This is a genomic window from Mesorhizobium sp. 10J20-29 (assembly GCF_054130485.1).
In genome coordinates, this window is record NZ_CP199156.1 from 57,672 (window position 1) to 111,959 (window position 54,288).

Here is a 54,288-nt window from a genome sequence, read left to right on the forward strand (position 1 = left end):
GTTCAACGGCCAGCCCCAGAAAGTATGCAAGAGCGGAGCCCACTCCGAAGAAGACTTTTAGAGCAGCATTGGTCGTGTGGGTTCCGCCGTCCACTGGGTGGGCAACTATATCAACAACCGGTTGCCCCTTCTTGTTTGTGACCGGATTCCCGTCTTTCATGCGCTGACTCTCGACGGCGGAATCCAAGTCGGTGATGATGAGCGTTTTCACGCCAATGAAGTCTAGGAAGATCTCAAAAATCTGAGAGTGCGCACCGACCTCAATTATTGAGATGTTCTGCGACATCAAAGGTAGTGGTGCGATCTTAGCCTCTACGAACGCGTCCGCTTCGTCGATTTGATCGATTTTGCGCATCATCGCAGGAAGAAGAATTCGCTCCGTGTCGCCCTCAACCAGAATCGCCTTGTCAGCAAAAAAAAGCTGCGAACGATGGAGAGTCAGGTACTGCCTCAAGAATGTATAATGCCCATCTTTGCCCGAGGCCTTGTACATAGCGTGCAAGTCGCGCAGTCCCTTAGCCACGGTGGTGCCGCCGGATTTCTTGAAATACTTGATGTCGTCGAAATCAGACTCGGCCACGATATGTGCCGAATGCGTCGAGAGAATTGTCTGCAGCGGACGCTTGATGCCATCCGCGTTCGAAATAGACCGCCCAACGAGGTTTTTGATATTCTTGATGAAGATCGCCTGCATCTGCGGATGCGTATGTGCTTCGGGCTCTTCAATGAACAGAAGATTGATGTCGGCGGGTTTTGGCTTATTTCCTCGCCTAAACTCATTGAGGATGATCTTGATTTCGAAGATGATGCTAATCAGATTTAGATAACCCAATCCGTTGTAACTCTCAGGCAGGACAACCAGTTCTACTCCCTGTCCGTACATGACGGTCGTGTTGTCCTCGAGTAACTCACGGTGCTGCAATGTGGACCTAATTTTAAGCTGTGTATCGCCCTCTTTAACGCCGCCAAATTGCCTCACATCGTCGATGACCTCTTTGAAAAGTTTGTCATAGATGGCGTCGAGTTGGACGTCCGTATTGCTGAGCGCTTCTTTGAACGCGTCGAAAACATCCTCATCTCCTACGTCTGAGGACATCGCAGAGTAAATCTTCGACGACATCGTCGACAGCGTCTTATCAGTTTCCTTGTTTGAAACCGAGCGACGCGCCGCGATGCGTTTGAAGGAGATGATGTCGTCGATGCGGATCGATTCCTTTATGAGATCGACAAAAACGTCCTCCTGCACCTTCTGCGCAACGTGGTCGAATTGAACGGTTCGCCTGGCGACGTTGAAATATTCCCTGTGGTTCTCGCGAAGGAATTTCAGAACGTCCTGCGCCTTATCCTTCTTCTTGTCCTGATGAGCCTTGAAGTCCCTACGCAAGATTTCGAGACCCTCGGATGATAGGTGGTACAGAAAATCCAAGACAATCCACTTGTTATCGGGATCGAGGTCCATGATCACCTTATTGCCGACGTTGCCCAGATCGTCATCGTCCGAATATTCGATGAAGAGGCGAAGCCTGATGCCACAAAATGGATACGGGTCGTTAGGCTGAATCTTGTTCTCGGCCAATGCTAAGACATGCTGCCGAAATTCCAGATTGAAATCATCACAATCAAAACTGGTGTTCGAGCTGCTTAGGAAACGTTCTAGTGCAATCAGGAGCGAGGTCTTCCCCGAATTGTTCTTGCCGACAACTATCGAAAGATACTCTTCGAGATCGACCTCAAGGTTCCTGAGGGATCGGAAGTTTTCGATCTGGAGCTTTATCAGTCTCATAGCAGCGCTCGAAACTTGCAATTATCGCCATAGATATGCGCCATATGAAAGTCGCGTTCTATGAAAAATTGGTTGTTTCCAAGAAATTGTGCGTCTTGCGGATTATTTCCTTCAACTCTTTAGAAAAGCGAGGAAGCTGACGCTTGACGCTAGACCAGCATATCTGAAGTGAGTTGAATTCAGGCCTTAGGAACTGAAATGTCCGCTTTGTAAGTTCGATGTCGTGCAGCAGACGAACCGCTTTCGGCCCCCTTTTGGACATTCCAGCTATCATGGCCCATCGACCGTCGAGGCTTTACGGGAACAGCAAAATAGTCCCTCGCTCCATTTCCACTGGACTTCGCCGACGAACCAAGCATTGCTGTCCTTGGAAGCCAGACCGAGATGATCAGGCCGCATTGAGCCGGCGATCTTTGGTTAATCTCTCCGCCCGCCCCACCAGGTGGGCTCTCGTCAGTACAGGCGCCGGATTGTCCGGTGTCCTGAAAATGACGGAGAGAAATGATGGCCCTGAACAACGAAACCCTGACAGTTGAAACCGCTGCGGTTTCCGGCGCGCTGCCTGGAACCGAAGGCAAGGCGAAGCCTCGCCGAAATAACCCAGCCGGCGCGGTCCCGCGCAACGATGCAGTCGGGAAGAATGCGCCCGGTGCCAAGCCGGCTCCCGCTGCCGAGACAAAGGCCTCTATCGTCCTGAAGAGACTGAAGTCGCCGAAAGGCGTGACTATCGAAACCCTGATGGAAGCGACAGGCTGGCAGGCGCATTCGGTGCGCGGCTTTCTGTCAGCGGTGGTGAAAAAGAGGCTTGCACTGAACCTTGTCAGTGAGACCGGCAAGGACGGTGTCCGCCACTACCGCATCGACAATGGTGCCAAGGGCAAGTGACGGCCCGACCTTGATGGAAGACGATATCGAGAACGAGGTCGCCGCACTCGGCGACCTCCCTCGCGACGAACTGGTTGCTCGCTGGGTCAAGGCATATGGCTGCCCGCCGCCCAAGGGCGTAAAGCGTGGCCTGCTCGTGCGGGCGGCTGCCTGGCATCGACAGGCACAACTTCTTGGCGGACTATCTTCCGGTGCTCGCAAAGCAATCCGGGATGGGGCGAAGCAGCACCGTCATGCGACCTCCCGGAAGGGTGCGCTTCGGGAACCCTCCGATACGACTTGTCCGGAACATCATGTGCCGCTGCCCCGCCCCTCTTCCGGGCGCCACGATCAGACAGCTATTCCGGCTCAAGCTCTCAGGCCTGGCACAAGGCTTGTGCGCGAGTGGAACGGCAGGTCCCATGTCATCGATGTTGGTGAGGAAGGTTTTGTATTCGACGGCAAGATATATCGTTCGCTGTCGGCTATCGCAAAACGCATCACCGGCGCGCATTGGTCGGGTCCAAGGTTCTTCGGACTATGAGCGCCTCCGCCACCCCTCGCCTGCGTTGTGCGATCTACACCCGCAAGTCCACCGAGGAAGGACTGGACCAGGAGTTCAATTCTCTCGATGCCCAGCGGGAAGCATGCGCTGCTTTCATCGCTTCGCAGGTCGGCCTCGGCTGGAAGCTTGTTGCCGACCATTACGATGATCCGGGCTTTTCTGGTGGCAGCATGGAGCGCCCTGCCCTGCATCGCCTGTTGCGGGATATTCGGGACAGGAAGGTGGATGTTGTCGTCGTTTACAAGATCGACAGGCTGACCCGGTCGCTGACCGACTTCTCCAGGATCGTCGAGGTGTTCGACAAGGCCGGGGCATCGTTTGTATCGGTTACCCAGCAGTTCAACACCACGACATCGATGGGCAGGCTGACGCTGAATGTGCTTTTGTCCTTTGCCCAGTTCGAGCGGGAAGTGACTGCCGAGCGCATCCGCGACAAGATCGCGGCCTCCAAGAAGAAGGGCATGTGGATGGGCGGTGTGGTGCCGCTCGGCTACCGTGTCGAGAACCGGAAGCTGGTCGTGCAGTCCGAAGAAGCCAAGACCGTGCGCTGGCTGTTCGATAGATATCTTGATCTGAAGTCGGTCCGCGCCCTCGTCGAGGAAGCTGCTGCACATGGCCTTGCTGGACGAGCCTCGATCAGGAAAGACGGGCGTGTTGCCGTGACGCGACCCTTCGGCCGCGGCAACCTCTATCACCTCCTCTCCAACCCGCTCTACGCCGGCAGCATCAGACACCGAGACTTGATCTACGACGGCGAACATCAGGCGATCATTGATGGGGCGGTCTTCCACGAAGTACAGTTGCTGCTGAAGGCTCAGGCACCAGATCGCAGAGGCAAAACCAATCAGGCGGATGGTCATCTGCTGACTGGAATTCTCTACGATGAAGTCGGAGAGAAACTCAGAGCCGTTCATGCCAACAAGAATGGTGTTCGCTACCGCTACTATGTGTCGAAGGCGCTCGTGGAAGGCCGGAGGAAGAACGCCGATGGCTGGCGATTGCCCGCAAACGAAGTTGATTCAGTTGTCGAGCATCAGCTGAATCAAATACTTCACGATCGCGCACAACTTGCTGATTGGATTCAGGAGTTCGCACCGACCGCCAACCTGGCGACAGCGCTGGATCGGATCAGCATTCTCATGACGCAGCTCAGAACCGATCCGATCCCTGCCCGCCGGGAGCTCCTACGCAAGGTAATCAGGCGCATCACCCTTAAGCCAGGATGGATCACCATCGATGTCGACCGATCGGCGGTGGTCGCGGCATTGGCAACCGATGCCTCTGTCGATGCGCTTGTTCAGCACGACGTGATCGCCAGGGTTGAATGTCCGATCTCTCAAAAACGCCGTGGCGTCGAGGTGCGGTTGGTCGTCAGCAATTCCTCTCATCCGCATCGCGAGCCCGATCCCGGTCTCGTTCAGCTCATTCTAAGGGCCCACCGCTACCTCGCCATGATCAATGATGGACAGGGCAGAACGCTCTCGGACATCGCCACGGCCGAAAGCGTCGAGCTGTCGGAAGTGAGTCGCATCCTCCCCCTCGCATTCCTGTCGCCCAAGATCGTTGACGGCATCCTTGCAGGCACCCAGCCAGTCAGCCTTACAGCGCAGCGCCTCTCCCGACTGGCAGACCTTCCGGCTGCCTGGCGGCAACAGTCGGATCTGCTTGCCTGCGCATGAGCGCATCTACCGACCATCGCGCCGATGCACCTATCCAAACGTTTGGAAACGAAACCAAGCCACTAGAGACGGACCTTCGATTTGCCGGCACGGTGCTGGAAGTCAGAGACTTTCTGCCAAGTGTTGCCGGACACATTCTTGTAAGCCACGGAAAAGACGAAGCTTTCTAGAGACGCACCGAGAATGGCCCGAATAGTAGGACTGGATGGTGGGCCCGGAGGGACTCGAACCCCCAACCAAGCGGTTATGAGCCGCCGGCTCTGACCATTGAGCTACAGGCCCGCCTCGGCGCTGATTAGTGGGTTTTGACGGTCGGCACAAGGCGCGGGCGCGATTGCCTCGCTTGCGGCGACGGCGGCGTGCCGTTTTCCGGCAGGGCGCCCCCTCAGGTAAGCCGGCTGGACAGCCGCGAACCGGCATGGCATCGCCGCCAGCGCCGCAATCCATTCACAATCGCGCGCTAATTCGCCGTGCAGATACTTCATCGGGAGACCTTCATGAAACGTTCGATCCTCGCGCTCGGCCTCGCAGCCGCGCTCGCCCTGCCGACCCTTGCCAAGGCCGCCGAACCGGCACCGACCCCGCGCATCGTGGTGACCGGCGAGGGCTCCGCCGCCGTGGCGCCGGATCTCGCCATCCTGACGCTAAGCGTCATGCGCGAAGCCAAGACGGCGCGCGAGGCGCTTGATGCCAACAATGCCGCCATGACCGAGGTGATCGAGGCCATCAAGCAGTTCGGCATCGCCGACCGCGACCTGCAGACGGCCGGCATCCAGATCAACCCGCGTTACAACTACAACAACAAGCCCGACGGCAGCCAGGAGGCCGAACTCGTCGCCTACCAGGTGACCAACACCCTGACGGTGCGCATCCGCGACCTGGTCAAGACAGGTGAGGTGCTCGACAAGGCGGTATCGCTCGGCGTCAACCAGGGCGGCAGCATCGCCTTTGCCAATGACGACCCCAAGGCCGTCCTTGAGGAAGCGCGCAGAAAGGCGGTTGAGAACGCTATGGCCAAGGCCCGCACCCTGAGCGATGCCGCCGGCGTCGAGCTGGGTCGCGTGCTGGAGATCTCGGACCAGACCTACAACAGCCAGCCGATGCCGATCGAGGCCAAGGCCTTCGATGCGCGCGCCGGCGCGGTGCCGGTACAGGCCGGCGAGAATGCCTACAATGTGCAGGTCAATATGACTTTCGAGCTGAAATAGCTTTTCGAGCCGGGCAGCAGTCCCGCCGGCGGCCAAGCCCCCAGACAGAAAAAACCCCGGAGAAGCGATTCTCCGGGGTTTTCTTGTTGGCCTGATGGCGGTTCGGATTACCAGCGAACGATCGGGCAATGTCCGGCGCGGCCGAAGGTCAGGTGGACGCGGCGGCCGTGCTTGCGGCCTGCCACCTCGATGGTACGGCGATCGACCTCGACGACGCGGGCACGGCGAACGCCCATCCGCTCGGCCTTGTTGACCGCGCGGTGCGGCGTGCAGGCGCGGTAATCGCGGCGGTCGTAGCGGTTGTGGCGGTAGTGGGCGCCATCGCGGCCGCCGACATAGATGCCGACGCCGGCGTCGCGGTGGCTGCCGCCGAAGTTGAGGTAGAGGCCGTCGGCCTGGGCTGCTGCCGGCATCGCGGCGATGGCGCCGAGACCGATCACGGCGGAAAGGGCGGCGGTCCTGAGCTTGCTGAACATGGTCATTCTCCTGGTTGCGGGTCAATGGGCGTCGCCGAGGCGATGGAGGGAGAATGCTCCGGTCAGGCTGAACCGGGCGCGAACCGCACATTCATTTTCGGTTCATTCGCCAAGTGACTGTTCGCAAGGCCAAATTGCCGCGGCGGCTACGGCTCCTCCTCGAGCATGTGCTCTAGGTAATCCTCCGGTTCGCCCATCTCCGCCTCCGAGGCAGTGACGCGGCCGCGCATCGAGACGCCCGCCCGGTGCACGCTGTCGGGATCGCCCGAAACCAGTGGATGCCAGTCGAAAAGGTCGCGCCCCTCGGCGACCAGCCGGTAAGCGCAGGTGCCGGGCAGCCAGGCGATGGTGCGCACATTGGCGGGTGTCAGACCGACGCAGTCCTGCACGACGGCAAGCCGGTTCGGGTAGTCGCGACAGCGGCAGGTCCCTGCGTCGAACAGCCGGCAGCCGACGCTGGTGAAGTAGATGTCACCCGTGTCTTCGTCCTCTAGCTTGGACAGGCAGCACTTGCCGCAGCCATCGCAAAGCGACTCCCATTCGGAAGCGCTCATCTCCTCCAGCGACTTGGTTTTCCAGAAGGGCTCGGCCATGGCCGGCATGTGAGCCCTGCGGCGCCGAAGGTCAAGCATCGTGCATCCGCGATTTCCGCGCCGGCCGCTGCGAATTCCGCGATCCGGACATGATCCCGCCGTGAAACTGGCCGACTGAAGCTCGAAACCCGTACGACAGCGCGATCCGGAACAAAAGCGCCGGCCAGTCTGTTTTGGGACCGATGGGACATCCACCAAGGAGAATAAGAACGATGAAACGCCAACCAAGGATACTGGCCGGCACGGCGCTTGGCCTGCTGATGGCCTCTGCGCCACTGGGCGCCTATCCGCTGCAGGGAGCCCAGCCGTTCAACGCTGCATCGAGAAGCGCCACCCTTCGCCCGATCCTCGCCCAGACCGAGTGTCTGGAGGGCGAGACGGCTGAGGATTGCGCGGCCCGCGCGCAGCAGCAGCCAGCAGAGGAAGCCGCACCGGCAGAAGAGCCCGCGGCTCCCGCCGAGGAGGCGCCGCCTGCCGAGCAGGCAGCGCCTGAACAGCCGGCACCTGAGCCCCAGGCAGCACCCGAGCCCGAACCCGCGCCGGAACGGGCGCCTGCGGAGGAGCCCGCGCCTGCAGAACAGGCAGCTCCCGAGCAGCCAGCGCCCGAGGAAGTCGAGCCCGAAGCGCCCGCTGCAGAGCAGCCGGCCGAAGCGCCGGCCGCCGAGCAGCCTGCGCAGGAGGCCCAGCCCGAAAAGCGGAAGAAGCGCGACCGCAAGCCGGCCGCCGAACAGCCTGCAGAGGCAACTCCGGCCGAGCAGCCGGCGGAAGCTCCTGCAGATTCCGGCCAGCCGACCGCTGCGCCTGCCGAGGCCGAACAGCCAGCACAGGCGCCTGTCGAGGCAGAACAGCCTGCCGAGGCCGGTGAACCCATGCCGGAACAGCAGCCCGCGCAGGCCGGCGAGGCACCTGAAAATCCTGACGCTGCGCCATTGTTGGACAGCCAGAAGGAGGAACCGCGCAAGGGTGGCCGCAAGAACCAGCAGGCAGCGCAGCCCGAGCCCGTCGACCAGGGTCCCCCGCCGGAAAGCGACGCCGCGGCGACCGAAGCCGCACAGCCGGAGAAGATCGAGACGGTCACCCGCGAGAAGGGCAAGCGTATCGATCGCGAGGAAGAGGGACGGCGCAAGCGCGAACGTCCGGAAGGCGTCGATGTGCTCCGCGAGATCGGCAACCGGCTGATCATCGAACTCGGCAATCAGGTGATCGTCGAGAGCGATGACAGGGAGCGCATGCGCCGCGGTGCCCGCGACGTCTATTACGAGGAACTGCCGCGAGGCCGCACGCGTGAAACCATCGTTCGGGAGAACGGCGTGCAGATCGTGACCATCCGTGACCGCTATGGCGACGTCATCCGTCGCTCGCGCATCACGCCGGATGGCCGCGAATACGTGCTCGTCTATGTCGAGGAGGACAATTACGACCGCGTTCGCGACTGGCGCGATCCCGGCGATGACCTGCCGCCGATGCGCCTCAACATCCCGCGCCGGCAGTACATCCTGGAATCCGAGTATGTCGACGGTCCTGAAGACTACTACGACTTCCTTGAGCAGCCGCCGGTCGAGAAGGTCCAGCGCCTCTATTCGATCGACGAGGTCAAGCGCTCGGCCCGCGTCCGCGACATCGCCCGGCGCGTCGATCTCGACACGCTGACCTTCGAGTTCGGGTCGGCAACCATCCCCGAAAGCGAGATCGCCAAGCTGGAAGGCGTTGCCACTGCCATGGGAAGGCTGCTCGAGAAGAACCCGGCCGAAACCTTCCTGATCGAGGGCCACACCGATGCGGTCGGTTCCGACACGGCCAATCTCGCTCTGTCCGACAGGCGGGCGGAAGCCGTCGCCGAGGCTCTGACCAACGTGTTCGACATCCCGCCGGAGAATCTCGCGCCGCAGGGCTATGGCGAACGCTACCTGAAGGTGAAGACGGAAGCCCCCGAGCGCCAGAACCGCCGCGTCGCCATCCGGCGCATCACGCCTCTGGTGGCCCCGGTCGCCAGCGCCAACTGACGGTCACGATCCCGCGACCTTGCCGAATAGGCATTGATTCGCGGGATCAAAGCCGCCATCTTCATGGCGTATTGGGTCCCTGCCCCGTTTCGCAGCAAGCGGGACGACTACCAAAAACCCGACCGGTCAGACCGGTCGGGTTTTTTGTTGACCGGAGGACCGAGGTGAGGCGGAATCGGATTGTCAACGAAACAGGCTAAGCGCTTGACTTGAATCAACTGCAGGCGGTCTGAAGGGCCATATGCTTGTGGGCGGGAGGCAGCATGAATCCACCTACCGGCGCGACCCCGCTGATCGCACTCCATGCGGTTGCGATAGACACCGAAACGACGGGCCTGGACACCACGACCGCTCGCATCGTCCAGATCGGTGCTGTTTCGCTGTTTGGCGCCGAGAACATCGACGACGCGCCGCTCGACCTGCTGGTCGATCCCGGCCTTCCCATTCCAGAGGCTTCCTCGAAGATCCACGGCATCACTGATCCGATGGTTAAGGGCGCGCCGAAATTCGCCGTCGCGGCCGACACGCTGAAGGACTACATTGCCGGCCGCATTGTGATCGGCCATTCGATTGGCTTCGATCTCACCGTGCTGGAACATGAAAGCCGCCGTGCACACATGGCATGGCAGAAGCCGCGTTCGCTCTGCGTCAGGTTGCTGGCGGCGGCACTGCGCCCCGGACTGCCTGACCTGTCGCTCGACGCCATCGCCACCTGGCTCGGCATCTCGATCACCGGCCGCCATTCGGCGCTCGGCGATGCGCGGGCGGCCGCGGAGATTTTTGTCGCGCTGATCCCGAAACTGCACCAGCGCGGCATCCGCACGCTCGCCGAAGCGGAGGTGGCCTGTCTGGCGCTGAGGGCGGAACTCGAGAGCGGCGACCGCGCCGGCTGGGTGGAGCCGGTCAACCGGCCTGCCATACCGGCTTTCCAGGTTGTCGATCCCTTTGCCTACCGCAATCGGGTGAGCGACGTGATGGGCCAGCCGCCTGTCGTGGTCCCATCGAGTGCGCAGGCCCGTGACGTCATAACCGAGATGGTCAGCCGCCGCATCAGCACCGCCTTTGTGTCCGACGCCGGCCAGCCCGGCAGGCCGCTCGCCGAATACGGCATCGTCACCGAGCGCGATGTCATGCGCCAGATCGCCGCCGGCGGCGACAGCGCGCTCGACCTCACGGTCGGCGAGTTCGCCTCGCGGCCCTTGGTTTCTATCCGCGCCGCCGCTTTTGTCTACCGTGCCATCGGCCGCATGGACCGGATGAATATCCGCCATCTGGCCGTCCACGACGAACGCGGCAACCTCACCGGCATCGTCTCGGCCCGCGACCTCCTGAAATTGCGCGCCAGTGCGGCCGTCAATCTTGACGACGCCCTGCAGGACGCCGCCGCACCGGCCGAACTGGCGGCCGCCTGGGCGACGCTTCCCGCCGTGGCGCGCGCGCTGGTGGCGGAGGATATAGACGCCCGCATCGTTTCGGAGATCGTCAGCGAGGAACTTTGCGCGGTGACGCGGCGCGCCGCCGTCCTTGCCGAGCGCGAAATGCTCGCCGCCGGGCGAGGCGCCCCGCCCTGCCCCTACGCTGTGCTCGTTCTGGGGTCCGGCGGTCGCGGCGAAAGCCTGCTCGCGGCCGATCAGGACAATGCCATCGTCTTCGCCGAGGGCGAACCGGGCGGCAAAAATGACCTCTGGTTCGCCGCGCTGGGCGAACGCATCGCCGACCTGCTCGACATGGCCGGCGTGCCCTACTGCAAGGGCGGGGTGATGGCCAAGACCCCCGAGTTCCGCGGCAGCCTCGAGGTCTGGAAGGTGCGCGTTGCGGACTGGGTGCGGCATTCACGGCCGCAGGACCTGCTCAATGTCGACATCTTCTTCGACATGCGGGCCGTCCACGGCGACACTGCGCTATCGGATGCCCTGTTCGATCATGCTTGCGACCTCGGCCACGCCGAGCCGAGCTTCGCCAAGATGCTCGGCGAGAGTATCGTCCGGGGCGAGCCCTTCACCCTGCTCGGCGGTTTCCGGCACGAGGAAGGCCGCATCGACCTGAAGAAATATGGGCTGTTTCCCATCGTTGCCGCGGCCCGGACACTGGCGATCCGCCACGACGTGCGCGCCCGCGGCACCAAGGGCCGCCTGCAAGGGCTGCTGGAACTCGGCATCGGCGGCGACGCCGACATACTGAGCTGGCTGACCGGTCACTCGTTCCTGCTGTCGCTGATGCTTTCCCAGCAGACGGCAGACCTCAACGAGGGAATTCCCGTCTCGAACAGGATCGAGACGGGAAAACTGGACCATGCGACCCGCGCAAGGCTGAAATCGGTGCTGAAAACCCTGCAGCATGTGCCGGAGGTGGTGCGCAGCCTGATGTTCGCTACCCCCCAGACCGAGGCTAGTATTTCCCCGTGATCTTCGTGTCGCTGCGCGCGAAGACCGCATCGGGCACGAAAAAGTCTGCTGCCAGCGGGCCCTTGGCACCAGGCGAATAGACCGAAAAGTCGCTGACGCCTGCAGCACGCAGCACTTCCTCGTCGATGTAGAAATTCCCTGTCGCTTCGCGCGACGGGCTGGTCAGGATGGCATGCGCCGCGTCGGCCATGATGGCCGCAGAGCGGCTCATGGAGGCGACCGCCTCGCCGCCAAGCAGATTGCGCACCGCCGCCGTGTCGATGGTCGTCAGCGGCCATAGGGAATTGACCGCGATGCCGGCCTTCGCGAACTCCGCGCTCATGCCGAGCGTGCACATCGACATGCCGAACTTGGCCATCGTATAGGCGACATGGTTCTTGAACCACTTTGCTGCCATGTCGAGAGGCGGCGACAGGTTGAGGATGTGCGGATTGTCTGCCTTCTTCAGATGCGGGATGCAGGTCCTGGACACCAGGAAGGTGCCACGCGCGTTGATCTGGTGCATCAGGTCATAGCGTTTCATCTCGGTCTCGAGCGTGCCGGTCAGGCTGATAGCGCTCGCATTGTTGACGCAGATGTCTATGCCACCGAACTTTTCCACGGTCTGCGACACAGCGCTTTCGACCTGCGCTTCGTCGCGAATGTCGCAGAGCACCGCAAGAGCCCTGCCCCCGGCGGCCTCGATCTCGGCTGCGGCCGTGTGAATCGTGCCCGGCAGCTTCGGATGGGGCTCCGCGGTCTTGGCGGCTATCGTCACGTTTGCGCCGTCCTGTGCGGCGCGCAGCGCGATCGCCAGCCCGATACCGCGTGACCCGCCGGAGATGAACAGCGTTTTTCCCTTGAGCGACATAGTTTCCTCCTTCGGTCCGCGCATCAGGCATTGTGACTGTCATGCGCGAGCCGGCGGCCAGATGCAATGTCAGGCCCGGAAGATGAGTGCCGCTCCGCCCGCGATCAGCGCGAATCCGGCGACATGGTTCCAGGTGATCGCCTCCTTCAGATAGAAGATGGAGAACAGCGCGAAGACAGCGAGCGTGATCACCTCCTGCATCGTCTTCAGTTCCGCCGTCGAATAGATCACGTGGCCGATGCGGTTTGCCGGCACCGCCAGCCAGTATTCGAAGAATGCGATCCCCCAAGAAAACAGCACCGCCGCATAAAGTGGCGATCCGGTGAACTTGAGGTGGCCGTACCACGCGAATGTCATGAAGACGTTGGAGCCGATCAGCATCAGGATCGGCAGGACCGAGGGCGAAAAAAGGCTTTGCATGCAGGGAACCATGGCGAGGGGAAAGCACTATTGGATGCGAACCAGCCCCGCCGTCAATCCGTTTACGCATCGCGGTCGAATTCGCTATCATGGGTGGCCACAGCGCAGGAAAGAACCATGCACAGGCATGTCGAACAGGAGTGGGATCTGACGATCGCGCCGGAGACGGTGCGCCTCTTCATTGAAAAGGCCAGGGCGATCAGCGCCGCCGTCAACGAGGACTACGAGGACGGCGCCGAGCACGAGATCGAGATCGGCGCCGATTCGCGAGACACCCATCACCATGACGGCCTGGCAGAGGAGGAAACCGAAAACCTCACCGAGCAGGAACTGCGCCAGTTGATCAGCGAACTCAATGTCGACGAGGCAGCCGAACTTGTCGCGCTCACCTGGATCGGACGCGGTGACTTTGACGCGGCCGAGTTCGCCGACGCGGTCGCCGAGGCGCGACTGCGCGGCAACAAGCGCACGGCGAAATATCTGCTTGGCATGCCAATGCTTGGTGATTGGCTTGAAGAAGGGCTGGAAGCAATCGGCGCGTGACCGGCCGGATATGAAACGTGAACGCCTGCACGGCTGACGCCGGCAACTCCGACAGCCCTGCGGCGTTCCCTTTTCATGCCGCCAAACTCGATACCCTCCCCTCCGTTCTCGCGTTGCCTTGCCGCCCTCCTGTTCCTGGGGGCAGCGTCAGCGCCGGCTTGGGGAAGTGTGGATCTGCCCGACATCGCCCCTCTGCCGACCCTCAACAGGGCCAAGGCCGCACAGGGAAGCGAAACCAGCGCCCCTCCGGAACTGCCCGAGGGCGACGAGGCCGTCCCCGTCCCGGGGCCGAAGCCGGGCGAGCCGAATCCGCGGCGGTCCGCCGCCCTGCCCGGCGGCGTCGAAAACGAAAGGAGCTTCCTCTCAGATGAGCGAACTGAAGACCGTCCAACCGAGGGGACGATGCCCGCTTCGGAGCGCGCCTGCCGGCAGCACCTCCAGCAGATGGGTGCGAAATTTGAGAACCTCCCCGCCGAAACCGATCCGGCCGGCTGCGCGATACCCTACCCTCTGGTTCTGGAGTCGCTCGGCACAGGCATCGCCCTGACGCCGCAAGCCGTGATGAACTGCAGGATGGCCGAGGCGGCAGTCCGCTTCGCCAAGGGCGTCGCTTTGCCAGCTGCCAGGGCCGAATTCGGCAAGGGCCTCAAGGGTATTTCGCAGGCATCGGCCTATGTCTGCCGCCCGCGCAACGGCACCCGCAGACTGTCCGAGCACGCCTTCGGCAATGCGCTCGACATTGCTTCCTTCACCCTTGCTGACGGCCGCGTTGTCGCGGTTGAGCCTACACCGGATGCGAAGTCGGCTCGCTTCCTGAACAGCGTGCGCGACAGCGCCTGCGGACCATTCAAGACGGTGCTTGGACCCGGTAGCGACGCAGATCATGCGACGCATTTTCATCTCGACCTGAGGCCCCGCCGGAACGGCAGCACGTTTTGCCAGTAACGGCCCAAGCGCCGCAATTTGGCCGCAGCCGTAAACGCGGCGAAGATTTTTCCTTTACTCTTGAACGCTAAGCTCGGCTTTCCTTGGAACGCGGAGCCGCCTGATGGCGAAACATCGCTGCCCCGGCAGGACCGGAAAAACGGCCAAGCGCTTCAGCGTCGGGCGATCACTGTTGCTCGGATCCTCCCTTTTCCTTGCCGCCTGCACGACTGGCAGCGTTCTCTCGCTGGAACCGGCGGTCGACGTGGGCTCAACGTCGGCCATCGCAATTGCGCCTGCGCCGATGTCGCCCGACCCGGCGGCGATGACGCTGCAGCCCAGGGCTTCCCTTGTCGCCTATCCGCGTATCGCCGACCCGGTGCCGCAACAGGATTTCATGCCCGACGACGAAGCCAGCTGCCGGCGTGAGTTGAAGAAGCTGCGCGTCGAATTTCGCGACGTGGAACCGATTCGGGAGGGTGCCTGTGGCATCGAGCATCCGGTTCTGGTCTCGTCCATCGGCAGCGTCCAGATGAAGCCTGCGGCTACGCTGACATGCGCCATGGCGCGCAGCTTCGCGCAATGGACCCGCAACGAGTTGGTGCCCTCCGCGCGCCGCCGCTATTTCTCGGGCGTCAGGACGATCCACCAAGGGTCGAGCTATTCGTGCCGCAAGATCGCCGACAGCCGCGGTGTCCTGTCCGAACACGGCAAGGGCAATGCGCTCGACATCATGCGTATCGAGCTGAACAACGGCAAGGACATCGACGTCAAGAAGCAGGGCCTGTTCGCCTTCCGCGCCCGCGGCTTCCTGAACAATGTGCGCGCCGACGGCTGTCAGTATTTCAATACCGTGCTCGGCCCCGGCTACAATGCCGATCACGCCAACCACTTCCATTTCGACATCAAACAGCGCCGCAACAACTACGTCGCCTGCCGCTGAGCGCAACCCTGCCCACGAAATTTTTCCGCACTGCACACGTTGCGGCGCGAAATCGCGTCCCAAGCTATTTTCCCAGACGCGGCCACAGTGCTATTGAACCCTGATGGTCTACATTGAAATTGCTATCGTCGTCGTACTGGTCTGCTTGAACGGTCTGCTGGCGATGTCCGAACTCGCGGTCGTGTCGGCGCGGCCTGCGCGCCTCAAGGCGATGATCGACCGCCACGTCTCCGGCGCGGCCCTGGCCCTGGCGCTCGGCGCCAACCCCGGGCGCTTCCTGTCGACCGTGCAGATCGGCATCACGCTGGTCGGCGTGGCATCGGGCGCCTTCTCGGGCGCGACCCTCGGACTCAGGCTGACCGACGTCCTTATCTCCTGGGGTGTCGGTGAAGGTGCCGCCAGCGCGCTCGGTGTCGGCGTCGTCGTGGCGGCCATCACCTATGGCTCGCTGATCGTCGGCGAACTGGTCCCCAAGCAGATCGCGCTGCGCGATCCCGAGGGGGTCGCGGTCAAGGTCGCTCCGGCGATGACGCTGCTGTCCAAGATCTCGCTCCCGTTGGTCTTCCTGCTCGACCTGTCCGGCCGCGCCGTGCTCCGCCTGCTCGGTCAGCGCAGCGAAGGCGAGGAGAAAGTCACCGACGACGAGATCAAGATGCTTGTTGCCGAGGCCGAGCACCACGGCACGATCGAGTCCGACGAGCGGCGCATGATAGCCGGAGTCATGCGGCTCGGCGACCGCGCCGTGCGCGCGGTGATGACGCCGCGCACCGAGATCGACTGGATCAACATGGATGCCGATGAGGCTGCGACCCGCAAGATGCTGACGGAAACGCAGCATTCGCGCCTGCCTGTCGGCGAAGGTGGCGTCGACGCGATGATCGGCGTCATCCAGACGCGCGACATCCTCGCGGCACTCCTCGGCGGCAAGCCTTTCGACCTGCGCAAGCATGTCCGCAAGGCGCCGATCGTCCACGACCAGGCAGACGCGCTCGACGTCCTGACCACGCTGCGCGAATCGCAGGTCCCGATGGCGCTGGTTCACGACGAGTACGGCCACTTCGAAGGCATCGTCACCCCGGCCGACATTCTGGAGGCAATCGTCGGCGTGTTCCGCGCCGACGCCGACGAAGAGGAACCGCCGGCGGTTCGCCGCGAAGACGGCTCGTGGCTGCTCGCCGGCTACATGCAAGCCGACGAAATGGCCGATCACCTGGCAATCGAACTGCCGGAGAGCCGCGACTACGAGACCGTCGCAGGCTATCTTCTGTCGCATCTCCACCGCCTGCCGGCGACTGGCGAGACGGTGGACGCGCAAGGGTGGCGCTTCGAGGTGGTCGACCTCGACGGGAGGCGAATCGACAAGGTCATCGCATCGCGCCTGCCGGTCCCACGGCGTAAGGCGTAGTTCATTCCATGCAGGGGCGGCTTGCGCCGCCCCAAACCCGTCCTTTTCTGAATCGGCTGCCAAGCCGGAAAGTCAGGCCGCCTGCGCCATCTTGGCGTCGTTTTCGCGCGCGACCTTGAGCACCTTCGCCCACCAGACGAGCTCGTCCAGCATGGTAACCGCCGCCTGCCTGAGATGCTCGAATTCCTCGAGCTTCTTGCCCTGCTGCATGATCTGGATGAAGTCGCCCCAGGCGACATGGACGGCGTTGCGCGTTGGTGCCATCTGGAGTTCCACTGCGTGCAGGCGAAGCTGCTCGATCGCCCGTGCGCCGCCGACACCGCCATAACCGACGAAAGCCGCAGGCTTGCGGTTCCACTCGGTATAGGCGTAGTCGAGCGCGTTCTTCAGCACCGCCGTGGGACCGCGATTGTACTCGGCCGCGGTGAAGATGAAGCCGTCGAAGCCGGCAACCTTCTTCTGCCAGCGCTGGGCTTCCTCACTCTGCGAGGGCACGTAAAGCGAGGAGCCGACCTCGTCGTAAAACGGCAGCGGGTGATCGCGCAGGTCGACGATCTCGATGTCGAGTTCGCCGTGTTCCCTTGCGATCTCGGCGATCCATGCAGCGGGCTTGTCTCCAAAACGGTTCTGCCGGGTCGAGCCGATGACAATGGCGATCTTGGGTTTTGACATGGTGGTCTCCTGTGCAAACTTTGTGGTATCCATTCGATACCTGCACTACATTGGTGACTGATTTTGCAGCACACAAGGAGGCACTTTTTTGAAACCTAGGCACCTTCATCTCAGTGAGGACTGCCGCGCCGTCAGCGGGATTCTTCAGCGCGTCGGAGACAAGTGGACGGTGCTCGTCATCGGAAAGCTCGGCGACGGGCCGATGCGCTTCAATGAGCTGCGCAGCGCCGTCGGCGGAATTTCTCAAAAGATGCTGACAACCACGCTGCGAGGTCTTGAGCGCGACGGCTTCGTTACGCGCACCGTCTTTCCGACCATTCCGCCGCGCGTCGACTACGAACTGACCGACCTCGGCCGTGAACTGCTTGAACCTGTCACCGCGCTCGGCGAGTGGGCGCGCCAGAATACCGGACGGGTCAATGCAGCCCGCGCGCGATTCGACGCGGCCGTCGAATAGGCACCGTCAGCGCGGCGAGACTTCCTCGGTCTCGGGCACCGGCTTGGGCTTTCCGTCGGCATCCAGCGCCACCATGACGAAATCGGCATCGGTGACGCGTTCCATCACATGGGAGAGGTATCGCTGTGCCCAGACCTCGACCTTCAACGTCATGGACGTGCGGCCGACACGCGTGACATGCGTGTAGACGCAGAGCGTGTCACCGATCTTCATCGGGCTGGCGAAGGACATTTCCCTGACCGCAGCGGTCACCACGCGGCCCCCGGCCCTCTCGGCAGCACGGATACCGCAGGCAAGATCCATCTGCGCCATCACCCAGCCACCGAAAATGTCGCCGGCGGCATTGGCGTCGGACGGCATGGCGAGGGTCCTGAGCGTCAGTTCGCCCGTCGGCCTAGGTCCCGTTTGCTCCATGATCCGCTCCTTCGTCGTTTTCCAAGCCATGCCCGATTGGCGTGCCGAAGCCAAGTCTTGCCGTCGGTCGGCTCGCTTCGTTGCAGTCGCTTTTTTCACAAGCGATGCCGGAAGGCCCGGCGACGCGACCTGCGCGGGGCGTCTAGGGTAGGCTCACATTGTTCGAGGATCCGCCGCACCAGTATGCCCACATATGATTTTATCGTCGTCGGCTCGGGATCGGCAGGGTCTGTGGTGGCCGAACGCCTGTCGGCCAGCGGCCGCCATTCGGTTCTCGTGCTCGAGGCCGGCGGCAGCGACCGCCGCTTCTACGTCCAGATGCCGCTCGGCTACGGCAAGACCTTCTTCGATCCCGCGGTTAACTGGAACTACAAGGCCGAGCCCGATCCCGGGCTTGCCGGCAACGCAGACCACTGGCCGCGTGGCAAGCTGCTCGGCGGATCGAGTTCGATCAACGCCATGGTCTGGATCAGGGGCCAGCGCGAGGATTTCGATGCCTGGGCCAGGGGTGGCAACACCGGATGGTCCTTCGACGAGTTGCTGCCGGCCTTCAAGGCGATCGAGGACAACCAGGCCGGCGCCGACGAATGGCGCGGAACCGGAGGCCCGCTGCATGTTACCGACTGCACGCCCTTCACCCATCCGCTGACCAGACGATTCCTCGAAGCCGGCCAGCAGGCAGGGCTGCCGCTCAACCCCGACTTCAACGGTCCGACACAGGAAGGCGTCGGCGTCTACCAGATCTCCACCCGAAACGGCCGGCGCATGTCCGCAGCCCGCGCCTTCCTGCGTCCGGCTATGCGGCGAGGCAACGTTCGCGTCGAAACCAACGCACTGGCGACAAGAGTCCTGTTCGAGGGCAAGCGCGCGGTTGGCGTCGAATATGTCCGCAACGGCAAGACGCATGCGGCAAGAGCTGGCCGCGAGGTGGTCCTCTGCGGCGGTTCGGTCAACACGCCTCAACTCCTGCAACTGTCAGGCGTCGGTCCGGCAGAACTGCTCACCGGCCTCGGCATCCCCGTCGTGCATGCGAACGCCAATGTCGGCGCAAACCTGCAGGATCACGTCGGCATCAACTACACGTACAAGGGTTCCATCCCGACGCTCAACCAGATCCTCAGGCCCTGGTGGGGCAAGCTGATGGTGGGCTGTCGCTACCTGTTGCTGCGCGACGGACCGCTGTCGCTGTCGATGAACAATGCCGGCGGCTTCTTCCGCACCGACCCGTCGCTCGACCGCCCCAACATGCAGCTCTATTTCCAGGCCTTCTCGACCGTGCTCCCGCGTGGCGGCGAGCGGCCGATCCTGACGCCCGACCCGTGGCCGGGCTTTTCCATTGGCCTGTCCAACTGCAGGCCGTCGAGCCGGGGCGAGATCATGATCCGCTCGACCAATCCGCTCGACCATCCGCGGATCACCGCCAACGCCTTCTCGACGGAGGGCGATGTCAGCGAAATGCTGGCGGCCGTGAAGTTCGTCCGCAAGATCGCCTCGATGCCGGCCATCGCGGAAGTCATAAGGGAAGAGATTTTGCCAGGTCCCTCAATCACTTCGGACGAGGACCTGATTCAGGACTTCCGTAAGCGCTCGGGCACGGTCTACCATCCGGTTTCGACCTGTCGCATGGGCCCGGACGCCACCCGTTCGGTGGTTGACCCGCGTCTCAAGGTGCATGGGCTGGCAGGGCTGCGCGTCATCGACGCGTCGATCTTTCCCGACAATATTTCCGGCAACACCAACGCCGCGTCTATCATGACCGGCTGGAAGGGCGCTGCCATGGTGCTGGAGGACCATTCATGAAGATCACCGACGTGAAGACCTGGGTCGTGGGCAACCCGCCACCCGGCATCGGCGGAAGGTATTTCATCTTCGTCAGGCTGACCACCGACGGCGGCGTGGTCGGCTATGGCGAGGCCTACAACGCCACCTTCTCGGCCCGTGTGACGGCCAGGATGATCGAGGACATGGCAGAGCGTTACCTCGTCGGACGCGATCCGCACGACATCGAAGCCTTCTTCCGGCGCTGCTATTCGTCGGGCTTCACGCAGCGCCCGGACGTCTCCGGCATGGGCTGTTTTTCGGCTCTCGAGATTGCCTGCTGGGACATTATCGGCAAGGAAGCGAACAAGCCCGTCTACAAGCTGCTTGGCGGTCGGGTGCATGAGACGCTGCGCTCCTACACCTATCTCTACCCGCACGAGGGCAGCGTCTATGTCGACGAGGCCGGCGACAGGAACGTTTACAACGATCCCGACCTCGCCGCCGCCTGTGCGCTGGAATACGTCGAGCAGGGCTTTACCGCCGTCAAGCTCGACCCGGCCGGCCCCTACACTGCCTATGACGGACACCAGCCGAGGCTCGTCGACATCGACCTGTCGGCACGCATGGTCAAGGCCATCCGCGAAGCTGTTGGCACCCGTGCCGATATCTTGTTCGGCACGCATGGCCAGTTCACCGCGTCGGGCGCTCTGCGCATGGCCCGCGCCATCGAGCCTTACGACCCGCTGTGGTTCGAGGAGCCGGTGCCGCCGGATATGCCCGAGGTGATGGCGCAGGTCGCCCGCGGCACATCGATACCGATCGCTACCGGCGAGCGGCTGACCACCAAGACCGAGTTTGCCCGCGTCATCGAGAACCGCGCCGCCACCATCCTGCAGCCCGATCTCGGCCGCTCCGGCGGCATCCTGGAAACCAAGAAGATCGCCGCCATGGCCGAGGCCTACCACATCCAGATCGCGCCGCACTGCTACTGCGGGCCGATCGTCGGCGCCGCCAACATCCAGCTTGCGGTGACGCTGCCCAACTTCCTCATCCTGGAATCGCTGAAGCAATGGGATGGCTTCCATGCCAAACTCCTGAAGAAGAAGATCGAGTGGCAGGACGGCGACGTCATTCCGTCCGAGGAGCCGGGCATCGGCGTCGAACTCGACGAAGCTGTCTGCGAGGCCCACCCCTACAACGGCAAGGACCTGCACCTGCAGATGATGCAGACGCCGCTTATGCCGTAACCGACAAACACGAGTCCGGAGTGACAATGACCACTCAGTCCTACGCCTTCATCGGCCTCGGCCATCTCGGTGGCCACCTCGCCGCCAGCCTGTTGCGCAACGGCTTTGCCGTCACCGTCGTCGACCGCGACCCGGCCGCCGTCGCCCGCCTCGTGGCGCTCGGCGCCACCGCCGCATCAACCCCTGCCGAAGCCGCCCGCATGGCCGGCAACGCCGTCACCTGCCTGCCGTCGCCGAAAGTCAGCGAAGCTGTGCTCGCCGGCCCCGATGGCCTGCTTGAAGGACTTACGGCCGGCGGCACATGGATCGAGATGTCGACCAATGGCCGCGACGAGATCGTGCGCCTTGCCGGCATTGCCTCTGAAAAGGGCATCGAGACGCTGGAGTGCCCCGTCACCGGTGGCGTCCATCTTGCGGCAGCCGGCAAGATCACCGCGCTGGTCGGCGGCGACGCAGCACTCTACGAGCGGCATCGGCCGGCCATCGAGGCGATGTGCGCAAAATCCTTCCTGATGGGGCCGATCGGCTCGGCGGCGGTTATCAAGGTCATCACCAACATGCTGGCCTTCATTCATCTCGTCGCTGCCGGCGAGGCCCTGATGCTGGCGAAGCGGGGCGGCCTCGATCTCGCCCAGGCCTTCCATGCCATCGCCGCCTCGTCGGGCACCAGTTTCGTGCACGAGACAGAGAGCCAGCTCGTGCTCAACGGGTCCTACGACATCGGTTTCACCATGGACCTCGCGCTGAAGGACCTCGGTTTCGCCAAGGCCATGGGCGAGCAGTTCGGTGCGCCGCTCGAAGTTGCCAGCCATGTCCAGGAAATCTTCGAGCGCGGCAAGGCCGCCTATGGCGGCGACGCCTGGTCGACGCAGATCGTCAAGCTCCTGGAGGACTCGACCGGCACGGACCTTCGCGCGCCCGGATTCCCGGCCAAGCTCGAACTGTGAGCCGATGGAAAACCGTTTTCTTTCAGGGCCTTGTCCGGCCCTCCGGACTCTGCATCGCAGGCTGTTGATTCAGGTCTTGAAGCGCCCGCTCAGCACCTGAGCGTCAGCGCGCGCGGCAGAATCTCGAAAATTGCCGGTATGCGGCCGGGCGACTCGCCGTCGATGTCGACCAGCGCGCGATTGGCGGCAAGATCGCCGAGCGGTTCGACCACGACCTTGCGTCCGCGCAGGATGGTGATCGCCTTGTGACCGCGGTGCCGACCGCCATAGAGCAGCCTCAGATCGAGGATCAGCCCGAACTTGCTTGCCGCGCGCAGGATGACGATGTCGAACAGTCCATCGTCGAGTTCGGCGTCCGGCGCGATCATCATGCCGCCGCCGAAATACCTGCCGTTCGCCACGGCGACCAGCGCGATGCGCGCCTCGACCGGCTCTCCATCGTCGACGGTGATGCGCACGTCCTGGAAGCGGTAGCGCATGAACTCGACCACGGTGCGCCACAGGAACAGCGTCTTGCCCGACATGCGGCCCTTGCGCTTGTCGGCGTTGACCGCGCGGTCGGTGGCGCCCGACATGCCGAGCCCGGCAATGTTGATGAAGTGGCGGCTGGCGAGCGCGCCGTGGTCGTCGACATAGGTGATGCGACCGGCGTCGATCCGGCGTCCGATTGTCGTGGCGAGGTGCCGGACCGCCACCCCGGGGTCGTCGCCGAGGCCGAGACCGCGGCAAAAGTCGACGCCGGTGCCACAGGGCAACAGCCCGAGTTCCGTCCTGTCGCCCCCCTCGCTCAGCAGCCCGTCCGCTGTCTCGCTCGCCGTACCGTCACCGCCGGCCGCAATCACCAGCGTCTTGCCCGACGCGGCGAAGTCGCGCGCCAGCAGCTCTGCATCGCCGGCGGCCTGCGTTTCGCGCATCTCGAAGTCGCCGAAATGCCGGCCGACCAGCGCCGCGATCTCCGGCCAGCGCCGCTTCAGACGGCCACCGCCCGCGACCGGATTCAGGATGATCCCCACCGTCATCGAATCCCCTCCCGCCGCGAAACTGTGTCAGTTTTCATGAGCCGGCAAGCGGAATGGTTTTTCTGCCCGTGCTCCCCGTTAATCCCGCTTTCCACAGGGGACCCGATCTTTCCCCTGCGGCATGACGGGCGTAACCTCACTTCATCTCAGGCCCGACGCGATAGCGGCGCCGCAAGGCGAAGCCAGCACGGAGGGAGCACCTGGGGCCCGTACCGGGCAGGAAGTCGGCGGGTTCGCCCGTCGGCCGCCGACCGGAGACCTACGGGACCGCGGGAAGCGTGCGAGCGCCTACGGCGGACCGATGCTGCCATGAAGACCGGGCAAGATCTTCGATGGCGCGTCAGCGGACCCTTCGGGAGAAGCAGGCGTGGTTCGGTGAATGCGAAACCTTCGGGATGCGCTGATCCGGATCGTCAACATCAAGGCCGGCACGGCGGCCTGTCCTCCGGGACGGATCATCCGCGCAAAGGCACTGATCTGACAGGGAGGCGCTGGGAGAGATCCCGGCGCCGACTGTCTTTTGTCGGCCGATCAGCCCGTGGGCGGCTCGGCCCCGGCCTCCGGTTCGGCCGGCTGCGGTGGCTGGTCAGGCACGTTGACCTTGCGCAACAGCGCGGCGGTCGCGAGCAGCGAACCGAGATTGGCGATCATCGGCGCAATGTGCCGGTCGTAGTCGAGCCTTCGCGAGATCGAAGGAAGCGCGAAGAAATCCTTGGCATGCGGCATCATCAGGAAGCCGGTTTCGCCGCGCAGTGCCACCCGCGCCGGTCGGTCCGGCCAGCCCTCGATCAGCCATTGCAGCGTCTGCGCAAGACGGCCCGTCACGAGCGGGCGCGCTGCCTTCGTATTGTCGGTGGTGAACTTGTAGCGCGCATCGATCGCAGCGACACCGCTCGTCAGTTCGCCGGCCTTGCCGCCCAGCATCTTGCGCACGAAACCGAACAGCGTGCCGCCGCGCGGGGTTGCGACGAGCAGGCCAGGAAACGGCACCTCCGCCCCGAAGGCGACCACGACCCCCTTGAAGACGTCGACGGAGTTCTTCTTGCCGCTGCGGGACAGCCTCACCTCGAACAGTTCGAAGCCGAAGTCGTTATAGGTGCCCGAGATCACGTCGCCGAAGTTCTGCGTGGTGAAACTCGCCGTCACCTCCTTTGGCAGCTGGTCGAAGGTGTAGGGCTTCTCGCCGTTCCGATAGCGGAGCTGATCGACGAAGACAAAGACCGCTGGCAAAACCTTCTGGCGGAAGGAATTCCTCAGCCGCCGCGCCGGCGCCACCGCCTGCCTGTAGGCGAAGAACAGCGCCGCCAGTGCGCCGACATAGAGGAAGATGTGGGGTGCCGAGAGCCATTGCTCGGAGGGATCGGCAAGCAGGTTGAAGGTCAGACCCACACCCGCAACGATCGCCAGCACGCCGCCCACGAACACCGGCACCCGCCACAGCACCGCGCGCTGCACCTGGCGCCGCTCGGCTTCGTAAGCCGCGATGTCCGCCTTGATCTGGGCGACTGCCTCCTCACCCGGCACGAAATCCTGAAAGTCCATTGCCACCCCCGTGTCGCGAATGGCTATAGCGTTTCCGGCAGCGCTTGTCCTCCCGCGGCGTCGCCAAAAATCGCCGCAAGCCGGCCGCGGACCCTTCCTGCCATGGCGCCGTCGATCGAGCCGACGGGCACCAGCCTCTCATTGTGGCGCTGCCGCAGGCGCAGGAACGGGACCATGTAGCTCGCCAGGATCCTGCCCGCGGTGCCCGCCTCCGCGCTGACGTCGGCCACGAACATGGCGCCGACGCGGCCCGGCCATGGCTGGCGCGACAGCGCGGTGCCGAGGAAATCGCCGAGCCCGTAGGCGACCGGCACGTCGCCGATCGTCTCGGTCGCCTGCACGACATGCGCGTGATGGCCGGCGACAAGCCCGACACCGCTCTCGACAAGCTGGCGCGCCAGCGCGCGTGTCTCGTTGCGCGGGAAATGCCTGAACTCCCAGCCCCAGTGCGGCACCGCGCAAACAAGGTCGAGACCCGACGCCGTTTGCTGCCAGCCGGCGATGTCGGCAAGCATCGACACGCGTCCCGCAAAATCGATCCCGCCCGCGTTGCGCCATGTGGTGAATGCCAGGAACCCGATGGTCAGCGGTCCGGCGCTCACACGCGCGATCGGCCCGTCGGCAGGCGTACCGATCGTCCGGATGCCGCGCGCGGCGAGTACGGCAAGCGTCTCCGCAAGTCCCGCGATACCCTGGTCGAGGGCATGGTTGTTGGCGAGTGAGAGCACCAGCCGATCCGCCAGCATGCCCGCTGCGGCGAGCGTCCCGTCGAGAAAGTCGGGTTGCATGGCGTGTCGCAGACCGAGCCCGGTCGAACGGGGAAAGCCGGCGCTTTCAACAACGGGGCTTTCGCAATTGGCAACCACAAGGTCGGCCGAGGCGATGGTTTCGCGCAGGGCCGGGTGGAACTCCGGCGGCGCGCGATTGGCGACGGACGACATGTCGCCGAGAAACACCAGCCGCACGCAGGCAGGCGGCCTGGGCGCAGCCGTCTCCCGCCACCCGGGAGCAAGGCCCGGACTGCCGGCAAGCGACGGTTTCAGCAGGCGCGGCAGCCAGGACAGCTTGTAGGAGGGCGGAAAGTTCGACACGGCGCGCCCTCCTCGGTGGTTGATTCTTAGCAGGTTTCTGCGCTGCTGGCGCGTGCGCGAGCACCGTCGAACGCAGGCGCGCCGGCGTCTGCCTGAGCAATGTCGAAGGCAAAGACCGTGCTGCGCGCCGCCTTCTTGTCCCCGGCGCCGCCAAAGTCTGGGACTGCGTAGTCGGCGACGGGAACCAGACGATCGAGGGGCAGGAAGGCGCGCCCCGGATCGCCGACCAGCACCGTGATCCCCGCCTCGCGGTAGCGCTCCAGATAGGGGACGACTCGGGCCGCCAGCCGCTTGCCGTAGAAAAGGTCGCCGACCGCGATCAGGTCCACGTCGGGCAGAGGCGGCCCGTCGAGCAGGTCGAAACCGGTCGCGAGGATGGAGACGCCATTCAGCGCCGCGTTCAGGCCCAGCGCGGCAATCGCATGGGGATCCGTGTCGCAGCCTGTCACCTTGGAAGCCCCGGCAAGCGCCGCTGCAATGCCGACGATGCCGGACCCCGCGCCGAGGTCGAGGACCCGCTTGCCGCGCACCGTTTCGGGCCGGTCGAGAAAATGCCTGGCAAGCACCGTTCCGCCGGCCCATTGATAAGCCCAGTAGGGCGGCGCACCGCCCCCCTGCTCCGCCAGCCGCCGCAGGCCGCTTCCCGGATGCGCCGAATGAAGCCGAATCTCCGGCACCATGGGCGCGCTCGCGACATGCATGTTGTCGCGGATGAAGCGCTCCGTCTCGGCAAGCGGCCGACGCTGCGATGCTTGGCTGCTCACCGTGAATTCCCCGGAAACGACTGGAGCGGACTGAACAGCAGTGGCGCGGCCTTATCAAGCCCGCCTCGCTCGGCATGATTGTCGGGGCTCCTGACACCCTCCTGTCAGCAGCGCCCTTGCGCGCTCCCTTGGCCGGCACTCGACCCTTTCCATTTCGCCGTTCCGATCCCATATTCCCGACATGGCAAAGTCCTCCAGAAAAGACAGCGGCTTCGAAGAGGCGCCGCAGGCAGAAATCACCGGCGCGCCCCTCACCGGCTCGATCTCCGACTGGGCCGAGCAGATCGCCGAGGAAGCTTCCAAGCCGCAACCAAAGACGAAGAAGATCCAGCAGCGCTCTTCCGCGCCGACCAAGACCGCGCGCGGCACCTCGATGGGCGGTGCGGCCACGGCAAAGGAACGCGCCGCGGCGGGCCTCAACCCGGTCGCCGGCATGGATATTTCGCTGGAGGATGCGGATTCGCTGTCGAATTCCGGCGTCACTGCGACCGTCGCCGCCCTGTCGGCCCTGATCGAGTCCGGCAACCCGCTGCACAAGAACGGCGAGATGTGGGTACCCCACCGCCCAGCCCGGCCTGAAAAGTCGGAAGGCGGCGTTGCGATCAAGATGGTCTCGGACTTCGAGCCTGCCGGCGATCAACCGGTCGCCATCAGGGACCTCGTCTCCGGCGTCAAGGAGAACGACCGTACCCAGGTGCTGCTCGGCGTCACAGGCTCGGGCAAAACCTTCACCATGGCCAAGGTGATCGAGGAAACACAGCGCCCTGCCCTGATCCTTGCGCCAAACAAGACGCTGGCAGCCCAGCTCTATTCCGAGTTCAAGAAATTCTTCCCCGACAATGCGGTGGAGTATTTCGTCTCCTACTACGACTATTACCAGCCGGAGGCCTACGTTCCGCGCACCGACACCTTCATCGAGAAGGAATCGTCGATCAACGAGCAGATCGACCGCATGCGCCATTCGGCGACGCGTTCCCTGCTCGAACGCGACGACGTCATCATCGTCGCCTCGGTCTCCTGCATCTACGGTATCGGCTCGGTCGAGACCTACACCGCCATGACCTTCCAGATGGAGGTCGGCGACCGGCTCGACCAGCGAGCCCTGCTCGCCGATCTGGTGGCGCAGCAGTACAAGCGCCAGGACATCAACTTCGTGCGCGGCTCGTTCCGCGTGCGTGGCGACACGATCGAAATTTTCCCGGCCCACCTTGAGGATTCGGCCTGGCGCATCTCGCTGTTCGGCGACGAAATCGAGAGCATTACCGAGTTCGACCCGCTGACTGGTAAAAAGACCGGTGACCTGAAGTCGGTCAAGATCTATGCCAACTCCCATTATGTGACGCCGCGCCCGACGCTCAACCAGGCGATCAAGTCGATCAAGGAGGAGTTGAAGGGCCGTCTTGTGGAACTCGAAAAGGCTGGCCGCCTGCTGGAGGCCCAGCGGCTCGAGCAGCGCACCCGCTTCGACATCGAGATGTTGGAAGCTACCGGCTCCTGCGCCGGCATCGAAAACTATTCGCGCTATCTCACCGGCCGTCGTCCCGGCGATCCACCGCCGACATTGTTCGAGTATATTCCCGACAACGCTCTGGTCTTCGTCGACGAGAGCCACGTCACCATCCCGCAGATCGGCGGCATGTACCGGGGCGACTTTCGCCGCAAGGCGACGCTGGCCGAATACGGTTTCCGCCTGCCCTCCTGTATGGACAACCGGCCGCTGCGCTTCGAGGAGTGGGACGCCATGCGGCCGCTTTCGGTCGCCGTTTCCGCTACTCCCGGCAACTGGGAAATGGAACAGGCCGGAGGCGTCTTCGCTGAGCAGGTCATCCGCCCGACCGGGCTGATCGACCCGCCGGTCGAGGTGCGTCCGGCCAAGAGCCAGGTCGACGACGTGGTCGGCGAAATCCGCGAGACGACCAAGAAGGGCTATCGCACGCTGTGCACGGTGCTCACGAAGCGCATGGCCGAGGACCTCACGGAGTACCTGCACGAGAATGGCGTTAGGGTGCGCTACATGCATTCCGACATCGAAACGCTGGAGCGCATAGAGATCCTGCGCGATCTGCGGCTCGGCGCCTTCGACGTGCTGGTCGGCATCAACCTGCTGCGCGAGGGCCTCGATATTCCGGAATGCGGCTTCGTCGCCATCCTCGACGCCGACAAGGAAGGCTTCCTGCGCTCCGAGACGTCGCTCATCCAGACGATCGGCCGCGCCGCCCGTAACGTCGATGGCAAGGTCATCCTCTACGCCGACCAGATCACCGGCTCCATGGAGCGCGCCATGGCCGAGACGCAGCGCCGCCGCGAGAAGCAGATGGCCTGGAACGAGGCCAACGGTATTACCCCCGAAAGCGTCAAGTCGCGCATCTCCGACATCCTGGAATCCGTCTACGAGAAGGACCACGTCCGACCCGAGATCTCCGACTTCGCCGCCGACGGTGCCATGGTCGGCAACAATCTGAAGACGCATCTGGAAGCGCTTCAGAAGCAGATGCGCGATGCCGCCGCCGATCTCGACTTCGAAAAGGCGGCGCGGCTGCGCGACGAGATCAAGCGCCTGCGCGAGATGGAGCTTTCCATCTCCGACGACCCGCTCGCGCGCTACGCCGAGTCCGAGAGCCCCGTATCGGGCCGCGAAAAGGGCAAGCACAACAAGGGCCGCGCCATTCACCGCGCCGTCGACGAGAATGCGCCGACCAGGCAGGAAGCCCGCACGGCCCAACGCGCCGCCGCTGGAAAGACCCTGTTCGCCAAGCCATCCCTCGACGACATGGGTCCGGGCACCGACGCGACAAAGCCCGCCGGCGCCGTGTCGCGTTCGCTGTTCAAGAAGCAGTCGCACGACGAGGCGCACGGTGCCGACTATGGGCTGCCCGACGATGCGCCAAAACTGTTCCGGAAGAATTCGCTCGACGAAATGACGGTCCGCCGTACCGAAAAGCCTGTCGAGGGGGCCGTTCCACCCAAGCCCGCGCCCGCACCGGCCAAGGATGACCCCGGACCCATCAGGCGCGAACGCAGCGGCATCGGGTCCTATGAGGAACCGCGCGACACAGGACGCCAGAAGCGCCGAACGGGCAAGACAGGCAGGCCCGGCAGGTAGACTTTGCCAAGGGCTTGAGCCTGCCGCGCTTCCGTCCGAGGCAAAAACATGCATCCTTGCCCGGTCAACCCGGAGGGGATCATGCAGCCCAGAGAACTGATTGATCAAATCTACGCCGATTATGCGCGTGGCGACATCGATGCTGTGCTCGACAAATGCGATCACCGCATCAGCTTCTTCATGGTCGCCGACCCGAAATTCTCGAAGTATGCCGGCGCCGCCGTCGACAAGCATGGCTTTCGCGAGCGCGCCGCAGCGCTGCACGAGGACTTCGAGTGTCTCGCCGTGGAGCGCATCGATACGATCGCCGAGGGCAACCGCGTCGTCGTGCGCAACGAGATGCACATGCGGCGTCGAACTTCCGGCATCGAGTTCCGGATGGAAGTAGCCGACTTCTGGACCGTGCGCGACGGCAAGGCCATCGAACTGGTCGAGTTCTACGATACGGCGCTGGCCGCGCAGATTCTTTGACTATCTGAGGCGGCCATGTCGGCATGGTCGGGTCCGTTTCGTCCTTGAGAAAGGAACCGAAAGGACGATCATGACCTATGTTGATGGATTCTGCTCGCCGTGCCCAGGGCGAAACTCGACAGCTACCGAAAATTGGCGGAGCTCGGCGGCTCCGTCTGGATGGAGCATGGCGCACTGTCCTATGTCGAGTGTACGGGCGACGATGTACCCTACGGGGAACTCACATCGTTTCCACGCGCCGTCCATGCCAGGGAAGATGAAATCGTGATCTTCGCCTGGATCACCTACAAGTCGCGCGCCAGCCGCGACGAGGTCGTCGCCAGGGTCATGGCCGACGAGCGCTTGCACTTCGACATGGCCACCGCCCCATTCGACGGCAAGCGCATGATCTTCGGCGGCTTCGAGGCCATCGTCGAACTGTGAGGGGGCGCGCCGCCGCTTGACAGCGGCGCCGTTCGGCGCAATTGAAAATCCTCATGGGGACCGCGATCTCCCCACGAGGCTCCGGCCCAAGTATCGCGTCCAGCAACCCGGTAAACGGAAGGACGCGTCATGCCGTCTACAACGACGATTTCCATCGACAAGCTTGCCCGCCTGGTCGGCACGCCGAACTGCCCTGCCCTGATCGACGTGCGCACCGACGAGGACTTTGCCGCCGACCCTCGCCTCATTCCAGGCGCCCTGCGGCGCGCCCATTCTTCGGTCGAGGCATGGGGCAGCGCGCTGTCCGGCCGCTCCGCGATCGTCATCTGCCAGCGCGGCAAGAAGCTCAGCGAGGGCGTGGCAGCATGGTTGCGCCAGCTCGGCGCGACGGCTGAGACGCTCGAAGGCGGGCATGAAGCCTGGACCGCCGCGGACCTCCCGGCCGTGACTACCGAGCGTCTCCCGGCGCCGAACGCCGCGGGCCGCACGGTCTGGGTCACGCGTGCACGCCCAAAAATCGACCGCATCGCCTGCCCCTGGCTGATCCGGCGCTTCGTCGATCCCGGCGCGATCTTCCTGTTCGTGGCTCCGCAAGAAGTCGAGGCGGTTGGCGACCGCTTCGGCGCGACCCCCTTCGATATCGAAAACGTGTTCTGGAGCCACCGCGGCGGACTGTGCACCTTCGACGTCATGGTCGCGGAATTCGGCCTGGCGGCCGAACCGCTGCAGCGCCTCGCGGCAATCGTTCGCGCTGCCGACACGGGACGATCCGAGCTCGTCCCCGAGGCGGCCGGCCTGCTCGCCGTGTCGCTCGGCCTGTCGCGCCTCTACGCCGACGACCTCGCCCAGCTCGAGGCAGGCATGACCCTTTACGACGCCCTCTACCGCTGGTGCCGCGACGCGACGGGTGAAACCCATAACTGGCCGAACGCGAAAGTCGCGCAATGACCGCCTCGCTCGAAACGCCGGTGCGCGTCGCGGCGCCGCACGCCATTCCCTTCGCCGACGCCGTCAGGGTCTGGTTGCGCATCGCCGCCTTGAGCTTCGGCGGCCCGGCAGGACAGATAGCCGTCATGCATCGCATCCTGGTGGAGGAGAAGCGCTGGATCGGCGAGAACCGTTTCCTGCACGCGCTCAACTACTGCATGCTGCTGCCCGGGCCGGAGGCACAGCAGCTTGCCGTCTATATCGGCTGGCTGCTGCACCGCACGAAGGGCGGGCTGGTTGCCGGTTCGCTGTTCATCCTGCCAGGCTTCGTCTCGATACTGGCGCTGAGCTACGTCTATGCCGCCTTCGGCGATGTCGGGTTGGTCGCCGGCCTGTTCTTCGGCCTCAAGGCCGCCGTGCTTGCCATCGTGCTGCATGCCGTGCGGCGGATCGGCACGCGCGCCATGCAGAACTGGGCGATGGTGTCGATTGCCGCCGCCGCCTTTGTCGCCATCTTCTGTTTCCGCGTTCCCTTTCCGGCCATCATCCTGGGGGCAGCGCTGGTTGGCTATGCCGGAGGCCGGGCCGGCTCTCCGCTCTTCCGGCTCGGCGGCGGCCATTCGGCGGGCAAGCAGAATGCCTTTTCTGATGCCGGATCCGCCCTCGGCGAGGCCATTCCAGACCATGCCCGCCCGAACCTCGCCTGGTCGCTGCGCATTTCGGCAGTCTGCCTGGCGCTCTGGCTCGGCCCGGTGGCACTGCTATTTGCCCTGCTGGGCCCCGACGACGTGTTCAGCCAGATCGCAGCCTTCTTCAGCCAGATGGCCGTCGTCACCTTCGGCGGCGCTTATGCCGTACTTGCCTGGGTCGCCCAGGCTGCCGTGCAGCATTATGGATGGCTGAGGCCCGGCGAGATGCTGGACGGGCTTGGCATGGCGGAGACCACGCCCGGCCCGTTGATCATGGTCGTCCAGTTCGTCGGCTTCATGGCCGCATTTCGCCAGCCGGGCTCGCTCGATCCGATGCTGGCCGCAACGCTCGGCGCCCTGCTCACGACCTGGGTTACCTTCGTGCCGTGCTTCCTGTGGATCTTTCTCGGCGCTCCCTTCATCGAAAGGTTGCGCAACGATCCGGCGCTCACCGGCGCGATGTCGGCAATCACTGCGGCTGTCGTAGGCGTAATCCTGAACCTCGCCATCTGGTTCGCGCTGCACGTCCTGTTTCGCCAGCTCGACCAGTGGAGAGGCTACGGTGTGACGCTGGATGTTCCGGTCTGGTCGACGCTCGACCTGCCGGCGCTCGTGCTGACGCTCGGGTCCATCGTCGCGATCTTCCGGCTCGGCGCCCCGATGCCGGCCGTGCTGGCGGTGTCGGCGCTGGCCGGCGCTGCGTGGCAGACGTTTGGCTGACAGGAGCAATCGACGGGCAGCCGAGAACGGCAACTCATCGGGCATCGGGGCGTTGCCTTTCCTCAAAACAGGAAAGGAGCCCGAAATGGCTGCAGACAAGCCGCTCACCGCATACGCCCTCAATTGCTCTCTCAAGCCCTCGTCGGCCGACGAGAGGTCGTCAACCGACAGGATGCTGTCGGAGATCCTGTCGGCACTGGGAAAACATGGCGTGACGTCTGAAGCGCCCGTCCGGGTGCTCGACCACGACGTGAAGCCGGGCGTGCTGTCTGACATGGGCGACGGCGACGAGTGGCCGGCACTGCGCGAGCGGATCATCGCCGCCGACATCTTCGTGCTTGGCCTGCCAATCTGGATGGGCCAGCCCTCGAGCGTCGCCAAGCGGGTGCTTGAGCGGCTCGATGCATTTCTTGGCGAAACGGACGACCGTGGGCGGATGCCTGCCGCCGGCAAGGTCGCCCTCGTTGCCATCGTCGGCAACGAGGACGGCGCGCATGCATGCCATGCCGCCTGCTTCCAGTCCCTCAACGACGTCGGCTTCACCATCCCGTCCAATGCCGGCCTCTATTGGGTCGGCGAGGCAATGGGCAGCGTGAATTTCGTCGACCTTCCCGAAACGCCTGAGAAGGTTGCCGGCATGATCGAAATGGCGGCCTCGAACGCCGCGCACCTGGCGACCTTGCTGAAGGGGGAACCCTATCCGGGGGTCAAGCAGTAGCTTCAGCTTTGCAGGTAGCGTGCAGGGCAGGCCGGAGCTGAGAATTCCGCACTCCGCGGCAACCGAACGTTAACCAGCCTGAAGGGTGATGGGGGACGCGCTGCTCCCGTTGCGTCACTTCTGCGGTATTATCGGATAAGAAACCATAACATTCGCAGCAACGCCAAACAGGAGCAGCCATGCACTTCCGCTCTATCGCTCTCGCGTTTCTACTATCGGCATTTGCCGGCGTTGTTGTGGCGGCCACCGCCATGCCGCCCTCGGCCATGCTCGACAAGAGCAGATCGCTGGAGGCCGGATATCGTAAGCCTGTCGACTGCCACCGCAGCGTACGGACGCACCGCATCTTCGGCCGAATGGTCCGTCACCGCCACGTCGGCGACGACTGCGCGGTGCGCGAGGTCAAGAAGCTCAACAGCTTCTGAATACAGACACAGCCTCCGCGCGCGAACGCAGAGGCCAGGCCTTGTCAGCAGGGGCCTCGGTCGACAACCCGCCACCCGGCGACGTCCGCTTCGCAGGCATTCGGGAAGGTCCGGAAGGCGCCGCGCTTGCGGGCACACACTGGCCGGTATTCGCGGGTGCAGAAGCGCGGCTCTTCTCCGCCTCCGCCGCACTCGCCCCGTCGCACCACATTGTAGCCCGAACGGTCAGCCAGGCAGGCATTGGCAAATGTCTTGCGTTCCCCGCCGCGCCGCGCACAGACCGGATCATATTCGCGCGTACAGTAATTCGGGCCCGGTCCGGGTCCGGGGATCGGCCCCGGTTCGTCGACCACGACGGTGCAGGCGGAGATCGCGACCAGGCAGGCCAGTGCAACGGCCGCGCCGCGCAGGAAGAACGGGATCGAAAGGTTCATTTGACACTCCTCCTAGGGACATTTCCGGGCGCGTCTGCCGTAAGGTAAGGCGCAAGCATGCCGTCGCGTGACCCTCAATCTCCCCATTTAGCCCAGCAAATGCAAGACTTGGAGCCCCCGATGCACGTTTCCCGGGCCTTGCAGGCGGGCCCGTACGCTGCAGCGACTTGTCAGAATTGTGTTTCCGTGCGATAAAATCCGTGTTCGGGCATTTGCTGACCCGGAGATCTGGAACGTTTTGATCGACCCTTTCCCCGATGCCGTGAATCTCTGACAGCCCTGCCATGGCGGGGGGCAATATCATGCCGCCAGAAACCACCGGACCTTCACGCCGCAGCGAAACGGCGAAAAGGACACCAGACTCGCAACGGGTGAAGGAGTTCTCCCAATGGCCCAGACCGGCACTGTAAAGTTTTTCAACGCGACAAAAGGCTTCGGCTTCATCACGCCTGATGGCGGCGACAAGGACGTCTTCGTCCACATCTCGGCGATCGAGGCATCGGGCCTGCGTACGCTGGTCGACGGCCAGAAGGTCACCTTCGACGTCGAGCCCGACCGCATGGGCAAGGGACCGAAAGCGGTCAACCTGCGCGCCGAATAGTCGCTATTCTCCGCTCCCGGGAGCGGCACATCCACAGTCGAAGAAAAGGCATGGCCGCCCTGTCCGCCATGCCTTTTCTCATGCTCTATCCACAGCGAACCTGACGTTAGGTAATTTGGATGGGAAAGCCGTTTCTTTCGTGCCATGTATTCCTTGAAAAGGAAGGGCGGGAGAATCGGATGAAAGCGATCAGTATCTTGGGGGCCGCAATGCTTGCATTGGGCCTGACCACAAGCGGTCAGGCGGGGTCGATGCAGGTAGGGCCCATGCCGGCGGCCGGAGGCAACAGTCTCGTCATCAAGGTGGCCGAGGATTGCCATCGCGACGCGAGGCGCCATTTCCTGCCGGAGTACGGCCGGAGAATCTGGCATCGCCACCGCGGTTCCCGATGCCGGGTGGTGCGGGTGGAACGGCCGGATGAGGACGATTTCGACGGTGGACGCCGCGACTGCCATCGCGACGTGCGCAGCCACTACCTGCCGGAATATGGCGGCCGTGTCACCCACAAGCATGTCGGCGGCAGTTGCCGTGTCAGAGTATATCGCCAGTATGACGGCGGTGGTTCGGGACGCAACTGCATCCAGATCGGCGTCGTTCGGCTCTGCGAAGAATAACGACACATTAGAAGCTGGCCGAAAGGCTGTCTCCCCGCCCGTAGCACTGGCTTCGCGGGTGGGGAAAGTTTCCACTTGCCCGAAACTGCAAAATGAAGGAAAAATTTCGACTTCGGGCATTTGCCGGCCCGGAGGCAGATTGGTTGCGCCTGGGCAAGCAAGGGGGTTTGGGCGTACCGCGCACAGAGGACATCACAAAAGTCCCGGCGGCCTACCAGCCCGTCTCCCCCAGTGAACGGCCGAGCCAGCGCGGATGGTATCCGGCTGGTAATGAAGCAGTGGGATAGAGGAGTTTCCCATGCCGCAGACCGGCACTGTCAAGTTTTTCAACCACGCAAAGGGCTTCGGCTTCATCACGCCGGAGGACGGGGAAAAGGATGTCTTCGTTCACATTTCCGCCGTGCAGGCTTCAGGCCTTACGGGCTTGGAAGATGGGCAGAAAGTGACATTCGAGACCGAGCCGGACAAGCGCGGCAAGGGTCCCAAAGCAGTCAATCTTTCGGTCGCCTGAACCGATCGATATGCGGCTGCCGGAGCCGAAGGCTTCGGGATTGAGGGGTGGGATTCCCGCGGCATGAGCTGCGGGGCTATTCCCGATTACGTCCTCAGTTTCACTTTCCGTCGCGGCCGGCATTCGTTCAGCCGGCGTTCAGGTGCGCGCACCTAGATTTGTCTCCATGCACCGGCCTTCATCTTCCCCCCGGCGCCAAGGAGACACCATGAACCGCATCCTCAAGACCGCCGTCCTCTCGGTAGCCGTGGCAGCCACCACGCTCGCCACCCTCCCCGCCGCCAATGCCGGCGACCGCAACTGGCGCCGCCATCACGGCCACCACGATTCGCGCGGCAACGATCTCGCCGTAGCCGGCATTCTCGGCCTGGCCGCCGGCGCACTGGTCGTCGGACTGGCCAACCAGTCGCAGCCGGCCTACCGCGAGCCGGCTTATGCGCCGCGCCCGCGCCCCGACCGGGGTTACCCCGTTGCCTATGACGAGCCGCGCTATCACTATCGCGCCACGATCGAGCCCTGGACGGCCGACTGGTACGACTATTGCTCGGATCGCTACCGCAGCTTCAAGCCCCGTAGCGGTACCTATACCGGTTACGACGGCCAGCAGCACTTCTGCGTCGCCAACTGACGCAACCCGCAGCTAGACTTGGCGGCGCCTCCGGAAGGACAGGCGCCGCTTTTCGTCGTGGCCTGGTCAGGTCAGGAACGGATTGCTGCGACGCTCCTCGCCGAGGCGGCCGCCCGGGCCGTGACCGCAGATGAAGCCCACATCGTCGCCGAGCGGCAGCAGCTTTTCCTTGATTGACCGGATCAGCGCGGCGTGGTCGCCGCCCGGCAGATCGGTGCGCCCGATCGAGCCGTGGAAGAGCACGTCGCCGACATGCGCGAAATTGGCCTCCCGGTCGAAGAAGACGACATGGCCCGGCGCGTGGCCTGGGCAATGCAGCACCTCGAAACTGTGCGTGCCGAAGGACACGGTCTCGCCCTCGGTCAGGAAACGATCCGGGGTGCAGTTGCGGACCGCGCCCGAGACGCCGAATTGCCTGGCCTGCACCTCCAGTCCGTCGAGCAGGAACCGGTCTGCCTCGTGCGGACCGACGATATCGACGCCGAGCGCCTCCTTGAGCTCCATGGCCCCGCCGGCGTGATCGATATGGCCGTGCGTGAGCCAGATCGCCGTGACGGTGATCCCGTTGTCCTTGAGCACGCTCAGGATCTGGTCCACGTCCCCGCCGGGATCGACAACGACGCCTTGCTTGTCGTCTGCATCGAACAGGATCGTGCAGTTCTGCTGGAAGGGTGTGACCGGCACGATGCCGGCATTGAGCTGCCCCATTCTATTCCTTTCATGACGACCGCGCCCGCGGCTGGCCGCTTCCGTTTCGATAGCGTGTCGCCCAACGCAAAACGGGCGACCGCAGGGTCGCCCGTCACTATAGGGATCAATGCGGCCCGGTCTATTTCTTCATCGCGCCCATGACGGCTCCGACGATGCCCGTCAGGATCGCTCCGCCGCCCGCACCGCCGACCACGGAACCGAGCAGGTCGCCCATGCCGCCGGCCATTGCCGGATCGCCGCCGCCGAGCACGCTGCCCAGAATGGCTCCGCCAGCCACGCCGCCTACGGCACCGCTGAGGATCTTGGGCAGTTGCGTCATTGCCGCCTGCTTCAGTGCAGCCCCGACGGCCTGGCCGCCGATGATGCCCGTTACGACCTGGACGATGATCGGGAGTAGCGCGTTCATATCCATGTGTTGGTTCCCTCCAAAAGCCGATCTCAGGGGAATCGGCCCGTCCATCAGACGCCGTGGCGGGGGAAAGTCAAACGTGCGGGCGCAAAAGAATGCCGGCGACCCGAGGGCCACCGGCGGGATTTTGAAGCTTAACTCGGCCTACTCGGCCGCGATGGCATGCTTTGGCTGAACTGCGGCAGCATAATCGTTCATCAGCGTCTTGGCGATTTCGCCGACTTCGAAACGGTATGGACCGATTTCAGAGACAGGCGTCACTTCGGCTGCCGTACCGGTCAGGAAGCACTGCTCGAAACCCTCGAGTTCCTCGGGCATGATGGGCCGCTCGATGATTTCCAGCCCGCGCTCCTTGGCAAGTCCGATGACGGTGCGGCGCGTGATGCCGTCGAGGAAGCAATCGGGTGTCGGCGTGTGAATCTTGCCGTCCTTCACGAAGAAGATGTTGGCCCCGGTCGCCTCGGCCACCTGGCCGCGCCAGTCGAGCATCATGGCGTCGGCATAGCCCTTCGCCTCGGCCGCATGTTTCGACAGCGTGCAGATCATGTAGAGGCCCGCGGCCTTGGACTTCGAGGGCGCGGTGCGCGGGTCCGGACGCCGCCATTCGGCGAGGTCGAGGCGGATGCCCTTGAGTTTCTGGGCCGGATCGAAATAGCTTGGCCACTGCCAGATCGCGATGGCGCAGTTGATACGGTTGTTCTGGGCCGAAACGCCCATCTGCTCGCTGCCCCGCCAGGCGATCGGCCGGACATAGGCGTCCTTGAAGCCCTGCTTCTGCAGCAGCGTGCTGCAGGCGTCGTCGATTTCCTCGACGCTGTAGGGAATCTTGAAGCCAAGGAGTCGCGCCGATTCATGCAGCCTCTGCGTGTGCTCGGTCAGCTTGAAGATCTCACCGCCATAGGCGCGCTCGCCCTCGAACACGGCGCTGGCGTAGTGCAGGCCGTGCGTCAGCACGTGCACCTTGGCGTCGGCCCAGTTGACGAACTGGCCGTTCATCCAGATGAATCCTTCAAGCTGGTCGAATGGAACGGATGCCATGAAGTACCTCCCGCGGGCTGTTGCCCGATCGTGCTTAATCCTGTTGCTTCCCAGACTTCCGAAAAGCTAAAGCCTATGTAGTCGCAAGGCTTAAGGCAAATCGATGGAAATTCCCGAAAATGCGGTCCAATCTTGCCTTTTCGTTCGTCGTCACTCCAGAAGCTTGGCAAAAATTACCATCGGCCGAAATTTATGTCAATAGTGCTGACATATTTCTGAGGACAAGAGGGAATTCATGAACGCAGATCAAGCGGCCGCAGCCAGCAAGCCCATCAAGACCGCAATTTCGCGCGAGGACGGTATCGACTTCTCGATCATCGAGCTCCTGTTCTTCGCCTATCGTGATTTCACTTCCGACCCCGACCAGATTCTTGCCGAGTATGATTTTGGCCGCGCCCATCACCGCATCCTGCATTTCGTCAATCGAAGGCCAGGCCTGACTGTTGCCGAGCTACTCGATGTACTGAAGATCACCAAGCAGAGCCTTGCCCGTGTGCTCAAGCAGCTGATCGACACCGGCCACATCGTGCAGGTGCAGGGGCCGCGCGACCGCAGGCAGCGGGAGCTCTACCCGACGGCCAAGGGCCGCGCGCTGGCGCTTGCCCTCGCAAGGCCACAGTCGCGCCGCATCCATGATGCATTGCAGGGAGCCGGCAGCAGCGACCGCGCCGTGGTTGAACGCTTTCTGAAGGCAATGGTAAACCCGGAACTGCGGGCGCAGATCGACAATCTGCCCGGAAACGTGCCAGGAAAAGTCGATGGAGACTGACGACAAGACCGATCGTGCGGCAGCACCGAGCGACGACGCCCCCCATTTGCTGGTGGTCGACGACGACACCCGGATCCGCAACCTGCTCAAGCAGTATCTGACGGAGAACGGTTTTCGGGTGACGGTGGCCGGCAATGCCGGCGAGGCGCGCCGCAAGCTCGAGGGTCTGGACTTCGACCTGCTCATCCTCGACGTCATGATGCCGGGCGAGACAGGCGTCGACCTGACCAGGGCCCTTCGCGCAAACAAGACCGTGCCGATCCTGATGCTGACAGCGCTGTCGGAGACCGACAGCCGCATTGCCGGGCTCGAGGCAGGTGCGGACGACTATCTGCCCAAGCCCTTCGATCCGCGCGAGCTGATCCTACGCATCAACAACATCCTGCGCCGCGGCGGGCCGCTGGCGACGCCGAAGGTCGAGCAGCTGGTCTTCGGGCCCTACACGTTCCAGATTGCCAAGCGCGAGCTGAAGCGCGGCGGCGAGCCCTTGAAGCTGACGGACCGCGAGCAGGAAATCCTGGCGATCTTTGCCGGCCGCGCCGGCGAGACCATTCCGCGCCACGAATTGGTGACGGGCGAGGCCGACGTGGGGGAACGCACCATCGACGTGCAGATCAACCGGCTCCGCCGCAAGATCGAGCGCGACCCTTCCAATCCGGTCTGGCTGCAGACCGTGCGCGGCATCGGGTATCGGCTGAGTGTGGAATAGTCTGCGCTCGGCGGTCGCCGGACTCCGGGGCGGGCGCCGGCCAACGGAAGATGTCATGGCCACAACCGAACTGGAGGCACCCGGGCCGCAAACTGGCAGCGGCTTCTCCGCACGCATCCGCCGGGCGGCGGCGGCTTTCTCGGCCGGCTGGACCCGTTTCTGGCGGCTCGTGGCGATCTACATGCCGAAGCGGCTCTATGCCCGCTCGCTTCTTATCGTCATCACCCCCATGATCCTGCTCCAGTCTGTGGTGACGCTGGTCTTCATGGAACGCCACTGGCAGACCGTGACGCAGCGGCTGTCGACCGCAACCACGCGCGACATCGCCGCGATCATCGAGATGATCGAGACCTTTCCCAACGATGACGACTACGCGAGGGTCATCCGCATCGCCCAGGACCGCCTGTCGATGAAGATCGACATCCTGCCGCCCGATCCCTTGCCGCCGCCCGGCAGGAAGCCGTTTTTCTCGATTCTCGACCAGATCCTGTCGGCCGAGATCACCCGCCAGATCAACCGGCCGTTCTGGATCGAAACGGTCGGCAATTCCGGCGTGCTGGAGGTCCGCATCCAGCTCGAGGACAAGGTGCTGCGCGTCTTCGTGCGGCGCAGCCAGGCATACGCGTCGAATACCCACATCTTCCTGATCTGGATGGGCGGCACCTCGCTGGTCCTTTTGACCATCGCCATCCCCTTCCTGCGCAACCAGATAAGGCCGATCCTGAAGCTCGCCGAAGCCGCCGAGAGTTTCGGCAAGGGCCGGCCCATGCCGCCCGATTTCCGGCCGCGGGGCGCCGAGGAGGTGCGGCGGGCGGGCTTTGCCTTCATCCAGATGCGCGAGCGCATCGAGCGCCAGATCGAGCAGCGCACGGCGATGCTGACCGGCGTCAGCCACGATCTGCGCACCATCCTGACGCGCTTCAAGCTGCAGCTCGCCCTCAGCGGCTCGAAAGTCGACACCGAGGCGCTCGACCATGACATCGACGACATGCAGTCGATGCTGGAAGGCTACCTCGCCTTCGCCCGAGGCGAGGCCGCCGAGGATGCCGGCAGGTTCGACCTCGCCGGCTATTTCGAAAAGCTCGCCGAGGAGGCCCGCCTGCGCAAGCGCAAGCTGACCACGGCACTCTCCGGCGACCCCGAAATCCACGTTCGCCCCAACGCCTTCGAGCGGCTGCTCGCGAATGTCGCCGGCAATGCGATGCGCTACGCCAGGACGATCCGCGTGGAAGCGGTGCATGCGCGCGGCTCGCTCACCGTCACCGTCGACGACGACGGGCCGGGCATTCCGGCAGAGAGCCGCGAGGACGTCTTCAAGCCCTTCGTCCGGCTCGATCAGGCGCGCAATCTCGACACCAGCGGCACGGGTCTCGGTCTGGCGATCGCGCGCGACATTGCGCTCAGTCATGGCGGCGAGATCCGCCTCGACGACAGCCCGCTGGGCGGGCTGCGCGTCGTCATCCGCGTGCCGGCCTAGGCATCGCGCCAGGCGGCGTGACCTTGCGTCCGGCCGGATTCATCCGCCTGTCATGAAAGGATGTTGAAAAGCGCCACATGAATGTGGCGCGAATCGACCCCGTGGCAGCAGAGCCGGCAGCGTCTGACGGCGGCCAGCCGAAGCGCATCTTGATGGTCACCGACGCCTGGCGGCCGCAGGTCAACGGCGTCGTCCACACGCTGGAGCGCCTGACCGAGAACCTCGCCGAACTTGGCGTCGAGGTCGAGTTCCTGACCCCGAACCGCTTCCGCACCCTGCCGATGCCGACCTATCCCGACATCCGCCTTGCGCTGACGACACCGCGCCGGGTCCGGCGTATGATCGCCGAAAGCGGGGCCGACCATATCCATATCGTCACCGAGGGCCCGCTCGGCTGGATGGCGCGACGCTACTGCCTCAACCGCCGCGAGCCCTTCACCACCAGCTATCACACCCGCTTTCCGGAATACGTCACCGCGCGCCTGCCCGTGCCGGAGGACTGGACCTATCGCTGGCTGCGCTCCTTCCACAACTCCGGCCAGGGGACGATGGTGGCGACGCAGTCGCTCGCCGACGATCTCGCCGCGCGCGGCTTCGACAAGCTGCGGCCGTGGACCCGGGGCGTCGACATTGCTCACTTCCGGCCCGACAGGAAGACGGAGCTCGACTTTCCGAGGCCGGTCTTCCTGTGCGTCGGCCGCGTTGCGGTCGAGAAGAACCTGCCGGCCTTCCTTGATCTAGACCTGCCCGGCAGCAAGGTCATCGTCGGCGAGGGGCCGGAACTGGCCAGGCTGCAGGCGAAATATCCCGAGGCGCATTTCCTCGGTCACAGGCCGAATGACGAACTGGCCGAGATCTACGCCTCGTGCGACGTCTTCGTGTTTCCAAGCCGCACCGACACATTCGGCAATGTCATCGTCGAGTCGCTGGCCAGTGGAACGCCGGTCGCCGGCTACCCGGTCACCGGCCCGATCGACATTGTAGGCGACGGCGTCGGCGGCGTGGTGGACGAGGATCTGGGAAAGGCCGCACGCGCAGCGCTCGACGTCAGCCGCGACGCGGCACGCGAACGCGCGCTTCGCTACACCTGGAAGGCCTGCACGGAAATGTTCCTGGAAAACATCCGCGCCGCGCGGGCATCAGCAGGAGCGACGGCTTGAGGCTGGCGCCCTGAGCTAGAAGAGCTGCCCGCCATTCGGCACGGTCCGTTCGATCGCACCGAGCACCACCGCGCCCTCCTCGTCGGGAAAGCCCAGCGTCAGCACTTCCGACATGAACTTGCCGATCTGGCGCGGCGGGAAGTTGACGACGGCAAAGACCTGCCGCCCCACCAGCGTCTCGGGCGCATAATATTTGGTGATTTGCGCCGACGATTTCTTGATGCCGATCGGCGCGCCGAAGTCGATCTTCAGCTTGATGGCCGGCTTGCGCGCCTCCGGAAACGGCTCCGCCTCGACGATCGTGCCGGCGCGGATATCGACCCGGTCGAAATCCGCGAAGCTGATGTCCGGCTTCTTCTCGGCCCCCGAACTCATCGGTTCAGGCGTTGCCCTGCGTCTCGAACAGGACGCTCGACAGCGCGTCACGCGCACTCGTTCCCGACCAGACGACGAACTGGAAGGACTGGAAGTAGCATTCGCAGGCCTCAAGCGCCGACGACAGCAGCACCTCCACCTGCTGGCTGGTCGGCTCGGCGCCGCCGGCCAGGAGCAGCGACTGGCGGAACATGATCGCGCCCTCCTGCTCCCACAGGTCGAAATGGCCGAACAGCATCTGCTCGTTGATCAGCGACAGGAGGCGCATCACCTCCAGCGCGCGCGCTTCGGGCACCTTTATGTCGAAGGCGCAGGCCAGATGCAGCGCCTCGAAATCCTCCATCCAGGAGAACGACACGTGATAATCGGTCCAGCTGCCGGCCACCGAGATCGAAATCTCGTCGTCGCCAGCCCGCTCGAAGGCCCAGTCATTCGTGTGCGCGACATGCTCGATAACATCCACCGGATGAATTTCGCGGGCGATGTCGAGTTCTATCAGTTCCATGAAATGCTTCCTGTCGTTCTGGGGAGCGCCGCCGCGCTCCGCGCAAAGGGCACACACGTCGAACAATCTTGTCTCGAACTCGGGCGGGCGGCCTCGCAAACCAACACTGACCCGGCCCCACTTGCCCGGTGCCTGATCCGGTTCCGAATCATGCAACAAATTCAGTGTATTGATGCGGAGTCGCGTGAACAGCCCCTTTTTGGAAAGCCCACCGCTATGAGGCCGTCACCAAGATTCACGCAGACAGGATAAGCGATTCAGGAAAAAGCGCTTTTCGCGATCGCGCGTTGTGGAAAAGTTTAACGAATTATTTTTGTGGGCGACGCTTTGAGGCGGTCTTTGGCGCTGCGGCCGGCGCATCTTTCGTTCCGCCGCCGAGTTTGGCCTCGAGTTCGGCGATCCGCTGCTCGAGCTTCTTGTTCTCGGCACGCGCCTTCAGCGCCATCTCCCGTACAGCCTCGAATTCGTCACGCTGCACCACGTCCATGCCGTTCAGCACCTTCTCGGCCTGCGCCTTGAAGGCGGTCTCAACCTCACGCCTGACACCCTGAGCCGCACCCGCGGCGTCGGTCATCAGCTTGGCGAACTCATCGAGAATACGGTTCGGTCCGGTCGACATGGCATACCTCCTGGGACGTCCATCCGAGGTAATGTCGGAACCGTGCGAATGCAAGCTGGTTAAGCGCCGCAGGCCCATCTTGACCGCGTAGGGGCCCTGCCCCATGGTCCGCGCGCCACGGCCACCGGAGTTACCCTTGATCGACCTTCTCGCCTTGCCGCTCGCCGCCCTGCCCTTCCCGGACATCGATCCGGTGATCGTCAGGATCGGCCCCCTGGCCATCCACTGGTACGGCCTCGCCTATGTCGTCGGCATCCTGTTCGGCTGGTGGTACGGAAGGCGCATCATCACCAATCCGCGGCTTTGGCCCGGCGGCAAGGCGCCGATGCGCGCCGAGGATCTCGATGACTTCCTGGTCTGGGCCGCCATCGGCATCGTGCTCGGCGGTCGCATCGGCTACATCCTCTTCTACGATTTCGCCCGCTACCTCGCCAACCCGTTCGACATGCTCGCGGTCTGGCAGGGCGGCATGTCCTTCCATGGCGGCTTTGCCGGCACCACGCTGGCCATGATCCTCTTTGCCCGCAAGCGCGGCATCAGCATTTGGTCGCTGTTCGACATCGTCGCCGCCAGCGTTCCGGTCGCGCTCGGCCTCGTGCGCCTCACCAATTTCATCAACGCCGAACTCTGGGGCCGTCCGACCGATGTTGCCTGGGCCTTCGTCTTCCCGAACGGCGGCCCGCTCGCCCGTCATCCGAGCCAACTCTATGAGGCGGCGCTGGAGGGACTGGTTCTGTTCATCGCGCTGCGGCTCCTCACACACGTCTTCCTGAAGCTCGGCAAGCCGGGCTTCGTAGCGGGCGCCTTCGTAACCGGCTACGGCCTGTCGCGCATTTTCGTCGAGTTCTTCCGCGAGCCTGACGTCCAGCTCGGCTATCTCGCCGGCGGCTGGCTGACCATGGGCATGGTGCTGTCGACGCCGATGGTTCTGGCCGGAATCTGGGCCATGTGGCGGGCGGGACGCCAGGCCTATTCGCCGGCACCATGAACCGGCTCGGCCAGAAGATCGCCCGGCTGATCGAAACCTCCGGGCCGATCTCGGTCGCCGACTACATGGCGATCTGCCTGTTTGACCCGGCCGACGGCTACTATACCACCCGCGATCCCTTCGGCGTCGGCGGCGACTTCGTCACCGCGCCCGAGGTCAGCCAGATGTTCGGAGAACTCGTCGGCGCCTGGCTGGTCGCGGCCTGGCATGCGCTCAGTCGCCCGCTGCCCGTGACCCTTGCCGAGATCGGCCCCGGCAGGGGCACGATGATGAAGGACGTTTTCCGCACTGTCGGCAGACTGGCGCCGGACCTCGGGCACGGCGCTTCCTTTGCCCTCGTCGAGGCGAGCCCGCGCCTGGCCGCCCTGCAGAAGGAAACGCTGCGGGACACAGGCGCCAGACTTGACTGGTTCGAAAGCCTGGACGCCGTGCCGGCCGGTCCGCTGCTCGTCGCCTGCAACGAACTTTTCGATGCGCTGCCGTTTCGCCAGTTCGTTCGCCAGGATGGCCGCTGGCTGGAACGCGCCGTCGGCCTCGACGACGCCGGCGGCTTCCGCTTCGTCGCGGGCACGGCCACGCTGGAACCGGCCGCCCTGCCGCCGGATGCCGATCTGGCTCCCGAGGGCAGCATCTTCGAGATCGCGCCGGCCCGCGACGCCTTGATGGACCTCATCGCCGGCCGGCTGGCCGGACAAGGCGGCGCCGGCATATTCTTCGACTATGGCCACCTGAGGCCAGGCTTCGGCGACACCTTCCAGGCGGTCAACCGGCACGGCTTTGCGCGTGTCCTGGAGTCGCCTGGCGCGGCCGACCTGACCTCGCATGTCGACTTTGACGCGCTCGCCTCCGTCGCGCGCGCACATGGCCTTGCCGCCCATTCAGCCACGCAGGGCGAATTCCTTCTCGCCATGGGATTGCTGCAACGCGCCGGGCAGTTGGGTGCGCCGCTCGACGAGGCCGGGCGCGCGAAAATCAGCGCCGACGTCGATCGACTGGCCGGCCCGGACGCCATGGGAGAACTCTTCAAGGTGCTGGCGATTCTGCCTGCCGGAGTGCCCGCGGCAGGCTTCCCCGGCGCGAGTTGACTCGTCAAATCCCCTGCCCCACTCTCCGGCGCGGCAGGACGGGTGGGCCATCGCGACAAGCTTGACGAAACAAATCCGGGAGTCGACAAGGCGGCAATGCTCTCTGACACCAAGCCCGATCCCTTGCGCGCTCCCAAGCTCGACGCCCTCGCGCCGGCGGGCATCCGGCATGGCTATTTCACGCGCACCGGCGGTGTTTCGAAGGGACTCTACAGCGGCCTCAACACTGGCGTCGGCTCGGCCGACGAAACGTCAAGCGTGACCGAGAACCGCCGCCGCGTTGCCGAATGGATGGGCGTGTCTCCCGAGCGCCTGCTGACCGCCTACCAGATCCACTCACCCGACGTGCTTGTCGTGCGCGAACCCTTTCGCGGCGACCGGCCTAAGGCCGATGCGCTGGTCACAGACCGCCCGGGCATAGCGGTCGGCGCCTCCTCGGCCGATTGCGGCCCGGTTCTGTTTGCCGACTCCGATGCGCGCGTTATCGGGGCGGCGCATGCCGGCTGGAAGGGTGCATTCACCGGCGTGCTCGAAAACACCATTTCGGCCATGGAGGGCCTTGGCGCGCGCCGTGATCGGATCGTCGCCGTGCTCGGTCCCTCGATCAGCGCGGCAAACTACGAGGTCGGGCCGGAATTCGTCGAGCGCTTCGTTGCCGCCGACGAGGCCAACGCACGTTACTTCGCGCCCTCGGCAAAGCCCGGTCACGCGATGTTCGACCTTTGCCGCTACACGACCGACCGGCTGGCCGCGGCAGGCGTCGACGCAGGCTCGGTCGATCGATGCACCTATGCCGAGGAAGAGCTTTTCTATTCCTATCGCCGTTCGACGCATCGTGCGGAGCCGGACTACGGGCGGCACATTTCTGCAATTGTTCTGGAGGAGTCTTGATGGCGCTGCACTTTGAACAGACCGAATTCGACGCGCGCCGCGACCGGCTGATGATCGAGATGGCCGAGAAGAAGCTCGATGCCATCCTGCTGTTCGCGCAGGAAAGCATGTACTGGCTGACCGGCTACGACACCTTCGGCTTCTGCTTCTTCCAGTCGCTCGTGGTCAAGGCCGACGGCTCGATGGTCCTGCTGACGCGCTCGGCCGACCTGCGCCAGGCCCGCCAGACCTCGATCATCGAGAACATCCAGCTGTGGACCGATCGCGACGGCGCCAACCCGGCGATCGACCTGCGAAATCTGCTCAACGACCTCGACCTGCTCGGCGCCCGGATCGGCGTCGAGTACGACACGCATGGCCTTACCGCCTTCAACGGACGCCGTCTCGACGAGCAATTGCAGACCTTTGCCCAGATTTCCGACGCCTCGGGCATCGTCAATCGCCTGAGGCTGTTCAAGAGCCCGGCCGAAATCAAGAAGGCCGAGAAGGCCGCTAGCCTCGCCGACGACGCTCTCGACGCGGCGCTGCCCCTCATCAAGCAGGGCGGCGACGAGGCGGCCATCCTGGCCGCCATGCAGGGCGCCATTTTCGCGGGCGGCGGCGACTACCCGGCCAACGAGTTCATCATCGGGTCGGGACAGGACGCGCTGCTCTGCCGCTACAAGGCCGGCCGCCGCAAGCTGACCAAGAACGACCAGCTGACGCTGGAATGGGCGGGTGTCTACCACCACTACCATGCCGCCATGATGCGGACCGTCCTGACCGGCAAGGTCTCCAAGCGGCACCAGGAACTCTTCGACGCCGCACGGGCGGCCATGCTCGCCGTCGAGAAGGCGATGATCCCCGGCAACACATTCGGCGACGTCTTCGACGCCCATGCCCGTGCCATGGAAGCGCACGGCCTGACCAAGCACCGCCTCAACGCCTGCGGCTACTCGCTCGGCGCGCGATTTGCCCCGTCCTGGATGGACATGCCGATGTTCTACCAGGGCAATCCCGAGCCTATTGCGCCAAGCATGACGCTCTTCGCGCACATGATCATCATGGACTCGGAAAGCGAGACGGCAATGACCCTTGGACGGACCTATCTGACGACGGATTCGCAGCCCAAGCCTCTTTCCCGCCATGATCTCGACTTGATCGTGCAGTGATACAATGATGCCGGGTAACGAGGGGGCGCTACGTCGGGAGTACAAGCCAATGAGGCGCTTGCCGCATCTCGCCGGTTCGCTGTTTGTCGCGGCAGCACTTGCCGCCTGCAGCAGCAGTCAGGACGTGCTCGAGCCGTCCGCCATCTCTCCGCTCAGCGCCGTGCAGCCGGGCGACGCCGGCTCCGCTCCATCGACCCAGACCGCTTCGGCCGGTGCATCGGTCCCGCTCAATCCGGCCATCGCCGCGCGGACGCGGCTGCATTTCGATCCGATCGTCGGCGCCACCGTCGAAACGGCAACGCCGCTGACCGAACGGCTTGCGGTGCGCGCAAGGGCGCAGGGCTTCACACTGGCCGGCAATGCCGACCCTGCGACCACGCACGTCCTGAAGGGCTACTTTTCGACGATGACGGAGGGCAACCAGACAGTCGTTCTCTACGTCTGGGACGTCTACGACCAGAGCGGCAACCGGCTGCACCGTATCAATGGCCAGCAGAAGTCGGCGACCGACGGGGGCGAGGGCTGGAGCGCCGTTTCCGCAGCGACGATGCAGCAGGTTGCCGACGACACGATCAATCAGCTTGCATCCTGGATCGCCGGGGCGACGGGCTGAGATGACGCGGTTCGGGGCTGCCCGCGCGGATTCTTTGGATTAATTCAGGCTGTCGCTTGCAATAGCGGCCCATGCCGCTAAAAGCCCGGTCAACGCAAAGTGGCCTTTCGCCAGGGACGTTGCATGAAACTTTTCGCAGGCAATTCGAACCGGGTGCTGGCCGAAGGCGTCGCCCGATACCTAAACGTGCCGATCGGAAAGGCCAGCGTCAGGCGCTTCGCCGATCAGGAAATCTTCGTCGAGATCCAGGAAAACGTGCGCGGCGAGGACGTCTTCGTCCTTCAGTCGACGTCGTTCCCGACCAACGACAACCTGATGGAACTCCTGATCATGATCGATGCGTTCATGCGCTCCTCGGCGCGACGCATCACTGCCGTGATCCCCTATTTCGGCTACGCCCGCCAGGACCGCCGCGCTTCCGGCCGCACGCCGATTTCGGCCAAGCTCGTCGCCAACATGATCACACGCGCCGGCGTCGACCGTGTGCTGACGCTCGACCTGCATGCCGGACAGATCCAGGGCTTCTTCGACATTCCGACTGACAATCTCTTCGCCGTGCCTGTCATGGCGCGCGACGTGAAGGCGAAATACAAGCAGCTCAACAACGTCATGGTGGTGTCGCCCGACGTCGGCGGCGTGGTGCGTGCACGCGCACTCGCCAAGCGCCTCGACGCCCAGCTCGCCATCGTCGACAAGCGCCGCGACCGGCCGGGCGATTCCGAGGTAATGAACATCATCGGCGAGGTTCGCGGCAAGGATTGCCTGCTGATCGACGACATTGTCGATTCCGGCGGCACGCTGTGCAACGCGGCCGAGGCCCTGCTTGCCGGCGGCGCAACCAGCGTGACCGCCTACATTACCCATGGCGTTCTCTCGGGCGGCGCAGTGGCGCGCATTGTCTCTTCCAAGCTGCAGGAACTCGTCATCACCGATTCCATTCAGCCGACCTCCAGCGTCGACGCTGCCCACAACATCCGCGTCGTCTCGATTGCCGACCTGATCGGCGAAGCGATCTCGCGCACGGCGACCGAAGAATCCGTATCCAGCCTATTTGACTGACGGCGCCGCCAGTCAGCCGACCAGACGGCTGACTGCTGGCAGGACATCCTCGATGTGAATCGGGAATTTCCGCGCCCGGTGACCCGCGGCGTCGTAGACGGCGTTGGCAATAGCTGGTCCTGCACCGCAAATCCCCAACTCGCCAATCCCCTTGCTGCCCAGCGGATTGGAATGCCTGTCGAACCCGTCGAGCATGTGTACCTCCAGCCGCGGCACATCACGGTTGACCGCGATGTGATACTCCGCGAGGTCGCGGTTCATGAAGGCGCCGTAGCGCTTGTCCATCAGGCTTTCCTCGAGCAGCGCCGCGCCGATGCCGAAGATCATGCCGCCCATGAGTTGCGAATGCGCGGTCTTGCGGTTGAGGATACGCCCGGCATCGAAGACGCCGAGCAGCCGGCGGAGCCGGATCTCGGCGGTATCGGTGTCCACGCCCACCTCGGCGAACAGTGCGCCGTAGGAATATTGCGCCATGGTCTCGTGCGCGTCGCCGGCCTTGATGTGTGCCTTGGCATGAAAGGTCTCACCGCCGACCGCGTCCAGAATGTCGCCGAGCGGCAGGCTGCGATCGCCGACGGAGACACGGTCGCCGTCGAGCCTGAGTTCTCCTGAATTCACGCCTGACCAGCCGGCATCAATGCGGGCGGCACGGGAGAGAATGTCGGCACGTATGTTCTGGCAGGCTTCGTGGACCGCCGTTCCGGTGCTGCCGGCTCCGAACGAGCCGCCGGAGCCGCATGTCTCGGCAAAATCGCTGTCGCCGAGCCGGACCTCGACCATCCCGGCCTGCATGCCGAGCGCCTCGGCCGCGATTTGACCGAGGATCGTGTAGGTGCCGGTACCGATATCCGTCATGTCGAGCTTCAGCGTCAGGCGCCCATCGCGCGACAGCGAAGCCTCCGCTCCCGCCGGTTCGATGTTGTTCGGCCTGATGGCGGCCGCAACCCCGTGCCCGACCAGCCAGCGCCCGTCGCGCTTGCCTCCCGGGCGGACGGGCCCACTGCGCCAGCCGAAGCTTGCCGCACCCTCGCTCAGGCAACGTGCCAGGGGGCGCGTGGAGAACGGCTTGCCGGAACCCGGTTCGGTTTCGGGCTCGTTCAGCAACCGGAATTGCACCGGGTCAACACCGCAGCGCTCGGCCAGTTCGTCTATCGCGCTCTCGAAGGTCAGCGTGCCGATGGCCTCCCCCGGCGCCCGCATCGAATCGACCTTCGGGATATCCGCCTCGACGATTCGGTGCCTCATGCGGATGGCCTGCGCCGCGTAGCTGCTCTGCGTAAGTCCGCCGGCCGCCTCGGCGAAGGGATAGCCGCGCGACATCGCTGCCAGGCTGTCATGCGAGATGGCCAGCAGGCGACCATCGGTATCGGCACCAAGCTTAAGCCGCTGCCGATGCTCGGTCCGGTGCGGTCCGTTTGAGAACAGATTGCGCCGGGTCTGCGCGACCCGGACCGGCCGGTCGAGTTCGCGGGCGGCCAGCGCCGCCAGCACCGCCTCATTGTGGATGCCGAGCTTCGAGCCGAAGCCGCCGCCGATGAAGGGCGACACGATCCTGACGTCGCCGGGCTCGATCTTCAGCGTATGCGCCAAGCCCTTGCGGGCATCCGACAGAATCTGGATGGCCATGTGGACGGTGAGCTTGCCCTCCGACCACTCGGCCACGGTGGCATGGGGCTCCATCGCCGACACATGTTGTGCTGGCGTGTGGTACTCCGCCTCCACCGTCACCGGGGCCTTGTCGAAGGTTTTTTCGAAATTGCCGGTTTCCTTGTCGGCCTCGTCCGCGCCATCGAGACTGTCCGGCCTGACGGCATCTTCCTCATGCGCTTCGGCGTCGAAGACGCCTGCTTCAATGTCGTATTCGACTTCGATCAGATGCGCGGCATGGCGGGCCTGATCCAGCGTCTCGGCCACCACGAAGGCGACGGGGGCGCCGTGGTACTTGACCTGGTCATTTTCGAGCACCGCATGCGACTGGCCGAAACGACCGGCATCCTCATGCGAACCGAAGGGAGCCTGCTCGGGCGCGTTCTTGTGGCTGAGCACGAGAAGCACCCCGTCGCTTGCCTCGGCCGCCGTCGTGTCGATCGATGAAATTCGCCCCTTGCCGATACCGGCTTCAACGATGAAGCCGATGCTGGCGGCGCGCGTGCCTCTGTAATCGGCCGCGTATGTAGCCTGTCCGGTGACCTTGGCGGGTCCGTCCACCCTGTCGAGCGGCTTGCCGATCCAATTCCTGCTGTCCTGCTGGTTCATGCCGCGATCTCCCGCTTGCCTTCCGAAAGATCGCGCAACGCGGCCACGATCAGGCGCTTCGACAGGTCGATCTTGAAGTCATTGTGTCCTTGTCCGACGGCATCGGCGAGTTCGGCATCCGCTGCCTTGGAAAAAAGCTCGGCACTCGGGCTGCCGCCTTCCAGAACGCTCTCGGCGCGGTTGGCCCGCCATGGCTTGTGGGCAACGCCGCCGAGCGCAATGCTCACATTGGCCATCTGCCCGTCCAGCAAATCGAGCGCCACCGCGATCGAGACAACGGCAAAGGCGTAGGACGAGCGGTCGCGCACCTTGCGGTAGAGCTGGCGCTTTGGCGGCGATGCCGGCAGCACGACATGGGTGATGAGTTCGCCCGTTTCGAGCACATGGTCGATCTGCGGCGTGTCCCCGGGCAACCGGTGCAGCGAGCGCGCCGGAATGCTGCGGGTCGAACCGTCGGGCTTCAGGGTTTCGACGGTCGCGTCGACGGCTGCCATCGCCACCGCCATGTCGGAGGGGTGGACCGCGATGCACCGTTCACTCGCACCGAAGATGGCATGAAAACGGTTGAGGCCGTCGAGCGCGTCGCAACCGCTCCCGGGCACGCGCTTGTTGCAGGCCCGGAACACATCGTAGAAATACTGGCACCGTGTGCGCTGCAGGAAATTTCCGCCGACCGTAGCCTTGTTGCGCAGCTGCTGCGTGGCGCCCGACAGAAGGGCTGTCGACAGCAGCGGGTAACGCTCACGCACCAGCGGATGGCCGGCGAGAGCGGAGTTGCTCACACCCGCACCGACCCGCAGGCCCTCGACACCGTCTTCGATCTCGTCTGACGCCAGGCGGGACACATCGACCAGCCGGTCCGGCTTCTCGATTTCGAGCTTCATCAGATCGACAAGATTGGTGCCGCCGCCGAGGAAGCGACCCTCGGCTCCCGCGCGCACGGCGTCCTGCGCCGTTCCGGCGCGTACATAATCGAAAGGCTTCATGCTGGCTCTCCGGCGACCGAAAGGATGGCGTCGACGATGTTGTTGTAGGCGCCGCAGCGGCAGAGATTGCCGCTCATGCGCTCACGGATTTCCTCCTCGCTGAGCCTCACGCGCCCGTCAGTCACGACACTCGGCTCGCCGCGCGCGATCTCGTTGAGCAGCGCCGTCGCCGAACAGAGCTGGCCGGGCGTGCAGTAGCCGCACTGGAAGGCGTCATGCGTCACGAAGGCTTTCTGCAGGGGACTGAGGCCGTTACCCTCGGCCAGCCCTTCCACGGTCGTCACCGTGTCACCCTCGTGACTGACGGCGAGCGACAGGCAAGAGGCGATGCGGGTACCGTTGACGATCACAGTGCAGGCGCCGCACTGGCCATGGTCGCAGCCCTTCTTGGTTCCGGTCATGCCGAGTGTCTCGCGCAGCAGGTCGAGAAGGCTGGTGCGAACGTCGGCTTCGGCCGAGACGGGCTCGCCGTTGACGGTCAGTGATATGGAAGGCATCGGGGAAACTCACCTCGTCCGTTGCGCCGCCGCTGGAACGGACGACCTGCGTAGGGGCACGCCTGGCAAATGGCTGGCCGGTCGGGTGGTCAGGAATCCGCCACCGAAGGGCCTGTTCGCTCTGCGCTTGTTCGGGGCATTAACACCGGCG

Annotated in this window: 55 protein-coding genes, 1 tRNA gene and 1 pseudogene (1 of these 57 cut by a window edge); 35 read left to right on the forward strand and 22 right to left on the reverse strand. The window is 64.1% G+C overall.

Annotated elements, in window-relative coordinates; translation table 11 throughout:
- Window positions 1-1,783 carry the 5' portion of an ATP-dependent nuclease gene (locus ACT2BZ_RS00245; protein ID WP_457938428.1) on the reverse strand. The gene continues 443 nt to the left of window position 1, outside the view, so 1,783 of the gene's 2,226 nt are visible here — the first part of the coding sequence; the start codon lies at window positions 1,781-1,783; its stop codon lies off the left edge, out of view.
- A gap of 501 nt (window positions 1,784-2,284) precedes the next feature.
- On the opposite strand from ACT2BZ_RS00245, the gene ACT2BZ_RS00250 reads away from it, so the two are divergent.
- The 3 genes from ACT2BZ_RS00250 to ACT2BZ_RS00260 are packed head-to-tail and all read left to right on the forward strand — an operon-like array spanning window position 2,285 to window position 4,891.
- Window positions 2,285-2,668, forward strand: a complete 384-nt coding sequence (locus ACT2BZ_RS00250) for a DUF3489 domain-containing protein (protein ID WP_457938429.1) — start codon at window positions 2,285-2,287, stop codon at window positions 2,666-2,668.
- Window positions 2,669-2,681: 13 nt separating this feature from the next.
- A complete protein-coding gene (locus ACT2BZ_RS00255) occupies window positions 2,682-3,191 on the forward strand; it encodes a DUF2924 domain-containing protein (RefSeq protein ID WP_457938431.1) in 510 nt (169 codons plus the stop codon).
- Window positions 3,188-4,891, forward strand: a complete 1,704-nt coding sequence (locus ACT2BZ_RS00260) for a recombinase family protein (RefSeq protein ID WP_457938432.1) — start codon at window positions 3,188-3,190, stop codon at window positions 4,889-4,891. The genes ACT2BZ_RS00255 and ACT2BZ_RS00260 overlap by 4 nt, the downstream gene beginning before the upstream one ends.
- Before the next feature lie 206 nt (window positions 4,892-5,097).
- On the opposite strand, the gene ACT2BZ_RS00265 is transcribed toward ACT2BZ_RS00260, so the two are convergent.
- Window positions 5,098-5,173: transfer RNA gene (locus ACT2BZ_RS00265), tRNA-Ile, on the reverse strand.
- A gap of 215 nt (window positions 5,174-5,388) precedes the next feature.
- On the opposite strand from ACT2BZ_RS00265, the gene ACT2BZ_RS00270 reads away from it, so the two are divergent.
- The gene (locus tag ACT2BZ_RS00270; RefSeq protein ID WP_457938434.1) at window positions 5,389-6,099 is read left to right on the forward strand and encodes an SIMPL domain-containing protein; all 711 of its coding nucleotides are present in this window, start codon (window positions 5,389-5,391) and stop codon (window positions 6,097-6,099) included.
- 107 nt (window positions 6,100-6,206) lie between these two features.
- Here ACT2BZ_RS00270 and ACT2BZ_RS00275 read toward each other — a convergent pair whose 3' ends face one another.
- Window positions 6,207-6,575, reverse strand: coding sequence for a hypothetical protein (locus ACT2BZ_RS00275; RefSeq protein WP_457938435.1), 369 nt, complete (start codon window positions 6,573-6,575; stop codon window positions 6,207-6,209).
- Window positions 6,576-6,721: 146 nt separating this feature from the next.
- Window positions 6,722-7,168, reverse strand: a complete 447-nt coding sequence (locus ACT2BZ_RS00280; RefSeq protein ID WP_457941427.1) for a YcgN family cysteine cluster protein — start codon at window positions 7,166-7,168, stop codon at window positions 6,722-6,724.
- Window positions 7,169-7,380: 212 nt separating this feature from the next.
- Between ACT2BZ_RS00280 and ACT2BZ_RS00285 the strand changes: the two genes are divergently transcribed.
- Both ACT2BZ_RS00285 and ACT2BZ_RS00290 read left to right on the forward strand, forming a co-directional pair.
- The gene (locus tag ACT2BZ_RS00285; protein WP_457938437.1) at window positions 7,381-9,171 is read left to right on the forward strand and encodes an OmpA family protein; all 1,791 of its coding nucleotides are present in this window, start codon (window positions 7,381-7,383) and stop codon (window positions 9,169-9,171) included.
- Window positions 9,172-9,434: 263 nt separating this feature from the next.
- Window positions 9,435-11,576 (forward strand): DUF294 nucleotidyltransferase-like domain-containing protein, encoded by a 2,142-nt coding sequence (locus ACT2BZ_RS00290; protein WP_457938438.1) that lies wholly within the window; start codon window positions 9,435-9,437, stop codon window positions 11,574-11,576.
- Here ACT2BZ_RS00290 and ACT2BZ_RS00295 read toward each other — a convergent pair.
- Together ACT2BZ_RS00295 and ACT2BZ_RS00300 are read right to left on the reverse strand one after the other, a co-directional pair.
- Window positions 11,560-12,426, reverse strand: coding sequence for an SDR family oxidoreductase (locus tag ACT2BZ_RS00295; protein WP_457938439.1), 867 nt, complete (start codon window positions 12,424-12,426; stop codon window positions 11,560-11,562). The genes ACT2BZ_RS00290 and ACT2BZ_RS00295 overlap by 17 nt on opposite strands.
- Window positions 12,427-12,495: 69 nt before the next feature.
- Window positions 12,496-12,846, reverse strand: coding sequence for a DMT family protein (locus ACT2BZ_RS00300; RefSeq protein WP_457938441.1), 351 nt, complete (start codon window positions 12,844-12,846; stop codon window positions 12,496-12,498).
- 117 nt (window positions 12,847-12,963) lie between these two features.
- Here ACT2BZ_RS00300 and ACT2BZ_RS00305 point away from each other — a divergent pair, with 117 nt between their 5' ends.
- The 4 genes from ACT2BZ_RS00305 to ACT2BZ_RS00320 all read left to right on the forward strand — a co-directional run bounded on the left by ACT2BZ_RS00305 (window position 12,964) and on the right by ACT2BZ_RS00320 (window position 16,661).
- Entirely contained in the window at window positions 12,964-13,389 is a 426-nt protein-coding gene (locus tag ACT2BZ_RS00305; protein ID WP_457938443.1) for a DUF3775 domain-containing protein, read from the forward strand.
- 168 nt (window positions 13,390-13,557) lie between these two features.
- A complete protein-coding gene (locus ACT2BZ_RS00310; RefSeq protein WP_457938444.1) occupies window positions 13,558-14,334 on the forward strand; it encodes an extensin-like domain-containing protein in 777 nt (258 codons plus the stop codon).
- Between the two features lie 103 nt (window positions 14,335-14,437).
- Window positions 14,438-15,256: an extensin-like domain-containing protein gene (locus ACT2BZ_RS00315; protein ID WP_457938445.1), complete on the forward strand. Its 819-nt coding sequence runs from the start codon at window positions 14,438-14,440 to the stop codon at window positions 15,254-15,256.
- A 103-nt stretch (window positions 15,257-15,359) separates the two neighbouring features.
- Complete coding sequence (locus ACT2BZ_RS00320; RefSeq protein ID WP_457938447.1) at window positions 15,360-16,661, forward strand: hemolysin family protein; 1,302 nt, start codon at window positions 15,360-15,362, stop codon at window positions 16,659-16,661.
- Between the two features lie 72 nt (window positions 16,662-16,733).
- Here the strand turns inward: ACT2BZ_RS00320 and ACT2BZ_RS00325 are convergent, their stop codons facing one another.
- On the reverse strand, window positions 16,734-17,333 hold the full coding sequence (locus tag ACT2BZ_RS00325) for an NADPH-dependent FMN reductase (RefSeq protein ID WP_457938449.1): 600 nt from the start codon (window positions 17,331-17,333) through the stop codon (window positions 16,734-16,736).
- Between the two features lie 88 nt (window positions 17,334-17,421).
- Here ACT2BZ_RS00325 and ACT2BZ_RS00330 point away from each other — a divergent pair, with 88 nt between their 5' ends.
- A complete protein-coding gene (locus tag ACT2BZ_RS00330; RefSeq protein WP_457938450.1) occupies window positions 17,422-17,790 on the forward strand; it encodes a winged helix-turn-helix transcriptional regulator in 369 nt (122 codons plus the stop codon).
- A gap of 6 nt (window positions 17,791-17,796) precedes the next feature.
- Here the strand turns inward: ACT2BZ_RS00330 and ACT2BZ_RS00335 are convergent, their stop codons facing one another.
- On the reverse strand, window positions 17,797-18,204 hold the full coding sequence (locus tag ACT2BZ_RS00335; RefSeq protein ID WP_457938452.1) for an acyl-CoA thioesterase: 408 nt from the start codon (window positions 18,202-18,204) through the stop codon (window positions 17,797-17,799).
- Window positions 18,205-18,387: 183 nt separating this feature from the next.
- Between ACT2BZ_RS00335 and ACT2BZ_RS00340 the strand changes: the two genes are divergently transcribed.
- The 3 genes from ACT2BZ_RS00340 to ACT2BZ_RS00350 are packed head-to-tail and all read left to right on the forward strand — an operon-like array spanning window position 18,388 to window position 22,159.
- Window positions 18,388-20,004 (forward strand): GMC family oxidoreductase, encoded by a 1,617-nt coding sequence (locus ACT2BZ_RS00340; RefSeq protein WP_457938454.1) that lies wholly within the window; start codon window positions 18,388-18,390, stop codon window positions 20,002-20,004.
- A complete protein-coding gene (locus ACT2BZ_RS00345) occupies window positions 20,001-21,212 on the forward strand; it encodes a mandelate racemase/muconate lactonizing enzyme family protein (RefSeq protein ID WP_457938455.1) in 1,212 nt (403 codons plus the stop codon). The genes ACT2BZ_RS00340 and ACT2BZ_RS00345 overlap by 4 nt, the downstream gene beginning before the upstream one ends.
- A 26-nt stretch (window positions 21,213-21,238) precedes the next feature.
- A complete protein-coding gene (locus tag ACT2BZ_RS00350; protein ID WP_457938456.1) occupies window positions 21,239-22,159 on the forward strand; it encodes an NAD(P)-dependent oxidoreductase in 921 nt (306 codons plus the stop codon).
- Between the two features lie 89 nt (window positions 22,160-22,248).
- On the opposite strand, the gene ACT2BZ_RS00355 is transcribed toward ACT2BZ_RS00350, so the two are convergent.
- From ACT2BZ_RS00355 to ACT2BZ_RS00370, 4 genes are all read right to left on the reverse strand, one after another.
- Entirely contained in the window at window positions 22,249-23,178 is a 930-nt protein-coding gene (locus ACT2BZ_RS00355) for a diacylglycerol/lipid kinase family protein (RefSeq protein WP_457938458.1), read from the reverse strand.
- A gap of 531 nt (window positions 23,179-23,709) precedes the next feature.
- Window positions 23,710-24,720, reverse strand: a complete 1,011-nt coding sequence (locus ACT2BZ_RS00360) for a hypothetical protein (RefSeq protein ID WP_457938460.1) — start codon at window positions 24,718-24,720, stop codon at window positions 23,710-23,712.
- 23 nt (window positions 24,721-24,743) lie between these two features.
- Window positions 24,744-25,811, reverse strand: a complete 1,068-nt coding sequence (locus ACT2BZ_RS00365) for a CapA family protein (RefSeq protein WP_457938462.1) — start codon at window positions 25,809-25,811, stop codon at window positions 24,744-24,746.
- Window positions 25,812-25,837: 26 nt separating this feature from the next.
- Window positions 25,838-26,575 (reverse strand): class I SAM-dependent methyltransferase, encoded by a 738-nt coding sequence (locus ACT2BZ_RS00370; RefSeq protein WP_457938464.1) that lies wholly within the window; start codon window positions 26,573-26,575, stop codon window positions 25,838-25,840.
- A gap of 181 nt (window positions 26,576-26,756) precedes the next feature.
- Here ACT2BZ_RS00370 and uvrB point away from each other — a divergent pair, with 181 nt between their 5' ends.
- From uvrB to ACT2BZ_RS00405, 7 genes and pseudogenes are all read left to right on the forward strand, one after another.
- Window positions 26,757-29,678, forward strand: a complete 2,922-nt coding sequence (gene uvrB / locus ACT2BZ_RS00375) for an excinuclease ABC subunit UvrB (RefSeq protein ID WP_457938465.1) — start codon at window positions 26,757-26,759, stop codon at window positions 29,676-29,678.
- A gap of 81 nt (window positions 29,679-29,759) precedes the next feature.
- Complete coding sequence (locus ACT2BZ_RS00380) at window positions 29,760-30,149, forward strand: nuclear transport factor 2 family protein (RefSeq protein ID WP_457938467.1); 390 nt, start codon at window positions 29,760-29,762, stop codon at window positions 30,147-30,149.
- Window positions 30,150-30,219: 70 nt separating this feature from the next.
- Window positions 30,220-30,572, forward strand: a pseudogene (locus ACT2BZ_RS00385) (DUF1428 domain-containing protein).
- A 129-nt stretch (window positions 30,573-30,701) separates the two neighbouring features.
- Window positions 30,702-31,520, forward strand: a complete 819-nt coding sequence (locus tag ACT2BZ_RS00390; RefSeq protein ID WP_457938468.1) for a chromate resistance protein ChrB domain-containing protein — start codon at window positions 30,702-30,704, stop codon at window positions 31,518-31,520.
- Window positions 31,517-32,908: a chromate efflux transporter gene (gene chrA, locus ACT2BZ_RS00395; protein WP_457938469.1), complete on the forward strand. Its 1,392-nt coding sequence runs from the start codon at window positions 31,517-31,519 to the stop codon at window positions 32,906-32,908. Before ACT2BZ_RS00390 ends, chrA begins: the two co-directional genes overlap by 4 nt.
- A gap of 85 nt (window positions 32,909-32,993) precedes the next feature.
- Entirely contained in the window at window positions 32,994-33,626 is a 633-nt protein-coding gene (locus tag ACT2BZ_RS00400) for a flavodoxin family protein (protein ID WP_457938470.1), read from the forward strand.
- Window positions 33,627-33,805: 179 nt separating this feature from the next.
- Window positions 33,806-34,051, forward strand: a complete 246-nt coding sequence (locus ACT2BZ_RS00405) for a hypothetical protein (RefSeq protein ID WP_457938471.1) — start codon at window positions 33,806-33,808, stop codon at window positions 34,049-34,051.
- 44 nt (window positions 34,052-34,095) lie between these two features.
- Here ACT2BZ_RS00405 and ACT2BZ_RS00410 read toward each other — a convergent pair whose 3' ends face one another.
- Window positions 34,096-34,485 (reverse strand): Kazal-type serine protease inhibitor domain-containing protein, encoded by a 390-nt coding sequence (locus tag ACT2BZ_RS00410; protein WP_457938472.1) that lies wholly within the window; start codon window positions 34,483-34,485, stop codon window positions 34,096-34,098.
- 388 nt (window positions 34,486-34,873) lie between these two features.
- Here ACT2BZ_RS00410 and ACT2BZ_RS00415 point away from each other — a divergent pair, with 388 nt between their 5' ends.
- The 4 genes from ACT2BZ_RS00415 (at window position 34,874) to ACT2BZ_RS00430 (ending at window position 36,839) form a co-directional block, all read left to right on the forward strand.
- On the forward strand, window positions 34,874-35,086 hold the full coding sequence (locus tag ACT2BZ_RS00415) for a cold-shock protein (protein WP_457938473.1): 213 nt from the start codon (window positions 34,874-34,876) through the stop codon (window positions 35,084-35,086).
- Window positions 35,087-35,265: 179 nt separating this feature from the next.
- On the forward strand, window positions 35,266-35,700 hold the full coding sequence (locus tag ACT2BZ_RS00420) for a hypothetical protein (RefSeq protein ID WP_457938475.1): 435 nt from the start codon (window positions 35,266-35,268) through the stop codon (window positions 35,698-35,700).
- A 298-nt stretch (window positions 35,701-35,998) separates the two neighbouring features.
- Complete coding sequence (locus ACT2BZ_RS00425) at window positions 35,999-36,211, forward strand: cold-shock protein (protein WP_457938476.1); 213 nt, start codon at window positions 35,999-36,001, stop codon at window positions 36,209-36,211.
- A 208-nt stretch (window positions 36,212-36,419) separates the two neighbouring features.
- Window positions 36,420-36,839 (forward strand): BA14K family protein, encoded by a 420-nt coding sequence (locus ACT2BZ_RS00430; RefSeq protein ID WP_457938477.1) that lies wholly within the window; start codon window positions 36,420-36,422, stop codon window positions 36,837-36,839.
- 66 nt (window positions 36,840-36,905) lie between these two features.
- On the opposite strand, the gene ACT2BZ_RS00435 is transcribed toward ACT2BZ_RS00430, so the two are convergent.
- The 3 genes from ACT2BZ_RS00435 to ACT2BZ_RS00445 form a co-directional block, all read right to left on the reverse strand.
- A complete protein-coding gene (locus ACT2BZ_RS00435; protein WP_457938479.1) occupies window positions 36,906-37,547 on the reverse strand; it encodes an MBL fold metallo-hydrolase in 642 nt (213 codons plus the stop codon).
- Window positions 37,548-37,668: 121 nt separating this feature from the next.
- Complete coding sequence (locus ACT2BZ_RS00440) at window positions 37,669-37,962, reverse strand: hypothetical protein (protein ID WP_457938481.1); 294 nt, start codon at window positions 37,960-37,962, stop codon at window positions 37,669-37,671.
- A gap of 141 nt (window positions 37,963-38,103) precedes the next feature.
- The gene (locus ACT2BZ_RS00445) at window positions 38,104-38,997 is read right to left on the reverse strand and encodes a branched-chain amino acid aminotransferase (RefSeq protein ID WP_457938482.1); all 894 of its coding nucleotides are present in this window, start codon (window positions 38,995-38,997) and stop codon (window positions 38,104-38,106) included.
- A gap of 235 nt (window positions 38,998-39,232) precedes the next feature.
- On the opposite strand from ACT2BZ_RS00445, the gene ACT2BZ_RS00450 reads away from it, so the two are divergent.
- The 4 genes from ACT2BZ_RS00450 to ACT2BZ_RS00465 all read left to right on the forward strand — a co-directional run bounded on the left by ACT2BZ_RS00450 (window position 39,233) and on the right by ACT2BZ_RS00465 (window position 43,112).
- Window positions 39,233-39,766, forward strand: a complete 534-nt coding sequence (locus ACT2BZ_RS00450) for a MarR family winged helix-turn-helix transcriptional regulator (protein ID WP_457938484.1) — start codon at window positions 39,233-39,235, stop codon at window positions 39,764-39,766.
- Window positions 39,756-40,475 carry a response regulator gene (locus ACT2BZ_RS00455; RefSeq protein ID WP_457938485.1) on the forward strand — a complete coding sequence of 240 codons (720 nt, stop codon included), beginning with the start codon at window positions 39,756-39,758 and terminating at the stop codon, window positions 40,473-40,475. Before ACT2BZ_RS00450 ends, ACT2BZ_RS00455 begins: the two co-directional genes overlap by 11 nt.
- A gap of 55 nt (window positions 40,476-40,530) precedes the next feature.
- Entirely contained in the window at window positions 40,531-41,952 is a 1,422-nt protein-coding gene (locus tag ACT2BZ_RS00460) for an ATP-binding protein (protein WP_457938487.1), read from the forward strand.
- 152 nt (window positions 41,953-42,104) lie between these two features.
- The gene (locus tag ACT2BZ_RS00465; RefSeq protein WP_457941428.1) at window positions 42,105-43,112 is read left to right on the forward strand and encodes a glycosyltransferase family 4 protein; all 1,008 of its coding nucleotides are present in this window, start codon (window positions 42,105-42,107) and stop codon (window positions 43,110-43,112) included.
- A gap of 15 nt (window positions 43,113-43,127) precedes the next feature.
- Here the strand turns inward: ACT2BZ_RS00465 and ACT2BZ_RS00470 are convergent, their stop codons facing one another.
- The 3 genes from ACT2BZ_RS00470 to ACT2BZ_RS00480 all read right to left on the reverse strand — a co-directional run bounded on the left by ACT2BZ_RS00470 (window position 43,128) and on the right by ACT2BZ_RS00480 (window position 44,611).
- Entirely contained in the window at window positions 43,128-43,487 is a 360-nt protein-coding gene (locus tag ACT2BZ_RS00470) for a tRNA-binding protein (RefSeq protein WP_457938489.1), read from the reverse strand.
- Between the two features lie 4 nt (window positions 43,488-43,491).
- Window positions 43,492-43,992: a YbjN domain-containing protein gene (locus ACT2BZ_RS00475; protein WP_457938491.1), complete on the reverse strand. Its 501-nt coding sequence runs from the start codon at window positions 43,990-43,992 to the stop codon at window positions 43,492-43,494.
- Window positions 43,993-44,299: 307 nt separating this feature from the next.
- Window positions 44,300-44,611, reverse strand: coding sequence for an accessory factor UbiK family protein (locus ACT2BZ_RS00480; RefSeq protein WP_457938493.1), 312 nt, complete (start codon window positions 44,609-44,611; stop codon window positions 44,300-44,302).
- Window positions 44,612-44,714: 103 nt separating this feature from the next.
- On the opposite strand from ACT2BZ_RS00480, the gene lgt reads away from it, so the two are divergent.
- From lgt to ACT2BZ_RS00510, 6 genes are all read left to right on the forward strand, one after another.
- The gene (gene lgt, locus ACT2BZ_RS00485) at window positions 44,715-45,599 is read left to right on the forward strand and encodes a prolipoprotein diacylglyceryl transferase (protein WP_457938495.1); all 885 of its coding nucleotides are present in this window, start codon (window positions 44,715-44,717) and stop codon (window positions 45,597-45,599) included.
- A complete protein-coding gene (locus ACT2BZ_RS00490; RefSeq protein WP_457941429.1) occupies window positions 45,596-46,684 on the forward strand; it encodes a class I SAM-dependent methyltransferase in 1,089 nt (362 codons plus the stop codon). Before lgt ends, ACT2BZ_RS00490 begins: the two co-directional genes overlap by 4 nt.
- A 96-nt stretch (window positions 46,685-46,780) precedes the next feature.
- Window positions 46,781-47,575: a peptidoglycan editing factor PgeF gene (pgeF, locus tag ACT2BZ_RS00495; protein ID WP_457938497.1), complete on the forward strand. Its 795-nt coding sequence runs from the start codon at window positions 46,781-46,783 to the stop codon at window positions 47,573-47,575.
- Window positions 47,575-48,726: a M24 family metallopeptidase gene (locus tag ACT2BZ_RS00500; protein ID WP_457938499.1), complete on the forward strand. Its 1,152-nt coding sequence runs from the start codon at window positions 47,575-47,577 to the stop codon at window positions 48,724-48,726. Before pgeF ends, ACT2BZ_RS00500 begins: the two co-directional genes overlap by 1 nt.
- Window positions 48,727-48,775: 49 nt before the next feature.
- Window positions 48,776-49,339 (forward strand): hypothetical protein, encoded by a 564-nt coding sequence (locus ACT2BZ_RS00505; RefSeq protein ID WP_457938501.1) that lies wholly within the window; start codon window positions 48,776-48,778, stop codon window positions 49,337-49,339.
- Window positions 49,340-49,462: 123 nt separating this feature from the next.
- Window positions 49,463-50,398, forward strand: coding sequence for a ribose-phosphate pyrophosphokinase (locus ACT2BZ_RS00510; RefSeq protein ID WP_457938503.1), 936 nt, complete (start codon window positions 49,463-49,465; stop codon window positions 50,396-50,398).
- A 12-nt stretch (window positions 50,399-50,410) separates the two neighbouring features.
- Here the strand turns inward: ACT2BZ_RS00510 and ACT2BZ_RS00515 are convergent, their stop codons facing one another.
- The 3 genes from ACT2BZ_RS00515 to ACT2BZ_RS00525 are packed head-to-tail and all read right to left on the reverse strand — an operon-like array spanning window position 50,411 to window position 54,137.
- On the reverse strand, window positions 50,411-52,654 hold the full coding sequence (locus tag ACT2BZ_RS00515; protein ID WP_457938504.1) for a molybdopterin cofactor-binding domain-containing protein: 2,244 nt from the start codon (window positions 52,652-52,654) through the stop codon (window positions 50,411-50,413).
- The gene (locus tag ACT2BZ_RS00520) at window positions 52,651-53,640 is read right to left on the reverse strand and encodes an FAD binding domain-containing protein (protein ID WP_457938505.1); all 990 of its coding nucleotides are present in this window, start codon (window positions 53,638-53,640) and stop codon (window positions 52,651-52,653) included. The genes ACT2BZ_RS00515 and ACT2BZ_RS00520 overlap by 4 nt, the downstream gene beginning before the upstream one ends.
- Complete coding sequence (locus ACT2BZ_RS00525) at window positions 53,637-54,137, reverse strand: (2Fe-2S)-binding protein (RefSeq protein WP_457938506.1); 501 nt, start codon at window positions 54,135-54,137, stop codon at window positions 53,637-53,639. Before ACT2BZ_RS00525 ends, ACT2BZ_RS00520 begins: the two co-directional genes overlap by 4 nt.
- Window positions 54,138-54,288: the final 151 nt, after the last annotated feature.

What these genes read in the sequence shown, in the direction of transcription:
- ACT2BZ_RS00470 (WP_457938489.1), bottom strand. Translation starts at nt 43,487, where the DNA reads ATGAGTTCGGGGGCCGAGAAGAAGCCGGACATCAGCTTCGCGGATTTC.
- ACT2BZ_RS00255 (WP_457938431.1), top strand. Translation starts at nt 2,682, where the DNA reads ATGGAAGACGATATCGAGAACGAGGTCGCCGCACTCGGCGACCTCCCT.
- ACT2BZ_RS00410 (WP_457938472.1), bottom strand. Translation starts at nt 34,485, where the DNA reads ATGAACCTTTCGATCCCGTTCTTCCTGCGCGGCGCGGCCGTTGCACTG.
- ACT2BZ_RS00390 (WP_457938468.1), top strand. Translation starts at nt 30,702, where the DNA reads ATGCCGTCTACAACGACGATTTCCATCGACAAGCTTGCCCGCCTGGTC.
- ACT2BZ_RS00280 (WP_457941427.1), bottom strand. Translation starts at nt 7,168, where the DNA reads ATGGCCGAGCCCTTCTGGAAAACCAAGTCGCTGGAGGAGATGAGCGCT.
- ACT2BZ_RS00505 (WP_457938501.1), top strand. Translation starts at nt 48,776, where the DNA reads ATGAGGCGCTTGCCGCATCTCGCCGGTTCGCTGTTTGTCGCGGCAGCA.
- ACT2BZ_RS00460 (WP_457938487.1), top strand. Translation starts at nt 40,531, where the DNA reads ATGGCCACAACCGAACTGGAGGCACCCGGGCCGCAAACTGGCAGCGGC.
- ACT2BZ_RS00315 (WP_457938445.1), top strand. Translation starts at nt 14,438, where the DNA reads ATGGCGAAACATCGCTGCCCCGGCAGGACCGGAAAAACGGCCAAGCGC.
- pgeF (WP_457938497.1), top strand. Translation starts at nt 46,781, where the DNA reads ATGCTCTCTGACACCAAGCCCGATCCCTTGCGCGCTCCCAAGCTCGAC.
- ACT2BZ_RS00465 (WP_457941428.1), top strand. Translation starts at nt 42,105, where the DNA reads ATGGTCACCGACGCCTGGCGGCCGCAGGTCAACGGCGTCGTCCACACG.
- ACT2BZ_RS00420 (WP_457938475.1), top strand. Translation starts at nt 35,266, where the DNA reads ATGAAAGCGATCAGTATCTTGGGGGCCGCAATGCTTGCATTGGGCCTG.
- ACT2BZ_RS00515 (WP_457938504.1), bottom strand. Translation starts at nt 52,654, where the DNA reads ATGAACCAGCAGGACAGCAGGAATTGGATCGGCAAGCCGCTCGACAGG.
- ACT2BZ_RS00380 (WP_457938467.1), top strand. Translation starts at nt 29,760, where the DNA reads ATGCAGCCCAGAGAACTGATTGATCAAATCTACGCCGATTATGCGCGT.
- ACT2BZ_RS00360 (WP_457938460.1), bottom strand. Translation starts at nt 24,720, where the DNA reads ATGGACTTTCAGGATTTCGTGCCGGGTGAGGAGGCAGTCGCCCAGATC.
- ACT2BZ_RS00325 (WP_457938449.1), bottom strand. Translation starts at nt 17,333, where the DNA reads ATGTCAAAACCCAAGATCGCCATTGTCATCGGCTCGACCCGGCAGAAC.
- ACT2BZ_RS00345 (WP_457938455.1), top strand. Translation starts at nt 20,001, where the DNA reads ATGAAGATCACCGACGTGAAGACCTGGGTCGTGGGCAACCCGCCACCC.
- ACT2BZ_RS00500 (WP_457938499.1), top strand. Translation starts at nt 47,575, where the DNA reads ATGGCGCTGCACTTTGAACAGACCGAATTCGACGCGCGCCGCGACCGG.
- ACT2BZ_RS00440 (WP_457938481.1), bottom strand. Translation starts at nt 37,962, where the DNA reads ATGGATATGAACGCGCTACTCCCGATCATCGTCCAGGTCGTAACGGGC.
- ACT2BZ_RS00270 (WP_457938434.1), top strand. Translation starts at nt 5,389, where the DNA reads ATGAAACGTTCGATCCTCGCGCTCGGCCTCGCAGCCGCGCTCGCCCTG.
- ACT2BZ_RS00275 (WP_457938435.1), bottom strand. Translation starts at nt 6,575, where the DNA reads ATGTTCAGCAAGCTCAGGACCGCCGCCCTTTCCGCCGTGATCGGTCTC.
- ACT2BZ_RS00340 (WP_457938454.1), top strand. Translation starts at nt 18,388, where the DNA reads ATGCCCACATATGATTTTATCGTCGTCGGCTCGGGATCGGCAGGGTCT.
- ACT2BZ_RS00480 (WP_457938493.1), bottom strand. Translation starts at nt 44,611, where the DNA reads ATGTCGACCGGACCGAACCGTATTCTCGATGAGTTCGCCAAGCTGATG.
- ACT2BZ_RS00475 (WP_457938491.1), bottom strand. Translation starts at nt 43,992, where the DNA reads ATGGAACTGATAGAACTCGACATCGCCCGCGAAATTCATCCGGTGGAT.
- chrA (WP_457938469.1), top strand. Translation starts at nt 31,517, where the DNA reads ATGACCGCCTCGCTCGAAACGCCGGTGCGCGTCGCGGCGCCGCACGCC.
- ACT2BZ_RS00455 (WP_457938485.1), top strand. Translation starts at nt 39,756, where the DNA reads ATGGAGACTGACGACAAGACCGATCGTGCGGCAGCACCGAGCGACGAC.
- ACT2BZ_RS00355 (WP_457938458.1), bottom strand. Translation starts at nt 23,178, where the DNA reads ATGACGGTGGGGATCATCCTGAATCCGGTCGCGGGCGGTGGCCGTCTG.
- ACT2BZ_RS00335 (WP_457938452.1), bottom strand. Translation starts at nt 18,204, where the DNA reads ATGGAGCAAACGGGACCTAGGCCGACGGGCGAACTGACGCTCAGGACC.
- ACT2BZ_RS00250 (WP_457938429.1), top strand. Translation starts at nt 2,285, where the DNA reads ATGATGGCCCTGAACAACGAAACCCTGACAGTTGAAACCGCTGCGGTT.
- ACT2BZ_RS00285 (WP_457938437.1), top strand. Translation starts at nt 7,381, where the DNA reads ATGAAACGCCAACCAAGGATACTGGCCGGCACGGCGCTTGGCCTGCTG.
- uvrB (WP_457938465.1), top strand. Translation starts at nt 26,757, where the DNA reads ATGGCAAAGTCCTCCAGAAAAGACAGCGGCTTCGAAGAGGCGCCGCAG.
- ACT2BZ_RS00290 (WP_457938438.1), top strand. Translation starts at nt 9,435, where the DNA reads ATGAATCCACCTACCGGCGCGACCCCGCTGATCGCACTCCATGCGGTT.
- lgt (WP_457938495.1), top strand. Translation starts at nt 44,715, where the DNA reads ATGGTCCGCGCGCCACGGCCACCGGAGTTACCCTTGATCGACCTTCTC.
- ACT2BZ_RS00295 (WP_457938439.1), bottom strand. Translation starts at nt 12,426, where the DNA reads ATGTCGCTCAAGGGAAAAACGCTGTTCATCTCCGGCGGGTCACGCGGT.
- ACT2BZ_RS00445 (WP_457938482.1), bottom strand. Translation starts at nt 38,997, where the DNA reads ATGGCATCCGTTCCATTCGACCAGCTTGAAGGATTCATCTGGATGAAC.
- ACT2BZ_RS00260 (WP_457938432.1), top strand. Translation starts at nt 3,188, where the DNA reads ATGAGCGCCTCCGCCACCCCTCGCCTGCGTTGTGCGATCTACACCCGC.
- ACT2BZ_RS00430 (WP_457938477.1), top strand. Translation starts at nt 36,420, where the DNA reads ATGAACCGCATCCTCAAGACCGCCGTCCTCTCGGTAGCCGTGGCAGCC.
- ACT2BZ_RS00525 (WP_457938506.1), bottom strand. Translation starts at nt 54,137, where the DNA reads ATGCCTTCCATATCACTGACCGTCAACGGCGAGCCCGTCTCGGCCGAA.
- ACT2BZ_RS00415 (WP_457938473.1), top strand. Translation starts at nt 34,874, where the DNA reads ATGGCCCAGACCGGCACTGTAAAGTTTTTCAACGCGACAAAAGGCTTC.
- ACT2BZ_RS00320 (WP_457938447.1), top strand. Translation starts at nt 15,360, where the DNA reads ATGGTCTACATTGAAATTGCTATCGTCGTCGTACTGGTCTGCTTGAAC.
- ACT2BZ_RS00520 (WP_457938505.1), bottom strand. Translation starts at nt 53,640, where the DNA reads ATGAAGCCTTTCGATTATGTACGCGCCGGAACGGCGCAGGACGCCGTG.
- ACT2BZ_RS00425 (WP_457938476.1), top strand. Translation starts at nt 35,999, where the DNA reads ATGCCGCAGACCGGCACTGTCAAGTTTTTCAACCACGCAAAGGGCTTC.
- ACT2BZ_RS00490 (WP_457941429.1), top strand. Translation starts at nt 45,596, where the DNA reads ATGAACCGGCTCGGCCAGAAGATCGCCCGGCTGATCGAAACCTCCGGG.
- ACT2BZ_RS00405 (WP_457938471.1), top strand. Translation starts at nt 33,806, where the DNA reads ATGCACTTCCGCTCTATCGCTCTCGCGTTTCTACTATCGGCATTTGCC.
- ACT2BZ_RS00300 (WP_457938441.1), bottom strand. Translation starts at nt 12,846, where the DNA reads ATGCAAAGCCTTTTTTCGCCCTCGGTCCTGCCGATCCTGATGCTGATC.
- ACT2BZ_RS00400 (WP_457938470.1), top strand. Translation starts at nt 32,994, where the DNA reads ATGGCTGCAGACAAGCCGCTCACCGCATACGCCCTCAATTGCTCTCTC.
- ACT2BZ_RS00435 (WP_457938479.1), bottom strand. Translation starts at nt 37,547, where the DNA reads ATGGGGCAGCTCAATGCCGGCATCGTGCCGGTCACACCCTTCCAGCAG.
- ACT2BZ_RS00305 (WP_457938443.1), top strand. Translation starts at nt 12,964, where the DNA reads ATGCACAGGCATGTCGAACAGGAGTGGGATCTGACGATCGCGCCGGAG.
- ACT2BZ_RS00450 (WP_457938484.1), top strand. Translation starts at nt 39,233, where the DNA reads ATGAACGCAGATCAAGCGGCCGCAGCCAGCAAGCCCATCAAGACCGCA.
- ACT2BZ_RS00510 (WP_457938503.1), top strand. Translation starts at nt 49,463, where the DNA reads ATGAAACTTTTCGCAGGCAATTCGAACCGGGTGCTGGCCGAAGGCGTC.
- ACT2BZ_RS00350 (WP_457938456.1), top strand. Translation starts at nt 21,239, where the DNA reads ATGACCACTCAGTCCTACGCCTTCATCGGCCTCGGCCATCTCGGTGGC.